We start from the raw sequence: 46,867 nt of genomic DNA, 5'->3' as shown, positions 1-46,867 counted from the left end.
CGTGGTTGGGTAGAGAAAGCAGACCACTGTGGTTTCTCCCTTCTTCTCCCCCCCCCGACCCTCCCCCCCCCCTTGTGTGTGGTTGGCCCCTCCCCCCCCCCCGGACCCGCGATCCCTCACCCGTCCACCGCCCAGCGCGCCGGCCTGCCCTAACCCATGCCGCGCCGAACCGCGAAGGTCTCATGTATCCCGCCGCGCCCGAGCAGGCCCCGCCGTCCCGTCCCCAGCGCACCTCAGGTCCCGCCCCGGGAGGAGGAACTCGACGCCGCGCCCCGAGCGGCGCCTTCGAACCCGCCCAGCTCGTCAGCTCCTTTCCCGAGGCGCTGCGCAAACTGCACCCCAGGGCCCTGGTCAAGAAGCCCGTGCTCTTCGTGGTGTCCGTCGGAGCCGTGCTGACCAGCCTGTCCGCGCTGCTGAACCCAACCGTGTTCACCGGGGTCATCAGCGCCTGGCTGTGGCTGACCGTCGTCTTCGCCAACCTCGCCGAGGCCGTCGCGGAGGGCCGGGGCAAGGCGCAGGCCGAGTCGCTGCGCAAGGCACGTACGGACACGGTCGCCCTGCGCCTTCTGGACTGGCGCTGGGGCACGAACCTGCGAAGCGCCCGCACCGAGGCGGTCGCCGCCACCGACCTGAAACCGCTCGACGTCGTACTCGTCGAGGCGGGCGAGATGATCCCGGCGGACGGTGACGTCGTCGACGGGGTGGCGGCCGTCGACGAATCGGCGGTCACCGGTGAGTCGGCGCCCGTCATCCGGGAGGCGGGCGGCGACCGCAGCGGCGTCACGGGCGGTACGACGGTGCTGTCCGACCGGATCGTGGTGCGCGTGAGCGCCCGTCCGGGGCACAGCTTCCTGGACCGCATGATCGTCCTGGTCGAGGGCGCGAACCGGCAGAAGACCCCGAACGAGATCGCCCTGAACATCCTGCTCGCCTCGCTGACCGTCATCTTCGTCCTGATCGTGGTCACGCTCCAGCCGATGGCCGCATACGCCGACGCGGCCCAGTCCACGACCGTCCTCGTCGCCCTCCTCGTCACCCTCATCCCGACCACCATCGGCGCCCTGCTGTCCGCGATCGGCATCGCCGGCATGGACCGCCTGGTGCAGCGCAACGTGCTGGCCATGTCCGGCCGCGCGGTGGAGGCGGCGGGCGATGTGAACACCCTCCTGCTCGACAAGACCGGCACCATCACCCTGGGCAACCGCGAGGCCGCCGCCTTCGTCCCGCTGCCCGGCATCGACGAACACCGCCTCGCGGACGCGGCCCAGCTGTCATCCCTTGCCGACGAGACCCCGGAGGGCCGCTCCGTCGTCGTACTGGCGAAGGAGAAGTACGGCCTGCGGGCGCCCGCCGAGGGCGAGTTGGCGAACGCGCGCTGGGTCGCCTTCAGCGCGCAGACCCGCATGAGCGGCGTCGACCTGCGCTGGGACAACGGCGCGCGCTGCGCGATCCGCAAGGGCGCCGCCCGGCAGGTGATCGAGTGGGTGCAGATGTACGGCGGCCACGTGCCGCCCGAGGCAGGGCACTTCGCCGACTCGGTGGCCGCGTCCGGCGGTACGCCGCTGTTGGTGGCCGTGTACGACTGGGACGGCCCGCGCGTGCTGGGGCTGATCCAGCTCAAGGACGTGGTCAAGGACGGCATCCGCGAACGCTTCGCGGAACTGCGCCGCATGGGCATCCGCACCGTGATGATCACCGGCGACAATCCGCTGACCGCCCGCGCCATCGCCAGGGAGGCAGGCGTGGACGACTACTTGGCGGAGGCGACTCCCGAGGACAAGCTCGCGCTGATCAAGCGGGAGCAGGAGGGAGGGAAGCTGGTCGCGATGACCGGTGACGGCACGAACGACGCGCCCGCGCTGGCCCAGGCGGACGTCGGCGTGGCCATGAACACCGGTACGTCGGCCGCCAAGGAGGCCGGCAACATGGTCGACCTCGACTCGAACCCGACCAAGCTCATCGAGATCGTCGAGATCGGCAAGCAACTCCTCATCACCCGGGGCGCGTTGACGACGTTCTCCATCGCCAACGACGTCGCGAAGTACTTCGCGATCATCCCGGCGCTGTTCGCGGCCGTCTACCCGGGCCTGGACAAGCTCAACATCATGGGCCTGTCCTCGCCGGACTCCGCGATCCTGTCCGCGGTCATCTTCAACGCGCTGATCATCATCGCGCTGGTGCCGCTGTCCCTGAAGGGCGTGCAGTACCGGCCGGTCAGCGCCGACAAGATGCTCCGCCGCAACCTGACCATCTACGGCCTCGGCGGTCTGATCGCGCCCTTCATCGGCATCAAGATCATCGACCTGCTCATCTCCCTCATCCCCGGGATCGGCTGATCGCCATGAACAACTCCATTACGAACACCGCCCGGTTGCTCGGGGCGGGCCTGCGCGCCCTCCTCGTGCTGACCCTGGTCACCGGCGTGATCTACCCGCTGGTGGTCACGGGTGTGGCCCAGGCGCTCTTCAACAACAAGGCGAACGGCTCGGAGGTCAAGGCGGACGGCAAGGTCGTCGGCTCCTCCCTGATCGGTCAGTCGTACAACCTGCCGCTGAAGAAGGGCCAGGAGACCCCGGAGCCGGACCTGAAGTGGTTCCAGGGCCGTCCGGCGAACGGGCTCGGCGCCAACAGCATCAACACGCAGTACAAGCTGCTGCTGTCCGGTGCCACCAACCTGTCCGCCGACAACAAGGACCTGATCCAGCAGGTCGAGGACGCCAAGGCCGCGGTCGTGAAGGACAACTCCGTGTCCGGCTACACGGTCAAGCCGTCCAACGTCCCCGCGGACGCGGTGACGTCCTCCGGCTCCGGTCTGGACCCGGACATCTCCCCGGCCTACGCAGACCTCCAGGTCCACCGGATCGCCGAGAAGAACGGCCTGACCGTCGCCCAGGTCCAGAAGCTCGTGGACGAGCACACCGAGGGCCGCACGCTCGGCTTCGTCGGTGAGCCCAGGGTGAATGTCCTGGAACTCAACATCGCGCTCAAGGCCCTCGCAGAGCAGTAGTGATGGCCTTACGTGACCCAGACGGGAGCCGGCGGCCGGGAAAGCGTCCCGGATCCGCCGGCTCCCGCCGCCATGAAGTCGGTCGCCCGCTTCCGGCGCGCACGGCCCGACGCACGACAGGAGAGGCACACACCCATGACCCGGGTGCTCGTGGTGGAGGACGACCCGCAGCTCGTACGGGCCCTCGTCATCAACTTGCAGGCACGTCAGTACGGAGTGGACGCGGCGCCCGACGGGGCAACCGCCCTCCGACTGGCGGCCGCGCGTCAGCCCGACGTGGTCCTGCTCGACCTCGGCCTGCCCGACATGGACGGCGTCGACATCATCAAGGGCCTGAGGGGCTGGAGCCGTATGCCGATCCTGGTCCTGTCCGCCCGGCAGGGCTCCGACGAGAAAGTGGCCGCACTCGACGCCGGCGCTGACGACTACATCACCAAGCCGTTCAGCATGAACGAGTTGCTGGCCCGGCTGCGGGCCGCGGTCCGCCGTACCGAGGACGCGACGCTCGTCCCCGAGACGACGCTCGTCGAGACGGCGGACTTCAGCATCGACCTGCTCGCCAAGCGGGTCGTCCGCGGCGGGCGGGACGTGCGGCTGACCCCGACCGAGTGGCATCTGCTGGAGATCCTGGTGGTCAACCCGGGCCGGCTGATCACTCAGAAGCACCTCCTCCAGGAGGTCTGGGGCGTCTCGCAGAGCAGCAAGACCAACTACCTGCGGGTGTACATGGCCCAGCTGCGCCGCAAACTGGAGACGGACCCCTCCCACCCCCGCTATCTGATCACCGAGCCCGGCATGGGCTACCGCTTCGAGGGATGACATGGCACGCGGCAAGCTTCGGATCTACCTCGGCGCGGCACCCGGCGTGGGCAAGACCTACGCCATGCTCTCCGAGGCCCACCGCCGTATCGAACGCGGCACGGACTGTGTGGTCGGCTTCGTCGAGCACCATCACCGGCCGCGCACCGAGGTGATGCTGCACGGCCTGGCGCAGATCCCCCGCAGGGAACTGGAGTACCGGGACAGCGTCTTCACCGAGATGGACGTGGACGCCGTCCTGGCCCGCCGGCCCCGGGTAGCCCTGGTCGACGAACTGGCCCACACCAACGTCCCCGGCTCCCGCAACACCAAGCGCTGGCAGGACGTTGAGGAACTGCTCGCCGCCGGCATCGACGTCATCTCCACCGTCAACATCCAGCACCTGGAGTCGCTGGGTGACGTCGTCGAGTCGATCACGGGTGTGCGGCAGCGGGAGACCGTACCCGACGAGGTCGTACGCCGGGCCGACCAGATCGAGCTGGTCGACATGTCGCCGCAGGCGCTGCGGCGGCGGATGGCGCACGGCAACATCTACAAGTCGGACAAGGTCGACGCGGCCCTCTCCAACTATTTCCGGCCGGGCAACCTCACCGCGCTGCGCGAACTGGCGTTGCTGTGGGTGGCCGACCGGGTCGACGCCTATCTCACCGAGTACCGCAGCGAGCACCGGGTCTCGACCATCTGGGGCTCGCGCGAGCGGATCGTTGTCGGCCTGACCGGCGGCCCCGAGGGGCGCACCCTGATACGGCGGGCCGCGCGGCTCGCCGAGAAGGGCGCCGGCGGCGAGGTCCTGGCCGTCTACATCTCCCGCAGCGACGGCCTCACCACCGCCTCCCCGAAGGAACTGGCCGACCAGCGCACGCTGGTCGAAGACCTCGGCGGCACCTTCCACCAGGTCGTCGGGGAGGACATACCGGTGGCCCTGCTGGACTTCGCCCGCGGGGTGAACGCCACTCAGATCGTGCTGGGCGTCTCGCGCCGCAGGAGCTGGCAGTACGCCTTCGGGCCGGGCGTCGGCGCGACGGTGGCCCGGGACTCCGGCCCGGACCTCGACGTCCACCTGATCACCCACGACGAAGCGGGCAAGGGCCGCGGACTGCCGACGGCGCGCGGGGCACGCCTGGGACGCTCCCGAGTCATCTGGGGCTGGCTCGTCGGCGTGCTGGGACCCGTCCTGTTCACCTGGCTCCTCACCAGCGCCACCCCGGACGTCGGCCTCGCCAACGACATGCTGCTGTTCCTGACCCTGACGGTGGCGGCGGCCCTGCTCGGCGGGCTCTTCCCGGCGCTGGCCTCCGCCGTGGTGGGCTCCCTGCTGCTCAACTGGTACTTCACCCCGCCCGTCCACACCCTGACCATCGCGGACCCGAAGAACATCGTCGCCATCGCGATCTTTGTGGGGGTCGCCGTGTCGGTGGCCTCGGTGGTGGACCTCGCGGCCCGCCGCACCCACCAGGCGGCCAGGCTGCGGGCCGAGTCGGAAATCCTCTCCTTCCTCGCCGGCAACGTCCTGCGCGGCGAGACCTCGCTGGAGGAACTGCTGGAACGGGTGCGCGAGACCTTCGGTATGGAGTCGGTGGCCCTGCTGGAGCGGACCGGCGAGACGGATCCCTGGACCTGTGCCGGCAGCGTGGGGCCCGAGCCCGCGGAGGAACCGGAGGACGCGGACGTCGACGTACCGGTCGGCGACCACATGGCCCTGTCCCTGCGCGGCCGGGTGCTGCCTGCCGCCGACCGCCGGGTACTGGCCGCGTTCGCCGCGCAGGCCGCGGTCGTCCTGGACCGCCAACGCCTCCTGCACGAGGCCGACCGCGCAAAGGAACTCGCCGAGGGCAACCGCATCCGGACCGCGCTGCTCGCCGCCGTCAGCCACGACCTGCGCACCCCGCTCGCCGGCATCAAGGCCGCGGTCACCTCCCTGCGCTCGCACGACGTCGAGTGGTCCGAGGAGGACCAGGCCGAGCTTCTGGAAGCCATCGAGGACGGCGCCGACCGGCTCGACCTCCTGGTCGGCAACCTGCTCGACATGTCCCGCCTCCAGACCGGCACGGTCACCCCGATCATCCGCGAGACCGACCTCGACGAGGTGGTCCCCATGGCGCTCGGCGGGGTGCCCGAGGACAGCGTGGAACTGGACATCCCCGAGACTCTGCCCATGGTCCACGTCGACCGGGGACTGCTGGAGCGGGCCGTCGCCAACGTCGTCGAGAACGCCGTCAAGTACAGCCCGACCGACGAGAGGGTCCTGGTCTCGGCGAGTGCCATCGCCGACCGGGTCGAGGTACGGGTCGTCGACCGCGGACCCGGTGTACCCGACGAAGCCAAGGAGCGCATCTTCGAACCTTTCCAGCGGTACGGCGACTCACCCCGCGGGGCGGGCGTCGGCCTCGGCCTGGCGGTCGCACGAGGCTTCGTCGAAGCCGTCGGGGGCACGCTCCACGCCGAGGACACACCCGGCGGTGGCCTCACTATGGTGCTGACCCTGCGGACGGCACCCGAGCGGACGCCGCAGCAGTCGGACCTGCCGGCGGCGGCCACGTCCTGAAGGCCGGTCCGCAGAGCTTCAGGCGTCGGGCGGCACGGTGTCGAACTCCCGCTCAAGGCACCCGGTGTCCAGCGGCAGCCGGAACACATTCCGGCGGTGCACAGCCTCCAGCTCGGCCTGAAGCGGGGACGGCGGCACCATCAGGACGGGACAGGCGGCGTGGGCGAGGCAGTAGCGGCCGACCGACGGCCACAACGCGCGGCGCAGCCGGCCCCGCCGTCCGGCGCCGACCACGATGACGTCGCCCTCCCGGTCAGCGATCCGTATCAGAGCCGGTCCCGGGACGCCGCGGGCGACGAGCGCCTGCCCGGGCAGCCCGGAGCACGTGCCGCCGAACACATCACGCAACGCCTTCAGCAGCCTCTCCCGCGCCAGCCGCTCCCAGTCCTCGACCAGGACGGCCGCAGCCGATGACCTGCGGGCGGCGAGATCCCCGCCGGGCGGCTCCCAGGCCAGCACCGGCCAGAGCTCGGCCCCACGGCGCCGGGCCTCGTCGGCGGCCCGGACCAGAGCGGTGAGACTCCCCGGCGAACCGCTCACTCCCACCACGAGGCGAGCGCTCGAGGGCGGGTGGGACTCGGACATCTGATCCTCCTCGGAACGCTTCCATCTCACCTCTGTTCCGAGGCGTCCGAACACCCCTCACGCCACTTCTTGGCGCCCTTCTGACGGCCATTCCCACGCTCACCCACCGGCCGCGTCAGCGCTCCGTCAAGGTCACCCGGATCGCCGTCAGCGTCCCGTCAGGGAACCTCCGGGAGTGGGGGACACCGGGCATAACGTCGAAGGCGAGCCCCGGTCCGCCTCCCCGCGTCCGGGGCCTCACAGATCACTCGCTCCCTTGCCTTCCAGGAGGCACCCCATGGCAGAACTCCTTCAGGACGACGACCCCGAGCCCGCCGATCGGTTCCCGGCCGGCCCCCTGTACGTCCCGGTCCGGCCGGGCCCCCACGGATGTGCGGCCCGACTGTGCCGCACCCCGCTCGGCGACCGTACGGCCGTCGGCTTCACCTCCGAGCGCAGGCTGACCGCCACGCTCGGCCCAGGCCAGGCGTGGATCCGCCTCGCCGAGCCGGCCCTGCGCGCCCTGACCGCTCCGCTCGGCGTCACCACCGTCACGGTGGACCCGCAGTTCTCGGCACCGGCGCCCGCGCCTGTCGAGCCCGCCGCTCCCGTTCCCGCGCTGCGGCTCGTCTGAGAGGGACAGTCACGATGACCACGGTTCACGAAGCCACCGCCACCGCCATCGCCACCGCCGCGTCCGCCAAACTGTCGGTGTGGCCCACCTCGACCACCGAGCCCCGGCACGGCGACCTCGCCGTGGGAGGCGTATCGCTCGCGGAGGTCGCCGACCGCTTCGGCACCCCCGTCTACGTCCTCGACGAGGCCGAGGTCCGCGACCGCTGCCGCACTTACCGGGACGCCTTCCCCGACACCGAGATTCTCTACGCGGCCAAGGCGTTCCTGTGCCGGGCCATGGCCCACTGGGTCGACGAGGAGGGCCTCGGCCTGGACGTCTGCTCGGCCGGTGAACTGGAACTCGCCGTCACCACCGGCTTCCCGCCGGAGCGGATCACGCTGCACGGCAACGCCAAGTCCCCTCGCGACCTGGAGACCGCCCTGCGCCTGGGCGTCGGCCGTATCGTCATCGACAGCCCCTCGGAGATCGCCCGGCTGGCCGCGGCGGTCGGACCCCACGGCCACCAGAAGGTGATGGTCCGCGTCGTGCCCGGCATCAGCGCCGGCGGCCACGAGAAGATCCGCACCGGTACCGACGACCAGAAGTTCGGCCTGTCCATCGCTGACGGCTACGCCCAGCACGCCATCGCCCGCATACTCGATCAGCCGCAGCTCGAACTCACCGGCCTGCACTGCCACTTGGGCTCGCAGATCACCAGCGTCAAGCCGTATCTGGCGGCCGTACGGCGGATCGTGGGACTGATGGCCCGCCTGCACGAACAGCACGGCCTGCTCCTGCCCGAACTCGACCTCGGCGGCGGCCACGGCATCGCCTACCGCCCCGGTGAGCCGGCCCTGGACCTGACGGCACTGGCCCGCAAGGTCCGTGCCGAACTCGCCGACGCCTGCGCCACGTCCGGACTCCCCGTCCCTCACCTGATCATCGAACCGGGACGCGCGATCGTGGGCCCGGCGGGCGTCGCGCTCTACCACGTACTGTCCGTCAAGCACACCGGCTCGTACACGTACGTCGCCGTGGACGGCGGCATGAGCGACAACCCGCGCCCGGCCCTGTACGGCGTCCGGTACGTCCCTCGTCTGATCGGCCGGCACAGCTCTGCGGCCCCGGCCCTGGTGACCGTGGTCGGACGGCACTGCGAGGCGGGCGACATCCTGGCGGCCGACGTCGAGCTCCCCGCCGACGTACGCCCCGGTGACCTCCTCGCCGTACCAGTGGCCGGCGCCTACCACCTGTCCATGGCCTCCGGCTACAACCTGGTCGGCCGCCCACCCGTGGCCGCCGTACGCGACGGCATCGCCCGTCTCCTGGTCCGCCGTGAGTCCCTGGAGGACATCCGCAGCCGGGACGTCGGCCTGTAGCGCGTCCACGTGTCGGAGGGGGCGGCAGGACCCCCTCCGACCGAGGCAGCCGTACGCGCCGACAATGATCGCCATGCCGGTCACCGTCGTCTACCTGGTCTTCTTCAAGAAGCGCCGGCCCTGACATCCGCCTTATTGCCTTTTGGCACACTGTGCGGATCCAACGGTCCGGTGAAGGAGAACCCCGCATGTCGATGGTCGGCAGCCTGCGCAAAGTCGCGAACCTGGCGCGGCGCACCCGCCGTCGCCGCGTGGACCTCAGCCACCCGGCCCGCTCCCCGCTCGGCTCGACCGTGGTCAACTGTGTCGTCTATCACGACGGCGTCCGCCGACCCGGACGGGACTCCGTGGCGGAAGCAGTCCGGCACGCCCGCAAGCACCGGGGCGGCTTCGTCTGGCTGGGCCTGCACGAACCGGGCGAGGAGGAGTTCGCCGATGTCGCGGAACTCTTCGGCCTGCACCCGCTCGCCGTCGAAGATGCCGTCCACGCCCACCAGCGCCCCAAGATCGAGCAGTACGGCGAGGTGCTGTTCTCCGTCTTCAAGACCGTCACCTACGTCGAGCACGCCGAGCTGACGGCGACCAGCGAGGTCGTGAACACCGGCGAGATCATGGTCTTCACCGGCCCCGACTTCGTCGTCACCGTCCGCCACGGCCGCCACGGTTCCCTCGGCCCCCTGCGCGAGGACCTCGAAGCCCACCCGGAACTGCTGGCCAAGGGCCCCTCCGCCGTCCTGCACGCCATCGCCGACCACGTCGTCGACGACTACGTCACCGTCGCCGACGCCGTCCAGAACGACATCGACCAGGTCGAGACCGACGTCTTCTCCCCGCACAGCCCCCGGAACGCCGACGCCGGCCGCATCTACCAGCTCAAGCGTGAACTCCTGGAGCTGAAGCGGGCCGTGGTGCCGCTCGCGCGCCCCCTCGACCGGCTCGCCACCGAGCCCCGCGCCTGCGTGGACAAGGAGATACAGACGTACTTCCGGGACGTCGCCGACCACCTCACTCGTGTCACCGAGCAGATCAATTCCTTCGACGCCCTGCTCGACTCCATCCTCCAGGCCCACCTCGCGCAGGTCACCGTCGCCCAGAACGAGGACATGCGCAAGATCACCGCCTGGGCGGCGATCATCGCCGTACCCACCATGGTCTGCGGTGTCTACGGCATGAACTTCGACCACATGCCCGAGCTGCGCTGGACCTTCGGCTACCCCCTCGTGCTCAGCGTCATCGCCACCGCCTGCGTCCTCCTCCACCGCAACTTCAAGCGCAACGGCTGGCTGTAGGAGCAGGTTGGTGGGGGTGTCGGGGTGACCGCCGGCTTGGGCACGCCGATGACGCTCAGCTGGACGGGGAGGGGGACCTGCGACGAGATGTTCAGGGGCAGCAGTCGCAGCCGGGCCGGCAGCCGCAGGCGCCCGCGTCGACGTGCGACGGGGTGGAAGCGGGGCCGCTCACCGGGGCGCAGCAGCCCTTGCCCTGCCAGGCGTCGCGACCTTCCTTGACGGCGATGGCGGCGATGACCAGGGCGGCGATGGGATCGGCCCAGGACCAGCCGAGGGTGGCGTTGAGGATCAGGCCGACCAGGAGCACGGCGGACAGGTAGGTGCACAGGAGGGTCTGCTTGGAGTCGGCCACCGCACTGGCGGAGCCGAGTTCGCGGCCGGCGCGGCGTTGGGCGGCGGACAGGAAGGGCATGACGGCGAGCGACAGGGCGGCGAGAACGATGCCGGGGATCGATCGCTCTGCTTCTCCGGTGCCGGTGAGTGCGCGGACGGCGTCGGCCGTGACGTACGCGGCGAGGGCGAAGAACGAGATCGCGATGATCCGTAGGGTGCGCTGTTCGCGTGCCTCGCGTACGGCGTGGTCGGCTGCGGAGAACTGCCAGGCGACCGCTGCGGCCGAAGAGACCTCGATGATCGAGTCGAGGCCGAAGCCGATGAGGGCGGTGGAGGAGGCGAGGGTGCCGGCGGTGAGGGCGACGATCGCCTCGATGACGTTGTAGGTGATGGTCGCGGCGACCAGCAGGCGTATCCGACGGGTGAGCGCGTCTCGGCGGGCGGGGGAGGGGCCGAGGGATATCGATATCTCGGCGGCCATCAGCAGCAGTCCTTCTCGTCGGCGTCCGGGCAGGTGCGGTCGGTGGCGACGGCGACCACGGCGGTGCGCAGGTCGTCGAGTGCGTGGCCGAGGCGTTCGTCGGCGAGCTCATAGCGGGTTCGGCGGCCGTCGGGGACGGTGACGACCAGGCCGCAGTCGCGCAGGCATGCCAGGTGGTTCGACAGCCGGGTGCGGGAGACGCCGATCTTGTCGGCGAGGTCGGACGGGTAGGCCGGGGCTTCGCGCAGGGCCAGGAGGATGCGGCAGCGGATCGGGTCGGCGAGCGCGCGCCCGAAGCGGGCCAGCACTTCGATGTCGGGGGCAACAGTCAGCACGCCCTGACAGTACATGGATTTCTGAATTCAGGAAATCCTGCATCATCTTCGTCACCGTACTGGATGTAACGCCTGCTACATTCTCGGCCGTGACTGATGCCGTGACTGATGCAGAGCAGGCAGCGATACGGTGGCTGGTACTTGTGATCAAGCTGCCCGCGGACCCGTCGCGGCACCGGGTGGCGGTGTGGCGGGAACTGCGCAAGACGGGGGCCCTGTCTTTGGGGCAGGGCATCTGGGCCGTGCCGGAGGTGCCGGCCTTCGCCGCGGGAGTGGAGCGCGCCCTGACTCTGGCCGACAGTGCCGGCGGCCAGGGCGTGACGCTGAAGGCGTCCGGCCGCACTGCTGAGGACGCCGCCCGGTTCCGGGAGATGTTCACCGCGGCCCGCTCGGCGGACTGGGCTGAGTTCCTGGCGGACTGCGGCAAGTTCGAGGAGGAGATCGCCAAGGAGATCCGTAACGCCAAGTTCACTCTGGCCGAGTTGGAGGAAGAGGAACAGAGCTTGGAACGGCTGCGGCGCTGGCACCGCGACCTGACCGCGCGCGACGTCTTCGGCGCCCCGGAAGCGGCCGAGGCCACGACGCGGCTCCGGCAGTGCGTGACCGTCTGTGAGGACTACGCCGAGCGCGTCTTCGCCGCTCTGCACGCCACCGACGAGGACGCCTCATGACCAGGCAGCCACGGCAGCCCATATCCGAGGCCCCCCGGCGGGCCATGTGGCCGCTGTACGCGGCCGGGTTCACCACCGCCTTCGGCGCGCACGGCATCGCCGCCAACCTCGGCGGTTTCTCCGAGGACGCCGTCACCTCCCTGCTCGTCCTGGGCGGGCTGCTCGCCCTGTACGACGGTGCCGAGGTCGTCCTCAAGCCGGTCTTCGGCTCGCTGGCCGACTGGATCGGAGGCAAGCCGGTCCTCCTGGGCGGTCTGATCGCCTTCGCCGCCGCCTCCGCGCTGTACGCGGTTGCGGACAGCCCCGGGTGGCTGTGGGCGGCCCGTCTCGGCCAGGGCGCCGCCGCCTCCGCGTTCTCTCCCTCGGCCTCGGCGATGGTCGCCCGCCTCAACCCGGCCGCCAAGCGCGGGCGGGCGTTCGGCAGCTACGGCTTCTACAAGTCCATCGGCTACACGCTCGGCCCGCTCCTGGGCGGCGTTCTGGTCTGGGCCGGCGGTCTGCGCCTGCTGTTCACGGTGATGGCCGTATGCGCGGCCGGTGTGGCGCTGTGGGCCGCGCTCGCCGTGCCCGTCGTCGCGCCGCTGCCCCGCAAGCGGCAGACCGTCGCCGATCTCGCCCGGCGCCTGGCCGACCGCACCTTCCTTGCGCCCACCGCCTATCTGGCCGCCGCCACCGCCGCGCTCTCCGTCGGCGTGGGCTTCCTGCCCGTCTCCGGCGCCGCGGCGGGCCTCGGCACCATCGCGACCGGCGCCGCCGTGTCCGTCCTGGCCGCCACCGCCGCCGTGGTCCAGCCGAAAGTCGGCCACGCCCTGGACACCGGACGCCTGACCACCCGCACCGGCCTGCTCGCCGGACTGGGACTGACCGCGGCCGGCCTCGCCGCCGCGATGCTGCCCGGCCTCACCGGCGTCCTGGCCGCCGCCGCTCTCATCGGCACCGGCACCGGACTGATCACCCCGCTCGGCTTCGCCGCCCTGGCGGCGGCCACCCCGGAAGAACGCATGGGCCAGACCATGGGCTCCGCCGAACTCGGCCGCGAACTCGGCGACGCGGGCGGCCCCCTGCTCGTCGCCGGTGTCGCCGCTGCATCCAGCCTCACCTACGGCTACGCGACCCTCGCCGCCCTGCTGGCGGCAGGCACATTGCTCGCCCTCGCCCGCCGCCCTCAGAAAGCACCGCATGCCCCGAGATGAGCTGCCCCACATCCGCCCCTGGCCGGTACGCGGAGCGGCGATCCTCGTGGTTGTGCGTTAGGTCTCAGCGGGCAGCGGCTCCTGCCACGGCACCTCTGCCAGCGCCGACGTTAAGAGGGCGGCGATTGAGGCATGGGCCTGCCAGAGGGTCAGAGCGCGCAGCGGGTACGGCCCGCTGACTGCGGGCTTCTTCATACCGCGGCCCTCGGTTCCTGCGCCAGGCTGGACTACTGGGTCTGCGCCGGCCGTGGAGGCGGAGGCGCGGCGACCGTCACGGCCGCGCATTTGTGAGGCCAGCTGGCCAGACGCGGAAGTATGACCGTCGTCCGTGTGGGCGGCGCTGTCCGGTTCGGATTCGGTTGACGTTGAGGTGCTCCTCAAGAACGCCGAGGTGGTCGGCGGCGCCGCCGTTCTGGTGCTTCACGAAGTGGATCGCTATGGCAGGGATCGTGCGGCGTGGGCTTCGCGGCCGGTGAAGATCTCCAGGAGGTGACGGATGGGCAGCCCGGGCTCGGATGGATGCCGGAAGGTGCCGTCCGCGTGCAGCATGTATCGGTTGCGCCGCCCGATGCGTTCCCGGCTGAGGTAGCCGGCCTGTTCGAGGTCGGCCACGATGGCCTGCGCGGTGCGCTCGGTGATCCGGCAAGCGGCGGCGATGGTGCGCAGCCGGACGTCCGGTCGACGGCGATGGCCAACAGCACGCGGGGTTGATTGGTCAGAAACGTCCACTGCCCTGCCTGGGGGGGGCCACGGTGATCAGCACCCCTTTCCGCCTACTGTCAGCCTAGGTGTGGACCGAATGCCCGATCGGCATTACCGGAAACCTACTGCGCCTGTTGACGCCGGGGAGGGGCAGGGACGTTTCTCCCACAGGGCCTGGCTCGTTGCCCAGGACATGGAACCGAAGGAGAACGCCGGCCGGGCCGCGCTGCTCGGCGCCTACTGGCTCATGACCGATTCGCCCGCCCGATGCCGCCCGGGTTGCGCGCCGTGCCGTCCCCGGCCCGAACTGTTCGCAGCCCGCCCGAGACCCAGGCGGGCCCCGGCCGTGCGAGCTGGGATGGTCACCGTGGCGAGTCTGGCAGTGGTGGCCGGGCTGTGGGGCACCCTCGCGGCGACCGCGCCGTGAGTGCCTGCTGGCCGATGATCCCTTCGGAGGTCCTGCGGCTGCCTGATGTGACCGCGTGATCGCTGCCGTGGTGACGGCCATGGTCTACGCCGGGCGGACGGGCTCGTGTCCGTGGCCGCGTTCTCTTGCAAGGGTGTCCGTGTCCTCGGGACTATGCCTTGGCATGACGACCGAGGATGCGGCGCAGGGCACGACAGTGACCGTGAGAATGTCCAGATCGCCGGCGCTACGGTCAGGTGGGGACCACTTCCGGTTCGTGGGGCTCGTGCGGGTGCCACTCGAACAGCAGCGTGGTGGCGTCGTCGGTGAAGTTGCCGTGCTGGTAGTCGAGGATCGAGTGGGTCAGGCGGCGGAGTGCTTCGGGCGCCGGTTCCCCGGCTGCGGTTGCCCTGATCACGAAGTCGGTGAAGCGTTCTTCCCCGAAGGTCTTTCCCGTCTCGGAGCGTGCTTCGGTGATGCCGTCGCTGTACATCAGCACGCGGTCACCCGGTTCGAGCTGCTCCTGATGGATCTGCCGGTCCGCATCTCCGTTGTCCTGCGAGACCATCCCGAGTGGAAGCTCCGGTTCCCGCTTCAGAGCGTCGGGGACGATCTCCTGCCGGCGAATCAGCATGGGCGTGGGATGCCCGCAGTTTGCCCACGTCATCATCCCGGTGGACAGGTCGAGGTGGGCGAAGATCCCGGTGACGAACCGGTCGAGGAACAATGTCGCCAGGTTCTTGTCCACGACCTTGGTGATGTCCAGCAGGTTCCCGCCGGAGCGGCGGGTGTTGCGGCAGCCGGCCAAGGAGATCGCTACTGAGAGCCCGGCGACCACATCGTGGCCCATGGCGTCGAGGATCGTGGTGTGCAGCGTGTTGTTGATCAATGAGTGGTCGTAGGCATCCCCGCCCAGTTCATAGGCAGGCTCCAGAAACGCTGAGGACGTCATGCCGTCCGAGCCGAGGGAGCGGCTGGGCAGGAAGGACCAGACGAATTCGGCCGGCAGCTGCATACGCTGCGCGCGCTTGAGCTGCACGTAGTCGTCGCTGGAATTGCCCTTGGCGATAAGGAACAGCGTCAGCAACGAGGCGATCGACCGGGCGTTGCGCACCGTGACGGCATTGAGGCTCTCCGCCTGTACGCGCAGAACGCCGACGCGGTCGATGCCGTCCAGCATGGGAACCCACAGCGCCAAGCCGTTCCGATGCTGGTCGGTGACCCGCAGGGAGGCAGTCCGATAGGCCCAGCCGGCCAGACTGGTATCGATGGAAAGCCGCTCGGGTGCGGCCTCGCCGTGGTTGGTCAGCGGGGTAAGCCAGTCCTGCTGGAGGTCCGCCAGGTACACGGTGAGCTTTTCCACACCGAGCGACGGCGCATGGCGTTGCAGAACATCCGGAAGGTTCGAGGGCGAGACCCAGTGGGACTCGGAAAGAAGCTGAGCGAGTACATCCTCAGCAGAAATCAGCGGCTCGTTCCGCGTCACTGTGCTCACCGCCCTTCGGGCGGGTAGGTACACACCTCCAGTAACAGGTGCTGACAGCAACGCGGGACCTATAAGCCCAAAATCTCGGTCGGATGGGGCAAGGTTGCCGTCCGATCACCTCCCACGCTAGCCCCTCAAGCCCCTACCGGACAATAGGGGTATTGGGATATAATTTACCGTTTTGCGACTTCGGCGCTTTCTGTTGCGTGTGTGGTTGCAGCGCATCATGGGCTGCATACACGCGGCGACCAGGTGGCCAGCTGTTGCCTACGGGCGCCAGGCGCCGCCACTGTCCTTCAGCGCCTGCATCGACCAGGTTGCGTCGGCGCCGCGCTCCCTCGGTGTCCATGTAGCCCGAGCCTCCGGCAGGTGCGCACGTGTGAAGCGCAGCGACTGGAAACCCCACCGCGCGCCATCCCCAGGGAGAACGCCCTCCCCGACGAGTACGGCCTCTCTGACCCACTATCCGCGGCAGACCCGTAGGGCGTGCGCACTCACGGCTCTGTTGATCTGCGGTGGTGACTCGGATGGCGTCGATCTGCGAGCCGTCCGACCCGGCGCAGATCTGCGCCTCATCTCGAGTCGTACTCCCGCGGCGTCTCCCGCCACTGCCCGCCCGTCCTGAACCGCCAGATCACTCCCTCGCACTGCTGACCGCAGCCGCTCGGGGTACGGGCCGTACTCGCCGATCGGCAGGCATTGGCTCGATAAACTCCCATTCCTCGTAGGTCAGTTGCACTCGTGTCACCCAAGAAGGTCGACAAGAAGGTCTACCGGTCCGGGCCGCCACGATGGAGAATCCCGCCGATTGATCACGACCCGATATGCGCCCTAGGACTGTCCGGCAGGTCCTCAACGGAGCGGGATGGCGCAGGGCTCGTTGAGCAGCTCCTCATCCCACAGGTCAGCAACCCGAACAGATGCGTCATCCGCTGGACGATCGTCATCGCGCTCGCCGCCGCCCAGGGGCGCCCCCAGCAGTGCCTGGCACCGCTGGTGACCACGCGTCCTCCGCGGCGTCCACCATCCGGTTGGCCTCGTAGCGCGGCGACGTGCTGGCGTTCGGCGGCGTTGGGACGATGCGCGCATGGCAAACGAGGGTGGAACACGTGAAGGATTGCACTCTGACCGCGTAGTCCTGGTGGCCCTTGCCGCGGGGCAGTTCCTGATGGCGCTCGACAGCTCCGTGATGAACGTGTCGATCGCCACCGTGGCCGACGATGTCGGTACGACGGTGACCGGGATCCAGGGCGCCATTACGGCGTACACACTCGTCATGGCGATGTTCATGATCCCCGGCGGCAAGATCGGTGCGATCGTCGGGCGCAAACGCGCTTTCATGGTCGGTTCCGTCATCTACGGTTGCGGTTCGCTGACCACTGCCTTCGCCCCGAACCTGACCGTGCTCCTGCTCGGCTGGTCGTTCCTGGAAGGGGTGGGCGCTGCACTCATCCTTCCCGCGATCGTGGCGCTGGTCGCCGGCAACTTCGCCCAGGAGCGCCGGCCTGCCGCCTATGGGCTGGTCGCGGCGGCAGGGGCGGTGGCGATCGCGCTCGGTCCACTCATCGGCGGCATCGCGACGACGTACTTCTCCTGGCGCTGGGTGTTCGTGGGTGAGGTCGTCATCGTCCTGGCCATCCTGGCGCTCGCCCGTCGTATCGCCGATGCACCGGCCGAGACGCGTCCTCGCCTCGACCTCCTGGGCACCGCGCTGTCCGCACTCGGGCTCGGAGTGTTCGTCTTCGGTGTCCTGCGCTCCGACGAATGGGGCTGGTTCCTGCCGAAGCCCGACGCCCCGGCCTGGCTCGGCGTCTCCCTCGTCGTGTGGCTGATGCTGGCCGGGATGCTGCTGGTCTGGCTCTTCCTGCGCTGGGAGGCGCGCCAGGTGCGGCAGCACAAAGAGCCCCTTGTCGACCCGGAGATGCTGCACAACCGGCAGCTCACCGGCGGCCTGACGATGTTCTTCTTCCAGTACCTCGTGCAGATGGGTGTGTTCTTCGTCGTACCGCTCTACCTTTCCGTCGCACTGGGCCTGTCCGCGCTGGAGACCGGCGCACGCATCCTGCCGCTCTCGCTGACGCTGCTGGCCGCCGCGGTGCTGATTCCGCGTTTCCTGCCCGATGTCTCGCCGCGTCTGGTGGTACGGCTCGGCGTCTTCGCCCTGCTCGCCGGGGCGGTCGTGCTGATGGCCGCGCTCGACTTGGGCGCGGGTGGGGAAATCGTCACCGTCCCCCTCCTGTTCATCGGAGCGGGCATGGGCGCGCTGGCCTCTCAGCTCGGGTCGGTCACCGTGTCCGCGGTGCCGGACGAGCAGAGCGCGGAGGTCGGCGGCGTCCAGAACGCCGTCACCAACCTCGGCGCGTCGATCGGCACCGCGCTCGCCGGGTCGATCCTCATCGCCGCCCTGACGTCGTCGTTCCTGACCTCCGTTGAGCAGAACCCGGCGATCCCGGCCGAGGTCAAGAACCAGGCGACCACCGAACTCCAGAGCGGTGTGCCCTTCTTGTCCGACGCTCAGCTCACGGACGCCCTCGGCGAAGCGGGCACCAGTCCGGAAGTGACCCAGGCCGCGCTGGACGCGAACGCCGAAGCCCGCCTCGACGGACTGCGCGCGGCACTCGCCGTCCTCGCCGCGGCTGCGATCCTCGCGCTGTTCTTCACCCCGCGTATCCCGACGACCCAACCCAGGGCGACCGGCAGGTAGCCGCAGGCTGCGCTCCGACAGGATGCGCCACGCGACTCGCCGTCAGTGTCCCAGCAGCGCCTTGGCGGCCACGATGACCAACCCGAGCACGAGGTTGACGGCGGCTTCGGCGACCAGTTGGCGGCGGGTCGCGCCGCCCCGGGCTGCGCTGAGGCAAGCCCACGTGACCTGCTGCGCCACGGCCACGCCGAGAGCGAGCCATACGCCGCCGCCCGAGTCCAGCCCCAGGAGCGGGCTGACCGCCACGGTCGCAGCAGGCAGGGCGGCGGCCTCGACGATCGACCACTCGTGCCCGGCAACCAGACGGATCTCGCGTCTGCTCCACGGCTGGCCGACCAGCCGTTCGCCCGCAATGTGCGCGTAGACGTGCGCGGCCCAGAACACCAGGCCCGTAACGATCAGCAACATCACGAGCTGCAATCGCGAGTAGTGCCCCACGGCCCCGGCAGTGGCCAGTACGGACGCGGCAAGCAAGGAACCGTAGACGGCGCCCGCGCAGTCAGTCTTGGACACGCCACCGCGTGGGGTGGTGCGAAGCCTCACCCTCACCCTCCCACCGTAGAGGCGGGGCACCGGCCCTGCATGCCGACTTCTCTGTGACCCTGGCGGCCGTCACGGGCCGCTGCGCAGCCGACTGATCATCTACAGCAACTCCGGCCACCCACCGCCGGCACTACTCCATCCACCGGCCTTCGCTCCGGGGCACCGGCGCCCCGGAGCCGCCGGGTCTGACCAACCGGGAGCTGCTACCGGCCATCCGCCGGATCTGCCACGAGACACCCGTGGTAGGCGTCGAGGTCGTCGCGGATCTGGATCCCGGGTACATCACCACGGCGCCGAAAGACAGGCGGGTGTGAGGAGTTGAGGTCTTTCGAATGCCTGGCAGGAGGGAACCTGCCGGACTCTGTCTCCGCGGACTTCCAGCTTCGAGCGGGCCCGGCCGGTGCCTGGGCGCCGACGTTAGGAGGTTCGGACGGGAGCTGAGCGGTGGCCCGGTTCCTTCCCCCGAAGACGGGGCCGTGCCGTAGCGGGCAGGGACCGCCCCCAGCCAGGATGCCCGCTATGACTACCGCGCAGAACCTTGTCCCCTCACGTTCGACACGCTCGGCACCTCTGGTGTTCGGTGCGGGAGCGGCGATCGGTGTGCTCGGCGGGATGATCGGTCTGGGGGGCGCGGAGTTTCGGCTGCCGTTGCTGATCGGCCTGTTCGGGTTCGCCGCGCTCTCCGCGGTCATTCTGAACAAGGCGATGAGCCTGGTGGTGGTCCTGGTCGCGCTGACCGCGCGGCTGGTGGCGGTGTCCGTCTCCGAGGTGGGCGCGCAATGGCACGTCGCGGTCAATCTGCTGGCCGGGAGTCTGCTGGGCGCCTGGGTTGGCGCGACGTGGGCGGTGCGGATGCGCAGCGCCACCCTGTACAAGGTGTTGGCGGCGTTGATGGTGCTGATGGCCGTGGCCCTGATGGTCACGCACAGTGCCTCGCTGGGGACGCTCGTGCTGCCGGTGTGGGCGCAGGTGCCCTGCGGGGTGGTGGCCGGCTTCGGCATCGGGGTGGTCGCCGCGATCATGGGCGTGGCCGGGGGCGAGCTGCTGATCCCGACGATCGTGCTGCTGTTCGCGGTGGACATCAAGACAGCGGGAAGCCTGTCTCTGCTGGTGTCGTTGCCGACCATGCTGGTGGCCTTCGCCCGCTACAGCCGGGACGGCAGCTTCGCGGTGCTCGGCGCCAATCTCCGCTTCACGCTGGTCATGATCGCGGGTTCGATCGCCGGGGCGGTGCTGGGCGGACTGCTGCTCGGAGTGTTCTCCGATCTGGTACTCATCCCCGTGCTGGCCGCGATACTGCTGGTCTCCGCGGTCAAGCTTGCTCGTCACGACTGAACCCGTCAGAAGGGAGAGGCCGTGGCCGCGGGCTGCGACGATGACCTGACCGTCTGCGCGACCAGCCTGGCCTGTCCCTGCCGTTCGCCGAACGCCGGGGAGGAACGCCACGATGGATCCTGCTGCTGACCCGCACCACACCATGCGTGCGCCCCAAGCCCCGGGTGCTCTGCCCGGTCTGGCCTGTGTGGTCTGCTGTCTGTTGCCCGCGCTGATCGCGGCCGGGGTGGTGGCAGTGGCGCTGCCGAGGTGGCCCGTTGGCTGCCCGGCCTCGCCCCTGTCCTGGCCGGGGCGTGCTGGCGGGCCGACGCCGCGCTCGCGTCGGCTGTTGTCGCTCCGGCCCGGTCGCAGGTCTCGTGTGCGGATACGGCGGCAAGCCTGTACTGGCTCCGGGCTGACGCCGGTGACCTGCGTAGAGTCCCGGCCATGACTGTTGCACGTTCCGTTGCCCTGTTCGTCGTCGCCGCCCTGTTCGAGATCGGCGGAGCGTGGCTGGTGTGGCAGGGCGTGCGGGAGAACAAAGGATGGATCTGGGCCGGGGCTGGTGTCATCGCGCTCGGGCTGTACGGATTCGTCGCCACCTTGCAGCACGACGAGAACTTCGGGCGCGTCCTGGCCGCCTACGGCGGCATCTTCGTCGCCGGTTCCATCGCCTGGGGCATGATCGCCGACGGCTACCGCCCCGACCGCTACGACATCATCGGGGCCCTCATCTGCCTCGCCGGGATGGCGGTGCTGATGTACGCGCCCCGCGGCAACTGACCTGCGGGCGCGGTCAGGCCGCGGCCGACACGATGGTCAGGGAGCTTGCCCATCGCCCGCGCAGTGGATCCGTGATCCGACGCGGTTCCTTGCCGGAGATCGGCCATGGCGCTCGTCCTTGCCGAGATGGCCGGTGGCCGCTCAGCTCGGCGTTCCGGACTCAGCTCCTGTACGCGCTGTAGGAGAAAGTGATGGCGCTGGCCAGTTAGCCGGGGGCTTCTGCTGAGCCATCTCACGGCAGTCGGCGATCTCCGTACAGAACTCCCGTTTGCAGGCGGCCTTGCCGTTCAGCCAGGTCGCCTGTACCCCGCGAGTACCTCAGGCGATCTATTCGAGTGTCAGTGGTGCTCCTTATGGTATTGAGATGGCAAATGGGGTGTGGCACACCGGATATGGCATAGAGATCAACCTGTCCCTGCCCGACCTCGGTCACCCGGACCGCCCTGATCTGCTCCTGGAGATCACTGCGAGCACCGCCGACCGCGACCCGCAGCTGCTCGAATGCCTCGCGCACCATGACGGGCGCGAGTGCCTGTCGGAATCCGGCGGTAAGTCTCCGTGGATGTTCATCCGCCGAGGCCGCGTCGGGGGTCGTCGGCCACTCGTGGCGTCACACCTGCCGATCACGCACAAGGCGACCCCGGCGGAGAGCGCACAGCACAAAGCCACGAAGGAACGGATCGTCGAGACGGCCTCATGCGGTGGTCTGGATGCAGAAGCCGAAGTTCCCACGGCGAATCGGCGGACCATCTCCGATGCCCTCATATCCGGCCCCGGCGGTATCCGCATCGGCTGGGAGATCCAGTACCACCACATCAGTTCCAGCAGCGTTCACCGCCGGTCCGTCAACGCCGTACAACACGAGATCACGCCCCTGTGGGTGGCGAAGGACCGTACAGCCTCGCTGATCGACCGAGCGCCGTGGGCCAGGGTGGACAACATGCCGTGGAAGGACATCTCCGACGGCAAGGAGATGGTGATCCGTGGTGGGTACCGCTTCCTCCAAGTCTGGAAGTGCGTGCCCAGCAGCGATCGCCACTGCCCTCTGTCCGAGGGAGCCGGTCATTGCGACGGGATTCACGCCGAGTGGTTCCTCCCCGCCCTGTGTCTGCCGGAGAAGAAGCCCGTCCATATCGAGGATCTCGTGCTCTCCAGCGCGACAGGGGAGAGCGTCCCCGTCTACGTGCCCAATCGGGGTAGTGGCCGAGTCGGCCGGCACATGTGGGTGCCGGCGGATGACTGCGAATTATGGCGGGAGCTGGTCAGGGAGAAGACGCCGCTTCCCGTCGCGCCGGCGCAGGAGGAGGACGACCAGATCACCTTCGCCGAGCAGGAGATCGACCGGATATGCCGTGCCGGAGAAGAGGGATGGTTCGTCAGCGACGCCCGGCCTATCCGTGATCTAGGACAGCCCACTGGCGGCTACACCCTGCCGCGGATGCCGCTGCAACGGTCCGTGAAACCGTCGCTGATCACGTCCGTCGAGCGGGCTGCCGCCTCGGCCGCGCTGGGGTGCCCGCCCTGGGAGCTGGGACTGTGTGCAGGCTGCGGCCAGCTGATGCGCCGACACGGACGCAACGCGGCCATGTACTGCGCTGCGTGCCGCACCGAACTCAACGGCCGATAGCCAGGAACCTTTGGGCCGTCTCGACAGCAGTCGATTTGGCTGATTCCTGATGGCGCCCAGTAGCAGCGGAGTTTTTTCACGAGCGAAAGCGCCAGGCCAGGTCGCATGACTGTGCCTTTCCGACGGGTGGTCGGGAAAGGCGCAACTAGGTGAGGGCTACCATGAATTGACAGCCTATCGCTTGTCGGGAGTTGATCGCTGTGAAGACGTACCTGGTGGGTTCGCGCGCCAGCAATCTGGCCAAGGTGCAGGTGCGGGAGTACCTTGCCCCCCTTCGTGAGCGATTCCAGGGCATTGCGTTCACGCACCGAGTGATTCTCGAAGGTGGCGACAAGGACAGAAAGTCCCGGCTCTCCGATGTCTCGGCGATCAGCGGTGGCAGCGCCTTCAGCTCTGCGCAGGAGGCGGCACTGAGCAGGGGAGACGTGGACGTAGTCATCCACTCCCTGAAGGATCTGCCGACTGCGAGCCCGCCCGGGCTCACTCTTCTGCCGCCCCCTGGTCGTGAAGACGTACGGGACGCGTTGTGTGGCTCCACGCTGGCTAACCTGCGTAAGGGCGCTCGGGTAGGAACCGGTGCCCCGCGGCGAATTGCTCAGCTTCTGGCTCTCCGCCCAGACCTTGAAGTGGTACCAATCCGTGGGAATGTGCCGCCTCGCCTGAAGAAGATTGAGACCATGGGCCTCGATGCAGTGGTTTTGGCGGCGGCAGGACTTCGTCGCTTGGGCCTCGACGACGCAATTGGCGAGCTGCTACCCCTGGACCAATTTCCGCCCTCGCCCGGACAAGGAGCTCTTGGAATTCAGGTCCGAGAAGGCAGCCGTGAACTCCAGGAGATCCTCTCCAGCGTGGGAGATACGGCCGTCGACGCTCATGTACGGGCGGAGAGGGCCCTGCTCGCCGAACTGCACGGCGGGTGCAGCGTGCCCGTGGGCGCGTACGCGCAGACAGGGCCGGACGGCTCCTTGTCGCTCTTCGCTCAGGTCACGTCGCTGGATGGTGCCCGGCGGGTTGAGGGCACCCTCTCCGGCCCGATGGGGGAGCCGGAGAAGCTCGGTGCGGCCCTGGCCGCAGAGCTGATCGACCAGGGCGCGCGGTCCATCCTGGACGCGATTCGGGGTGAGTCCGCGGTCAGTCGTTGAGATGGCGGGCGATGTCCAGCGCGGCGTAGGTGATGCTGGCCTCCGCCCCGGCCCGCTTGAGCATGGTGAAGAGTTCCTCGAGCCGGCGCACGTCCCGCTTTCCGGTCGCGGTGTCCACATGCGAGAGGGTGCTGAACTCGCCCGAGACCGAGAACGGGAAGAGAGGCGCCAGCGTGCGCTTCTTCAGTTCGGTGAGAACATCGGCGCTGAACATCGCGGGTTCGAGCAGGAGCATGTCCGCACCATCGCCGACCAGTTGTAGAGCGGTGTCGATGAACTGCTCGGGCTTGCCGGGATTGATCTGGAACTCGCGGTCGGAGCCCGCCTGCGGGGTGGCGCCCATGGTGAGCCGGAAGCCGTCGTAGAGGCTGCTCCAGAAGATGACGTGCGGCATGATCGACACGCTCTCGTGCCCTGCCGCATTCAGTGCCTCGCGGGCGCCCTTGGCCGTCCCGACGACCATGGAGGCCGGGCCCACGATGTCAGCTCCCGCCGCCGCATGCGCGACAGCCTGCCGGGCGGTCACGTCGGTGGTGGCGGCGATGTCCGGGCGCCCGTGCCGATCGCTGACGTAGCAAAAGCCGGTGTCGGTGTACGAGCACAGGCAGGTCTCCGTCATGACGGCGATCTCGGGTTCCGTGTCCTTCGCCGCCCGAACCGCGCGAGCCATCAGGGCATCCGGTACGACCGAGAACTTCCCGGCGGCGTCGCGCTGGGTGGACTCGGCGAAGATCTTGACGGACCGGATGCCGAGCTGCTGGACCTCGCGCATCGCGGCGGGAATCTTGCCGACCGTGAGGGTTGGCATGGGGCGGTCCGACTCCTTCTCGGTGACCAGTAACACCATGGACAGGTCGGCCGGGGTCAGAGCGGGGCCTTCCAGGAAGCGGCGAACGGCCGGTCGGCTGCGGAGCGGGCTTGTGGCTCCGTGGGTCCGGGCGGGTGGCGCGGTGACGCTCATCTGTCCTCGCTTTCGGCGGGTGGCGCGATGGGCCCGCCGGCAGGCACGGGGAGAAATGCGGATTGGTGCCTGCCGTCGGGAGTCTGTGTGTCGGGGAGAGGCGCTCTGCCTTACGCCTGTTCTCGGCGCTTGAAGTCCGCGAGCTTGGCTGCGGCGTCGCCCGCAAGGTCTGTGCCGACCTGGCGAGTGGCTACGGGGAGCCCAGCGTCCTTGGCGACGCCGTTTCCGACGCCTACTGCGCCGATGAGGTCGAACAACTCGTCGTCGCTTGGTTCCTGCTCCTGGGCTGCCAAGATGCCTCTCATCTCGTGGTTGGTGGTGGCCCCATCCCTGCCGCGACCTGTCCTTCTGAGGTCAGGGGGAACCTCCAGTTCGAGCGGCAGGGACGGGGGGGCTCAAGGCCCGCCCAGGGCACGGCTGTCTTCCTACGCGACATGAGCGGGCGGTCTGACGAGTGGCGCGCTGGTCGGCCACTGGCTTGAGGGGTGAGGCTGTGTGGGCGTGGGCCTGGGAGTCGTGCTCTGCTGGCGAGCGACCCGTTCGCGCATCGTGTAGTGGAGCTGTTCCAGCCTGAAGACGCACCACTGGCAAGCGGCGAGTGGGAAAGCTCTGTCGGCCACCGCGATTTCGCCGATCTCTGCCACCGGGACGCCGGTCTGCTCGCACCTGAAGCAGCTCCCGTCATGCCAGTCGAAACGGCTCCACAGCTCGCGAGGCTTCAGTCCCATTCGCGCTCTTTCTCCGAGAGGTGGGGCAGCGGGCTCCCGCCGATAACGGGCACGAAGAGCACTGGGCGGGCGTGCCAGATGAACTTGTATGGGTCGGCCGAGAGAGGGAACGTGAACTCCTCGCCGTTCTTCAGTGCTTCGGCGGGCTCACGCCATCCGTCGGACAGCCAGTCCCAGAGGTCGCTGGCCAGCGGTGCGTTGATGGCCGAGGCGATGACGCGCATCTGGATGCGGGCCCAACGGATCGCACGGTCCGGAGTGGGCATGGCTGCGAGCGCGAGCTGCTTGCCGTTCTCCGTGCGCCACTCGCACCAGAACCCGGACTTGGGAACCAGTGGTTCCGGTACGGCGATCGTGCACCACGTGGTGGTGCCGTCCTTGCTGGTTCCCCAGTTCTCGGCGAGGGCTTCGACGATCAGCATGCCGCGACCGCTCTCCTCGTCCGTGGTCGGTCTCTTCACCTGCGGGCGGCCCGGAGTTCCGTCGGCCACCTCGATGCGGACCTCGCCTCGCCAGTAGGAGACGGAGAAGGTGACGTCCTCTGTCTCGCCGTACCGGACGGCGTTGGTGACCAACTCGCTGATGAGCAATTTGGCTGTGTCGACGCAGGAGCCGACTCCCCACAGCCGCAGATGATCGGCACTGATTCGGCGCAGCTGCCGCACCTGCTGTGGCGCGCGGTTGCATGAGATGACGAAGCGAGCGGGCTGGTCCATGTCTCTCCTCGGACCGCGTACCTGCGGAACCCTCCCCTGAGGCGGAACAGCCCTGGCTATACCGCCGGAAGTGCTCCGTGATCTCCTGCACGTCGCCTCAGGGGCGGTTGCACTCTGGAAGGCAAGGGCCATCGCTGTCCTCCGCACGTCACGGGAAGGAAGGTTGCTCTCGGCGCCGCGCCACAGCGCGTTCCGCCGGCTTCCCTTGGTTGCTCGGGTTTTGACACGACCGTAGGACGGCGGTCTCTCAACTCCCAAAGAGATTGCGCGAGTTTGCAGGAGATTGATTGACGGCCGCTAATGCCTCGCGCACCATCGTTCTGTCGCGCAAACCGACGCAAGGCAGCGGACGGGAGAGCAGCCGTGAAGCTACGGTTCCTTGGTAAGAACTCCACCCCCGGAGACAGCCCCACCCTGTACGCGAGTGACCAGGACAGCTACGTCATCCAAGGCTGGAAGGTGTTCGGCAACGACTTGCTCATGCAACTTGACGTGCCGGAAGGCCAGACAGTGATCGAGGTGCCGACGGAGCTGTTCGAGCACCTGACGAAGGACGGACTCGACACCGGCGAGATCAAGAGCTTCACCGCCCCGATCATGATCGTCACGGATCAGGGCACATGTGTCCTGCAGGGGCCGGAAATGCACGATCCCGATGCTCTGAGTCAGATGCGGATGCCCGACTATGAGACCTGCATCGAGGTCCCCAAGTCCTCGATCACGGCCCTACTGGAGGAGAACAGTGGACCTGATCACCTCGGCCCAGCGTGACGAGCTGTTCAGCAGCTTCGAACGCGACGCCTTCCACCTGGAGCTGAGGGACGACTACGGCTCTCCCATCGAGGACACGCCCTACGCGCGGTGGCAGCGGGGCGAGCCCGACGACTACGCGTGGCTCGACCCCTGGATGGGGCTCATGAAGCGGGTCACGGGCGAAGGCAGGAACGTCAGGCGCGTCCGTGTCATCACGGAGCCCCACTCCCAGTACGTCGGCTGGGAGCACTCGTTGACCCACCTCAACCTGGAGGCCGGCGAGGACATCCGATGGCTCCCGCGGCACCAGCTGCCGGAGGGCATCTCGTTCCCGGTCGACGGCAACGACTGGTGGCTGTACGACGATCGTCTTCTCGCCGTCGGCCACTTCGACCCGGAGGGCCGGGTGCTGGGGTCGGAAATCGTCGAGGACCCGGACACCGTGGCCGAGTGCATCCGGGTACGTGACCTGCTCTGGGACGCCGCCACCCCACACGCCGAGTACAAGCCCTGACCCATCAGTGAATAGCCAAGCTCAAGAAGCACGAGAGGCACTGGGTGCCCGGCTGCGCGGATTCCGGAAGGATGCGGGGTTCGCGAGCGGCCGGGCATTCGCCGTGGCCACGGGGTGGGCCGAGTCCAAGGTCTCTCGGCTGGAGAACGGGAAGCAGAACCCCAGCGAAGACGACATCCGTGTCTGGTGCGTCACGACCAACAGACAAGACCACGCCGATGACTTGATAGCCACGGTTCGGCACATCGACGAGCTGTGGCTTGAGTGGCGCCGACAGCTCCAGACCGGGGCGGAACGACGGCAACGCAAGGCCCTGCCGGTCTACGCCAAGACCAAGGTCTTCCGCATCTGGCACCCCACGCTCGTGTGGGGAACGCTCCAGACCGCGGAATACGCGGCCGAGACGTTCAGGCACGTAGTCGACTACTACGAGATCCCCGACGACGCGGAAGCCGCCACCGCCAAACGACTCGAACGGCAGCAATACCTGTACCAGGGCAACCGGATCTTCAACGTGGTGCTCGGAGAACAGTCGCTCTACACGAACTTCGGGGGCCCGGAGGTAATGAAGGGACAGCTCGACCGCCTGCTGGCGGTCATGCGGCTGCCCCGCCTGAGCCTGGGCATCATCCCCCGATCCGCACCCCTCGGCATCTGGCCCGGCAACTCCTTCTCGATGTTCGACGACAAGCTCGTCCTCGTCGAGACCTACTCGGCGGAGTTCTCCGTTACCCAGCCCCGCGAAATCGAGCTGTACACCAAGGCGTTCGCCCTCTTGAAGCAGTCGGCGGTCTACGGGACCGCAGTCCGAGACCTCATCCTCACAGCGATCCACCACTTCGACCAGATGCCGAGCGACTAGGAGAGCACACCATGCAGACCGAGGCCCCGAACTGGCGTACCAGCACCTACACAGGAACCGAGAACTGCGTTGAAGTAGCCGACAAGGACCTGAAGCACGTGCTGGTTCGGGACACGAAAGAGCGCGGCCGGGGTCTCCTGGCTGTCCAGCGAAGCAGCTGGGCGGCATTCGTCGAGCACGTCAAGGGAGCGTAGCGCCCGTTCACTTTGGTCCAGGCATTGAACGGGCCGACCGTCCAACCGTTGGACGCACGCTCTATTCAACTGTTGGACGAGCTTGACTGTGATCATTTCTGCGTACCCTTGGCGATCACCAGATGCCGGGGCAGCAACCTGGATCAGGTGGCGTCCCGTTCTCAGGACGGAGCCCGTCCAACTTCGCTGAATTGCCTGTTCCGTTTCGGAACGGCCTTGCTGTTCCGAAGCGGAACAGCGTTGGTGTTCCGAAACGGAACGGGCTCCTCTACGGGAGTGGAGGGTCTCACCCCTGGTGTCGGAGACCGCCCTCGTGACCTGCAGTTTCTTCCGCAGCCTCATGGCGTGTTGGACAGCGGAGTCTCAGCTTGTGTCATTTCCTCTGCGGTCTGTCTTGATCAGAGTGTGGGGGCTGGCGGCACGGGTGTGGTTCCTCCCGTGCCGCGTGGCGCCCTAGTGATGTCAGGCGGCGCCCTTCACGTGGCGGACCAGCCACATCAGCAGGGCGTCCAGGTCGGCGGCGGCTGAGAGGACCCGGTCGACCGCCTCGGGGGTGTGCAGCCACTGCTCGCAGCCGAGGGGACGGGCGGCGATCAGTGAACGGTGGCGCAGCAGGTTCGTACGGGAGTGGTCCGTCGGATAGCCACGCGGGGGGCGTTTCATCACGTCCCCGGAGATGTCGTAGCCCTTCTTCCGCACGTCCTCGACGATGGCGGACAGTTCGCGGCCGCTCCCCTCGGAGGCCACGGCTTTGCGGAACATGTCCACCTGGCCGGGATCGGGGTACCACCAGGCGCCCTGGATCCGCAGGCCGTCCAGGGAGAACCGGAGACCGATCTCGATCTTGCGGCCGAGCCGGATCACCGCGCCCTGGTGCTGCCACCACCAGGAGTCGGTGCGATAGTGCCAGACGGAGAAGTCCTCGTACCGGGGGTCGGCGTCCGCGACCTCGTTGAGCAGGGCGATCATCGGCTGCCGGACCAGGCGTTCGCGGTCCGCGCGGTAGCGCTCGCGGGTCGCGTGGGTCGGTTCGCCCTGGAGCTGCCACAACACGTCCATGGCCTGCTCCGGCCAGCCGGTGAACTGTCCGCGCATGCGCGCAGGTTAGCTCACCCGTGATCCGCGCGCGCCGAGAGTGACACGGGCAGGGAGGCGTAACCCCAGACAAGGTGGGAGGTGCTGCGGCGGGGCTCTCCGGCCAGTTCGATGTGCCGTGCGCGGTGGGCGAGTTCGCCGTGAAGCACGGAGAGTGCAGCCGATATGAAGCGGGCGGTGACATTGTGCAGCCGAACTTGAGATCCCACAGGATGGCGACCGACAAGTTCGCCGGGGGCAGACAGGAAAGATCCCGCAAGTACTGGTGCGCTGGGGGCAGAGCATGTCAACGTACAACACCCTGCTGGACCCCTTGTCCCCGAGCCCACGGAGGCGCCCCTGCACCCGCACCACCCCAGCGACCCCCTCCGCCCCGACTCGCCAGACCCGATGTACTGGGTCACCCCGCGACACCTGGCCGGTGACGATGGCGTACTCGCCGAGCGGATCGGCGACAGCCTGGCCGGCCTCGGCTGGCGCATGTGGCCCACCGCCCGAAACACCCTGCTCCATGTGAGCCCGGACGGACTGCGCGGCGCCGAATGGATCCTCGCCAGCTACCCGTTCGAGCTGGGGGGCCTGCCCGTCGCCTGGCAGCTGAGCGCGCGCCCGCATCCAACCTCCGCGATGGCGGAGTGGAACGCGTACTTCACCGCCGGCGTTCCGCACGAGGCGCTCTCCGACCTCCTGATCGCGCTCGATGCCCGCGAGGCGCCGGACACGGGCTTTGAACCACCCGAGACGGTCCTCGACGCGCCCCTTGCCCGGGGCTGGATCCGTGACGTGGACAGCCCCCACACCGCCGCCATGGACCCCGGGCTCTCTGCCTGCATCTCTCTGGGGATGCTGCCGCCGCTCATCGAGGACGCCGACCCGCGCCCTGACCTGATGGGCTGGCAGGCGTGGGCTGAACCCGTTTTCGGCGCCCCGTATCTGTGGTGTGCGAGCTTCAGCGCCAGCGTCCCGCATGAACTGGTCGCCGCTTTCGCCGCCTCACTCGCCTCACCGGTCCCGGTGCCCCGGCGCACCTTGCCCGAGAGCGCGCAGGGCCGACTCACCGTGGTCCGGCGGGGCTGAGCATCTCGCGGTCCGAAGGGGCCCGTGGCAGTGCTCGCCGCCGATTTCCCTGAGTTGCATGTCACCGGTGTGAGGCAGGTCCCGTGCCTGCTGTACGACAGAGAGGAAGAGTCCTTGTTCTTTCGACGCGCTCGCGCGGACCGCGCGTTCCGTGAAGCCCAGCGCGCGGGCTACGAGCTGCTGCAGATGCATGCCGAGTGGCCCCTGCCGGATCCCGCCTTCGGCGCGGAGACACCGACAGCGCCACAGACACCGACGTCCGACTTCCTGCCGCCGGACCTACGGGTGCCCTCGCGTCAGGACGTGGCCGGGCTGATGATGCGCTGGCTGCAGCCGCTCGTCGTCGACGGACAGGTCCAGACCTGCCCCGAGTGTGGCGCGTACCGGGACTGGATCGTCTTGTGCCTGCGAGATGACTCGGTGTGGTTGCGCTGCCGGGCCGGCCACACGAGACGAAGGAGCCCGGCCTGGACGCGGCCTGGTACAACCGCCACTCCGGTCCGCCCGACCGGTTCCACCCCACCCTCGAAGAGGGCCTGCGCCACCTCGGCCACTGAACTCCCCGAACCCCCTACCGCCTCATCTCCTGCCGGTACCCGGAGGACCGGCCTGGCCAACCCGTCCATTTCGCACGCCAATCAGGGGTTCACCTGCGCCTTCACGCCACGACCGTCCTCAGCCTGAGCGCCCTCGCCGTCCTGGCTCGGGCGGGCTGCTCGACCGGCAGGACCTCCTCCTCCATCCTGGCGCCCTCCGCGACCGCGCCGTCCGAGAACGCCTCGGCGCCGGCGCCGTTGTCCTCGGTCGCACTGGCCAAGCTGCTCTTGGACGAGAGCGACCTGGACGGGGGCTACACCCGCCTGCCGCGGCGACCGGCAACGCACGACGATGTGACCGTGGTCGGCTGCCCGGCGCTGGAGAAGCTTGGCGCCGAGGCGGCGACTGGCTCCGGCCTTGGTTTCTCCCGCAAGGCGAAGGTGTCCTTCACCTACGCCGGAGGCGGCGGCTCCGAGGTGTCCGAGGAGTTGTACAGCGACAGCGCGGCGAAGCTGTCCAAGGTCATCGGGGAGATCTTCGATGCGATGGTCTCTTGCCCCGTGTACCAGGTCGTCGGGCAGAACGGTCATCGACATGGGCACTCTCGAGGGGACGGCTCCTGATCTGGGGGACGAGCAGTCGAGTCAGCTGCTCACCTCCTCGGTTGGCGGGCAGCGCAGCATCGTCAAGCAGACGGCGGTTCGCGCCGACAGCGTCGTGGTGGTCGTCTCCGGTTCGCCGGGTCTCGTGGATGCAAGTCTGAAGAAGGCGCTGGCCAAGGTCCAGGTCGCCGACTGACCACCCTCTACTACCGCGGTGCCCCTCTGCCTTGGGCCTGGCAGAGGGGCACCGTCGTATGTGCTGATTCACCGTGACTTGCGGGGTCGGTCGTCTCGGTTGGGCGAGGGCTGGGCGGCACTGCCGCTGCCCCTGGCGGTGGTTGTGGTGGGTTCGGGCATCGCGGTCGCGTCGGCGGGCAGGTCGGCCATGCGGCGCAGCCGCCACACCAGCACGTCGCTGACCGAGTCCGCGGTCTGCAGCTCCCGCCGCCCAGCTGCCTCTGCCAGGAGGGCGGTCGGGTTGTGTCCGGCGGCCTCGGCTTCGGCGAGCGTGGCGGCCAAGGCAAACCAGCCCGGCTCGGCCAGGACCTGTTCTGCAAGTTCCGGCACCGCCTGACGCAGATGGACGGCCTGCTTCTGGCGCAGGGGCTGGGGCAGGTGCCGGCCCCGCTGGTACAGCATGGTCAGCGGGACGTCGGCGGCGGCCTGGTAGGCGGCACGCAGGTGGCCGGCGGCCTGGCGGGCTGCGGCTGCCTGCTGGGCGTGGTTCTTCTTGGCGTGCCAGTGGGCGGAGGCGGTGACGAGGAAGAACAGCATGTCGATCACCATCGCGGTCGTCGCGCCGTCCTCTCCGCGGCCTAGCGAGGGTCCGCTGTAGACGAGTTCACGGGCGGCCTGGCGCAGGGCACGGTCGTGCCCGCGTACGGCCTTGATGTGGGAGCGGGTGGCCCGCTCGAACACGAAGGCCGCCTCGCGCAGTTGGGCACGAGTGTGGGCGGCGGAGGTCTTGGCGAGCGCGTCCAGGACCTCTCCGGCGGCGGCGATGTGCGCAGCCACCTGAGCGTCCTCGCCGTGGTCAATGACCAGCAGGGCCTGCCATACGACTCCGGCCGCCCGCCGCCGTGCTGTTGCCGGACCGCTCGACACCGGACTCGCTGCTTCGGCGGAGACGGTGTCAGTGTCGTCGGCCCAGCGTTTACGGATGCGGGGCAGAGACAGGTCGGGGGAGAGGGTGGAGCCCGCGTAGAAGACCGGCTCCTTTTTCCCGTTGCGGTTGTCCGAGAGGGCGACCTTGTAGCCGAGCAGGTCGCCGGAGGGCGCGACGCGTTTGCGGATCAGTAGACCGGCGGAGGCCAGCCGGTCGAAGAACTCCTCCTCGCTCGTGGCCCCGGCGACCGCGCGGCGCACGGTCTCCCGCAGCTCCTCGCGTGCCGGTCGCTCCCTGCTTTCGCGTTCGGCCTTGTGGCGTTCGGCGCTTGTGAGTGGCTTGGCGGCGGTGTCGTCCCCGGACGCGACGCGGCGCAGCCCATAGTCGGCCTCGATACGACGGCACTCGGCCTGGGCGCGACGGGCCTCGTTGTGCAGGCGCGGCCGGCGTCCGTCGTCCCGGACCAGGGTGGCGATGATGTGGATGTGGTCGTCGGCATGGCGGACGGCGGCCCACCGGCAGGCGGCATCGTCGCCGTCGGGGGCGATGCCGGTGATGGCGACCATGCGGCGGGCGATGGCCGCCCAGTCCTCGTCTGACAGGGGCGGATCCTCCGGGGCGGCCCGCACGGACAGGTGCCACACGTGCTCCTCGGGGCGCTTGCTGGTGGGCAGAGCATTGACGGGTTGGTCGAGCAGGCGTTGCAGCTGTTCGTACGTGGCCTTCGGGTTGCGGCCGGGGTCGGGGGTGAGCGGGTCGAAGGCGGCCACCAGGTGCGGGTCGATGTGTTCCTCTTCGGTGCCGGGGCCGTAGAGGTAGCGGATCAGCCCGATCGTCTTGCTGCCGCGTTTGTGGATGCTGGGGATCACTCCGGGGCGCCGCCGTCGCGGTGGGCGAGTAGGGCATCGGCGGCATCCTCCATGCGGCTGGCCGCGCGGCGTACGGTTTCGGCCGCAGCGCCGAGCTGGGGTACGTCGGCGCCGGAGTTGAGGGCCTTGGCGACCTGGTTGAACAGGCCGTGGATGCGGCCCAGGTGACGGCGTGCGGCGAACAGCTCGTCGATGACCTCCCGTTCGGTGGCGATCTCGGCGGCCGTACGGGTCAAGTCGCGGGCTGCCTTGTCGACGGAGTAGGCGAGGAACGCGGCGTTGGACATGTCGCAGTAGGTGGCGGCATCAGTGAGTCGCTTGAATTCTGCGTCGTTCATACGGCAGCTGGGCTGCTTCAGGCGCTTGCGCTCTCGCGGCAGACGCGCGCGCTGACGTCTCTTCGAGAGGGACTCGGCCTGCCGGTTCCCTCCCGGCTGCGGTCCGCCCTCGGTCGCAGCCTTACGGCCCGGTGCCCCCTGGCACCGGGCCGGTCCCGCCACCCCTGGGGCGGGACCGTCGGGAGCATCGCTCCCGGTACAACTTGCTGGCGCTGAGGTGGGGGTGTTGATCTCCTTTTGGGCGTCGTGGAGTTCGTGGTGCGAGTCGTGCATCGAGGTGTCTTTCTTGGGGCTTGGGTGCAGGGGCGGTCTCATTGCGGGTGGCCGACGGGCCCGGTGCGCAGGTCGGCCTTGACGCTGCGGACGACTTCTCCGGCGGTGTCGCTGGCGACGCTGTAGCCGTCCTCGCGCACGGCGCTCTCCAGCACGTCACGGGAGAGACGTCCGGTGTCGCGGTGGAGGCGATGGGCGTACTTGGTGAGGAGGTCCCGTGTTGCTCGCGGCTTTTGACCCAGGCGATTCGACTTCGCCCGCGTGGCCTTGCCCGGATCGATGTCCGGCGGTTCTTCGCCCGGTTTCGGTTCCGGGCTGGTGGCGGTGCGGGCGGGCTGGTGCGGGCGGTTTTCGGGCTGAGGGCGGGCTGCCCGGTGGGCGGCGTCATCGCCCGCGACCTTTGAAGGCGGGCGGCCAGGAATCTCTGCCCGGTTTGCCATGTTGGCCCGCAGTCCGGCGATCGTGGATCCGCCTGTGGACCCCGGGGCGGGGTGGGGCCAGCGGGCGGGCAGCGGGACGGTGGCCAGGGCGAGGGCCTGTTGGCGGGTGGCGAGCTTGCGCAGCAGCAGCTCGTCCTGCTGCGCGTCGCGGTCGACATCGGCCTGCTCCAGAGCCTGGTGCAGGCGGCGGGTGAGGCGCCGGCCGCGCCACTTGGTGCGCTTCTCCGGCTTCATGGCCTCTGCCCGCAGGATCAGGGTGACGGCCCGGTCGAGGGCGCGCTCGCGGATGATGCGTGCGGCGTCCGCGTCCCGGTCGGCGATCCCCAGACGGGCTAGCAGCCGTTCGCGTGCCTGTCGGGCGAGGACGGCGGTCAGGCTGCGGGAGCCGGAGTGCGGGCTGCGGTTGCGTAGTTCGATGCCCATGGCCAGGTGCCACAGCAGCGCCGCCAGGACTGGGCCGACGAAGGCCCGTACGGTTCCGCCGACCAGCCCGGACTCGGCGTAGGCGGGCACGATCTGGACGCCGGTGATCACCCAGGTGAGGGTGCCGGGCAGGCCGGGCGCTTGCTTCGGGCCGTTGAGGTTGGCCCGGGCCATCAGCGCGGTGGAGAACAGGGCGAGCTCGGCGATGGCGAACATCGCGGCGCGCTCGATGGTGCCGCCCATGTCGAGGTAGTCGGCGGCGAAGCGCCAGCTGGTGTCTGCGCTGTAGGCGGTGCAGCCGATCGCGGCGATGGCGGCAACCGGGATCGCAGCGGTGTCACGTCGCTGTCCGTTGCCGGGCTTGCGGGCGCGCTGCCACCGCCATCCAGCGGTCAGGGCGAGGACGAGGAGCAGCAGTACGGCTGCGGTGGGCGAGGTGATCCAGTGCGCCAGGGATGCTGCCGGAGTCTCTGCGGCGCTTGTGGGCACGGTGTTGCCGGGTGTCATGCAGGGGCTCTCCAAGGGCTCGCGCATGTGAGGGCATGCCTGTGCGCGGGCGGGGTGAGGTGAGGGTGGGAAAGGGAGGCGCGGCTGTCGTCAGACGGCGGGCGCGGTACGGCGTCGGTCCGGGCCGGTGAGGATGACGCGTTCGGTCATCTCGGCGAGGCGGGAGGCGACGCGGTCGCCGAGTGCGGTGCGGAGCTCGGCGGTGGGGAGGTTGGTGGTGATGAGGGTGGGGAGCATGTGCTCGTACCGGTGGTTGATGAGCCGGTAGGTGAGCTCCTCGGTCCATTCGCTGGTCTTGGCTGCGCCGAGGTCGTCCAGGAGCAGCAGCGGGCAGCGGGCCAGCGTCTGCAGTTCCCGTTCGCCGTCGTGTCCGGCACGGGGGCGGAGCCGTGCGTGCAGGTCGGCGGAGGTGGTGGCCTCCCAGCGCAGGCGGACGCCCCGGGTGAGGAGGGCGCGGACGGCGCCGTACCCCTGGTGGGTCTTGCCCGTGCCGGTGGGGCCGGCGATCAGCAGCGACGGGCCCTCGGCGATGCCCGGTCCGCCGGGCCCTGGGCGTCCTGCTCCGGCGATGTGTTTGGCCCAGGCGGTGATCTGGGGGTGGTCGGCCAGGGCACGGCGGTAGCGGGCGGGGATCCGGGCGTCCGCGAGTTCCAGTGCCGTGACGGGCTCGGGCGGTGGTTCCTCGGCTGTGACGCGGGGGTCGATACCGCGGGTGGCCAGGATCGTGTTGAGCCGGTTGGCGAGCGGACCGACCTGGCGGGGCTCTCGGGTGAGGGTGGCGGTCAGAGGTCACCTCCGTAGGCGGCGTCGATGTCGCTGGGGTTCGTCCACGGCGTGTGGCCGACCGGCACGGGCGCGGCGTTCATGGCCTCGTGGACGAGACTCGGCAAGGTGCTGGGATGGAGGCCCTTGGCCCGGTGTCGGTCGAGTCCGGCCCGGATGTGGGCGGGGGCGATGCCCTCGTCGAGCATCTTGCGCACTTCCCGGCCGAGATGGTTCAAGACGCCGGCTGGTGGACGGTGGGCGCACGCAGCGACGTACTCGGCGATCAGCTGCTGGGCCGAGACGGTGTCGGGTGCGTGGGCGCTCGCGCCCCCCGAAGGGGTACTTCCTAGGTCCATGATCCTAGGTCCTAGATCCGTACCGTGAGGCATCACCGACGGCTCCGGGCGTCCTCCGTGAGCCCGCATGGAGGACGCCGTGAATCCTTCCTGACCTGCGGGTTTGTTATCGGTGCCCGGATTCGGTGCGGGCTCGCGCATCTCGCGTGCGTCTGCACGGAGGGCTCCGTGAGTCGGCAGTGCGGGCTCCGTGAGGCCGACCCCCGTGGGGCTTGGCGTGGCTTCGGCGGCCGGGGTGTCGTGGTGCGGGCAGGCGGGGAGGCGGCTCTTGCTGGGCCGGTTGATCTTCTGGTGCCGGCTCCAGGTGACGATGTGCAGGTACCGCTTGTCGTCGAGCCCCGTGTAGCGGCAGATCAGCCCGGCGTCGGCGAGCTGGGCGAGGTCCGTCTCGACGTCCGAGGGCTCGTGTTCCGGGCGCAGTACCCACAGTTGTCCCGCGATGATCGCGGCGTGGTCGCGGTGGCGGCCCTGGTCGTCGGCCTGGGTGAGCAGGCCGATGAAGGTGCGCTCGGCGGTCAGGGAGACGGCGGCCAGGGACTCGGAGACGAAGGCTTCGGGCTTGATGGTGCGGATTCGGGCCAAGAGGGGCGGTACCTCACTCGGTTGCAGGCGGTCGGGAGCCCACGGCTCACCGTTGTCGGGGCGGTACGTGCATCAGGGGTGGGGGAGTTGACCGGCCGGCGGCGCGTGGCGCACTGGTGGCCGCTCGCGCATTCCGGGGGTGCCGTCAACACATAGCCACACCCGGGCCGCGCAAGTCCAGCCCAATCCCGCGACATCTCTCACGGCAGAAAGGCTGCCGAAAAAGCAGGCGGTAGAAGGCGGTGACAAAACGGTAGGGCACGATCGCCGGTTGACCAAATAGTTGTCCCGGACTTCGAGCCGGAAGCATCACATCGGGAAGCCGTTGACGTGCCGCCGACGGGCAAGCTACAACACAACACCCCATGTCGCGGCAGCCGCAGAGCTCCAACCGACATCACGCTTCCCGGGTCGAGTCAGCGCGAGGAACCGCTCCGCATGCGGACAGCGCGAGGGAACATAGACCACGATCGCCGGTTAACCAAACCGGCGAATGGACGCTACAACTGGAGCCATGTCCGCACGCTCATTGAAAATCGCCTCCGCAGGAATGCGGATGGCCCGCACGATCGAAATCCTCCGCACCGAACGCGGCTTGTGGCAACGCCAACTCGCCCGCTATGTCACCGTACTTGGCCACCCGATGTCCAACACCACGCTCTCCCGCATCGAACGCGCTCAGCGGCGGTGCGACATCGACGACCTCGCGGCTCTCTCCGAGGCCCTGCACGTCTCACCCTCAGTGTTCCTCGGAGACCCCACACTCGTCTGACCTGCATCCGAAGCTGGACTCACGGTCCTGGGGCCGCCGGCGAGCGCTTGGCCTCGGGGCGACAGTTCGTACTCGCTGGGGCCCCTAGGTCGTGTCCGCAAAGTCCCGCCTGCCCCGCGACGCCTGGCACGCACTCTCGCCGCACCGGGCGAAAGCCCACGTACAACCAGTACGAGGGCTCCCGCCCGGCACGCCGAGAGCACGCACCAGACGCCGCGGGGCCCGCCCTCCGGGCGGACGACGGGACTTTGCGGACACGACCTAGCACGAGATCCCCGGTTACCGAAACCGGGGATCCTCCACACCATTGACGGTGTTCGCCGACTGTGCCCGGCAGACAACGCCCCTTCCTAATGCCGCGCCGCATGGCAGATCGCACCGACCCCGCGCCATACCCACGGAGGCCAACTATGCCCGCACGTCCGCCCTCTGCTCCGAATCCGAGCTCCATTCCAGTGCCGGACGCCACCCCTACAACGCGCCAGGCATTCCTGAGCGTGAAGGACGCCGCCGAATACCTCGGCCTGTCCCCGCACACTCTCTACGTGTGGCGGCATCGCCGAAACGGCCCGCCCAGTTTCCGGATGGGGCCGCGTGGGCGCGTCATGTACCGGATAGAGACGCTCGACTCCTGGATCCGAGAACAGGAGCAGGCCGACTCGCGCTCGAACACGGCCCTGAGCCCATTGGACTCGGCATCGCCGAAAGGGTCGTACTACTCCACGAGCGCCTGACCGTCGACTGACTCCTGCCGCACGCAAGCTGCCATCGAGGGAAGTATTTGGCCGGCTACATAGAAGACCGCTGGATCAAGAAGACGAAAGACCCCGTCACCGGCAAGCGGGAACGCACCTCCCGCTACGGCAAGGGTTCGCGGTACCGGGTCGCCGGTATCCCCGGTGTCCGGGACAAGTCGTTCGACACGCTCGAAGACGCCAAAGCGTGGTTCCGCAGGGCCAGCACCGACAGCGAACGCGGGGAGTTCGTCGACCCCCGCGACGGCTCCATCACGCTGGACGAGTACGTGACACGCTTCTGGCAGGCGGGGGTTCGCGGAGCGCCCGGCACGGTCAAGCGCATCGATGAACGCGTTCGTCTCCACATCCGGCCTCAGCTGGGCACCGTCGCCCTGCGGGACATCAGTCCGGCGGTGCTGCGCGGCTACATCGCCGCGCTGGAGAACGAGTGCTCGCCGCGGTACGCCCGGCAGATCCTCACCTCGCTCTCGAACATCTTCGAGACCGCTATCGACGACAAGCGGCTGGCGCGCAACCCGATGCGGGCTAAATCCGTGCGCTGGCCCAAGGTGCCGGAGGACCAGCGGGAAGCCTGGCCACTGGAGACCGCGCAGCGCGTTCGGGACGCGATCAACGCGCGCTACCGCATTGCGGTCGTGGTCGCGTTGGGCTGCGGCCTGCGGCAGGGCGAAGTGTTCGGTCTGTCCCCGGAAGACGTCGACTTCGCTCGCGGAGTTCTGCGCATCCGCCGGCAGGTACAACTCCTCCACGGGCGTCTGTACTTCACCCTGCCGAAGGGCGGCAAGACGCGCGTCGTCGATATGCCTCCGTCGGTCGCAGCGGCGCTTGCCCAGTACTTCATGGAGTGCCCCGCGGTCGAGGTCGAGCTGCCGTGGGGCGGCCCGGAACCCGATCGTGAGACGCAGAAGTTCCCACTCGTCATCACCACGACGTACGGCAACGCCCTTCGCGCGAACATCTTCAACGTCGAGGTGTGGAAGCCCGCACTGGCCGCCGCCGGTGTCATCCCCATGCGGAATAAGGACGAGAGGTGGAAGGCGTCTCGCAAGGACGGCTTCCACGTGCTGCGGCATACGTACGCCTCGGTCATCCTCGAAGCGGGCGAGAGCGTTGTCACCCTGGCCCGCTGGCTCGGCCATTCGAGCCCCACCATCACCCTGGACTACTACGCCCACTTCATGCCCGAGGCCGGCGGGAAGGGACGCGGGGCCATCGACGCCCTGCTCGGCCAACCTGCCGCCGTTGTCACGGCCGCCTAGACCACGACTCACGCAAACCCGCCGAACGGATGGGCACAGCACCTTGCTGTGCCCATCCGTTTTGGCGTTTCAGCCCTGGAAGACCGCTACGCTCCGTGACCGTCGGCGTTTCCGGACGCCATCGCAGTCGGCGAGGTTCTCGCATGCCAACGCCCACGATCGCAGGAGGCCGTCCTGAACGGAGCGCGGCTCATTCTCCCCAGACACTCCCCAGCGGCCTCGAACACGTCATCCGCGCCTGCGACCGGAGCTACACGCACCCAGGACAGCAGCCTTCCGCGATGATTACTCAGAGCCAATCTCGCCGCTTGAAGATGATGTACAAACTGGTACAAACGATCCCCATTAGGGCGACAGCAAAGGGGTAACCGAGTACCCAGTGCAACTCCGGCATGTGTGTGAAGTTCATGCCGTAGATCGTTCCGACCAGCGTCGGGGCGAACAAAATAGCCGCCCAAGAAGAGATCTTCTTGATCTCCTCGTTCTGCTCGAACCCCGCCTCCGCCAACGCCCGCATCTCCGCGTTCTGTTGCTGCGTGACCAGCGTCGCGTTGACCGTGAGGATCTCGGTGAGGGCCTGGCGGAAGCCGTCGACGCGTTCGCTGGTGTGGGTCACGTGGTCGGCCACGTCGCGGAGATAGCGCTGTAGTTCCTCGTCCGTGCCGTACTTGGAGAAGCCGGCCATCAGGCCGTGCAGCATGCCGACCAGGGGGCGGGTGGCGCGCTGGAACTCGACCATTTCGCGGGAGAGTTCGTAGATCCGGCGGGAGACCTCGGGGTCGCCGCGGAAGACCTCGGTCTCGATCTCGTCGATGTCGATCTGGACGCCCGTCACCACGGGCTCGTAACCGTCGACGACCGCGTCCAGTATCGCGTAGAGCACCGCCTCCGGGCCGAGTTTGAGCAGCTCCGGAGTCTCCTCCATGCGTCGGCGCACCGCCGACAGGTCGGGGGCCGCGCCATGGCGCACCGTGATCACGAAGTCGGGGCCGACGAACACGTGCAGTTCGCCGAAGTCGACCTCCTCGGGCGCGTCGAGATAGCGCGCCGCGCGCAGGACCACGAACAGGGTGTCGCCGTAGCGCTCCAGCTTGGGTCGCTGGTGTGCCTCCATCGCGTCCTCGACCGCGAGCGGGTGCAGGTCGAACTCGGCGGCCAGGGACAGGAGCTCGGCCTCGGTCGGGCGGGCCAGGCCGATCCACGCCATGCCGGACGGCTGCTCGCGCAGCTCGCGGAAGGTCTCGGCGAGGGTGGCGGGGGAGGAGACCCGGAGGCCGTCCTGGTACAGCGCCGACTCCACGACGCTCGCCACCTCGGTGGAATCGGCGGCCACGGGCCGCGCCGGGGGTGCCGGGGCCGGTGGCTTCGGTGGCTGCGGCGGAGTGAGCGCTCGGCGCCAGACGGACTTCATGGGGTTCTTCGAGACGGGGCGGGCGCGTCGCTCGGACATCGCGGCTGCCTCCCGGACGAGACGATGAGTGCGTGGGCGTGTGCGTGCCTGGGGGTGTGCGTGTGCGTGATCACGGAGCAGGATATACGGGGCGAATGACATGGGAGGGGGAGCCGATCCTGGATTCCGTGAGAGTTGCGGACCGAAGGTGTCCGCAAGCCTCGCTAGCGTGCGGAGCATGACGAAGACGACGAAGCGGTCCATGGGGACCCCGGGGCCCGCGGGGTCCACGGGGAAGGCCAGGAAAGCGGTGAAGGCGATGACCGGGAGCGACCCCGTCCTCAGCACCCGTGCCCTCAACCGCGCCACCCTCGACCGGCAGTTGCTGCTGCGCCGCTCGCCGCTGTCGGCCATGGCGGCCGTGGAACACCTGGTCGGCCTCCAGGCCCAGGAGGTCAAACCGCCGTACTACGCGCTCGCCGCCCGCCTCGACGGCTTCACGCCCGAGGAGCTGTCCGGGCCGCTGGCCGACCGTGCCGCCGTACGCATCGTCACCCTGCGCTCGACGATCCACCTGCACACCGCCGACGACACCCTCACCCTGCGTCCGCTGGTCCAGCCCGCCCGGGACCGCGAGGTGAACCTCTTCCGCAAGGGCCTCGTCGGCGTCGACCTGGACCACCTCGCCGTCCTCGCCCGTGACCTCGTCGAGGCGGAGCCCCGCACCATGAAGCAGTTGCGCGAGGCCCTGAGCGCCGAGTGGCCGGACGCGGACCCGCAGTCCCTGGCCATCGCCGCCCGCTGCACGCTCCCTCTCGTCCAGGTCACCCCGCGCGGACTGTGGGGCCGCAGTGCGCAGGTCGCCCTCACCACCGTCGAGCACTGGCTGGGCCGCCCCGCCGAGCAGGCCGCCTCCCCGGACGCGGCGGTGCTGCGCTATCTGGCCGCCTTCGGGCCGGCCTCCGTGAAGGACATGCAGACCTGGTCCGGCCTGACCCGGATGCGCGCCGCCTTCGAACGGCTCCGCCCTCAGCTGCTCACCTTCCGGGACGAGAACGGCGTCGAACTCTTCGACCTGCCCGATGCCCCGCGCCCCGACCCTCAGACCCCGGCCCCGCCCCGCTTCCTGCCCGAGTTCGACAATCTGCTCCTCTCCCACGCCGACCGCACCCGAGTGATTCCGCCCGCGAACCGCGGCCGCACCTGGCAGGCGAACACCTTCTACTGCCCACTCCTCGTCGACGGCTTCCTCGCGGGGGTGTGGCGGATCCTCGGCGACGCCCTCGTCATCGAGCCGTTCGCCGAACTCGGCAGGCAGCAGCGTGCGGACGTCCTCGAAGAGGGGGAGCGGGTCCTGCGGGTCCTGCACTCGGCGGACTCCTACGACCTCCGCTTCGGGACCGTCATCCCCTAGCGACCGGTACCCCTGAAGCAGGCACCGGGCACGCTTCGTTGCGGCCCCGTCAGTCAGTCAGCCCGCCCCGTCACCGCGACCGACACCCCGAGCCCGATCATCGTGCACCCGCCGGCTCCGCCTATCAGGGACAGCCGACGGTCGGAGCGGGCGAACCAGTCGCGCGCCGCGGACGCGGTCAGGCCCCACAGGGTGTCCGTGACCAGGCCGATGGTGATCGGGACCAGGCCCAACAGCAGCATCTGCGACGGGACACCGCCCGCCGAGTGGTCCACGAACTGGGGGAGCACGGCGGCGAAGAACACCACGCCCTTCGGGTTGGTGACACCGACCAGGGCGCCGTCGAGGAGGGTTCGCAGATCGCCGCGCGACGGGCCCGTCGGCCGCGTCGCCATCGTCGACGCCTTCAGCTCCTTGCGGTGCCGGAACGCCTGCACGCCGAGGTGGACCAGGTAGGCCGCGCCGGCCAGCTTCACCGTCAGATAGACCGCCACGGACCGCTCCACCAGGGAGCCGATGCCCACCGCGACCGCGACGACCAGCAGGTAGGAGCCGAAGACATTGCCCAGCGCGGTCGCCACGGCGCTGCGGCGGCCGTGGGCCAGGGCGCGGCCGATGACGAACAGCACGCTCGGCCCCGGAATCACGATGACCAGCAACGACATCGCCGCGAAGGCCAGCAGACGGTCCGCGGACACCATGTCCATCACCCCCGACGCCTGTCACTACCCATGCCGTCACTTCCGAACGGCACCCATTCAAACAGGCCCCACTGACAACGGGAACGGGGCGCGGACATGGATAGGGGGCGTTGCGGGCCGCTCGTGGAGGCCCGCAACGCCCCCTGGTCTTTCACCCGAGGTGTGCTCGGGAGACCTTCTGGACGACAGTCCCGGTCAGGACTCGACCTGTTCGGTCACCTCGTCCGAGAACGTGGTCAGCCGGGTGTAGACACCCGGGTAACCGGCCTGGGCGCAGCCCTCGCCCCAGGAAGTGATCCCTGCCAGGACGCCCCCGATGATCAGGGGACCGCCGCTGTCGCCCTGGCAGGTGTCGACGCCGCCGGAGGTGTATCCGGCGCAGACCATGTCGGACGAGAGGAAGTCCGAGCCGTAGGAGCTTGCGCAGCTGGAGTTGGAGACGATCGGCACGGTCGCCGTCCGCAGCTGGTTGGAGGAGCTGCCGCCCGAGGACGTGGTGCCCCAGCCGATGATGCGGGCGGTGGTGCCGGCCGCGTACACGCCGGTGTCCGAGGAGTCGACGTACGAGGCCGTCGTGTACGGCATCGAGGTCGACAGGGTCAGCACGGCCACGTCGTTGCCGTCGGTGGCGTCCGTGTAGTCGGGGTGGACCCAGATGTCGCTGACCCGGCTGACGGTGCCGTTCGTGCCGTTGAGGTAGGTGCGGCCGCCGACGACGCGGACGCTGCTGGTGGTCTCGCCGACCATGCAGTGGGCCGCGGTGACGACCTTGGTGGCCGAGACCAGCGTGCCGCCGCAGAACTGGTTCTGCGAGGCGTCCGTGATCTGCATCATGAACGGGTACGCGGTCGTCGTGGTGGTCGTGCCGCCCACGATGCGCGAGGAGGCGGCCTCAGCGGTGGGGGCGCTGAGCAGGGCTGTCGCGGCCGCGGCAGCGGTGGCCACGACGGCGGCGGTCTTTCTGGCACGGGTGAGCCCGAACATGAGACTCCTCATTGGGGGGTTGCCGGTGGGGGGTCGCGCGGGTGTGGGGGGTGGTGCACGGGGGCCGCGGGACCGACCCCCGTGTGCCCGGCGAGCGGCACGCACTCAAGGTAGGTCCCGGAAGTTCCCCTTCCCAATGAGGGAACCCCCTAAGGGAGTTGGGCAGGGAAAACCCTCGGTCGGGTTCGGCTAAACCTGCACGGACCGGCAAAGACGGGTGAACTCACGCGCCGCGAGGCGACGTACGACGGCCCGAAGGCGCTTCGTGCGGCGCCCTCGACTCACGTCGTGCGCCGTCCCGCCGCCAGTCTGACGATGTCGACCCGCGATCGGATCCCGAGCTTGCGATATACGCGAGTAAGCGTCGCTTCAACCGTTTTGACGCTGATGAAGAGGCGTGCGGCGATCTCCCGGTTCGTCGCGCCCTCCATGACGAGTGCGGCGACCTGACGCTCCATCGAGGCGAGACCGTCCAGGCCCTCAAGACCGTCCGGCGGCGTGGCCGCTGGGGCGGGTGCCGTCTCCACGGAGCGCGCGGCGGCGGCCGCCTCGACCTGTCGCAGCCAGGGCAGCGCCCGGCAGCGGCGGAACAGCCGGGTCGCCTCGTCGTACGAGGTGGGCCCGGGAGCGCCGGGGCCCAGCTGGGCCAGGGCGAAGGCGGCGCGGGCCTCCTCCAGGCTGTAGCCCAGTTTGCCGAGGCGGTCCTGTGCCGACGTCAACTGGGCCACCGCGGCCTCCTGTTCGCCACGTGTCGCGCGGAGCAGCGCCTCGGCCCGGTCCAGGACGGCCAGGACGCATCCGCGGTCCAGCCGCAGTGCCAGCTCGCGCGTGACGTCGATGACGTCCTGCGCCTCCGCGATCTCGCCGCTGCGCACCAGGGCCTCGGCGAGGTCGCCGTGCCAGCGGCCGCGTGCCGGGTCGGTGATGCCGAGGCCCTGCTCCACCTCGCGCACCCGGCGCAGCGAGACGACCGCCGCCCGCACGTCCCCGGCCACCAACTGGGCGTGCCCCAGGGCCGCCAGGGCACGGGAGACGTACATCTGGTCGCCGTCCTCCTCGGCGTGCTCCACCGCCTCCCGGGCCAGCGCCAGCGCCCGGTCGACCTCGCCGCCCGCTGCCTCGGCGAGCGAGGCCAGCACGGCGGAGGCCACCTCGCCGATCCCGGTGTCGCGGGCGAGGCGCAGGCTCTCGCGGGCCAGGTCGAGGGCGCGCCCGCAGTGCCCGGAGTGCAGTTCGGTCTCGGCCACCCCGCGCAGGAAGTGCACCTCGCTCTCGACCGACCCGCGCCGCCGCACCTCACGCAGCAGGGCGGTGACCGTCGCGCGGGCCTCGGCCAGCTGGTCGCTCATGATCAGCCAGCGGAACCGGGAGTATCCGGCGCCGTTGTGGTGGCACGCCACCCGCGGGTCCTGCGGCTCCTCCAGCGCCCGCCGGATGGTCACGGGGGCGTCCGCGTGGCCCATCAACGTCTCGATCTGCGCCTGGAAGGCGAGCGCCATCAGCTCGGTGTACCGGTCGCCGGCCCGCGCGGCCAGCTCCGCCGCGTACGCCGCCTCGCCGCGGGCCTCGTCGAAGTCGCCCTCCACGAGCAGGGCGCGCCAGGTGAGCTGGTAGTGGACCAGGGCGAGCAGCCGCGGATCCTCACCGGCGTCGGCCAGGGCCTGCGGGAAGATCTCGTCGACCTCGGTCATGGCGTGCCCCGCCGTGTCGATCACGATGATCCAGGCCCGTACCCGGTCCTCGGGCACGGTCGTGCGGCTCAGCACCTCGCGGGCGATGTCCCGGGCGAGGTCCAGCTCCCCGGCGGTGATCGCGTCCTCGGCGGCCGCCAGGCGCAGCACCTCCGGGTTCGACGTGCCGTCGGCCGGCGTGTGCCGCGCCGCGAGCAGGCCCAGTTGCGCGGCGACCGACGGCGCGCCCCGGTCCCGGGCCTGGGCGGCGGCCTCGGCGAGC

Annotated in this window: 47 protein-coding genes and 1 pseudogene (1 of these 48 running past the window's edge); 27 read left to right on the top strand and 21 right to left on the bottom strand. The window is 69.2% G+C overall.

The features are described from left to right. Positions 1–182: 182 nt before the first annotated feature. The 4 genes from kdpB (at position 183) to ACFU95_RS28645 (ending at position 6,371) form a co-directional block, all read left to right on the top strand. Positions 183–2,336 carry a potassium-transporting ATPase subunit KdpB gene (gene kdpB, locus ACFU95_RS28660; RefSeq protein WP_383832841.1) on the top strand — a complete coding sequence of 718 codons (2,154 nt, stop codon included), beginning with the start codon at positions 183–185 and terminating at the stop codon, positions 2,334–2,336. A gap of 5 nt (positions 2,337–2,341) precedes the next feature. Beyond that, complete coding sequence (locus ACFU95_RS28655) at positions 2,342–3,007, top strand: potassium-transporting ATPase subunit C (RefSeq protein ID WP_383832839.1); 666 nt, start codon at positions 2,342–2,344, stop codon at positions 3,005–3,007. Between the two features lie 135 nt (positions 3,008–3,142). Beyond that, positions 3,143–3,826, top strand: a complete 684-nt coding sequence (locus ACFU95_RS28650; protein ID WP_383832837.1) for a response regulator — start codon at positions 3,143–3,145, stop codon at positions 3,824–3,826. Position 3,827: 1 nt separating this feature from the next. After that, positions 3,828–6,371: an ATP-binding protein gene (locus ACFU95_RS28645; protein ID WP_383832835.1), complete on the top strand. Its 2,544-nt coding sequence runs from the start codon at positions 3,828–3,830 to the stop codon at positions 6,369–6,371. An 18-nt stretch (positions 6,372–6,389) separates the two neighbouring features. On the opposite strand, the gene ACFU95_RS28640 is transcribed toward ACFU95_RS28645, so the two are convergent. Then, complete coding sequence (locus ACFU95_RS28640) at positions 6,390–6,956, bottom strand: universal stress protein (protein WP_383832833.1); 567 nt, start codon at positions 6,954–6,956, stop codon at positions 6,390–6,392. A 277-nt stretch (positions 6,957–7,233) separates the two neighbouring features. On the opposite strand from ACFU95_RS28640, the gene ACFU95_RS28635 reads away from it, so the two are divergent. The 3 genes from ACFU95_RS28635 to ACFU95_RS28625 all read left to right on the top strand — a co-directional run bounded on the left by ACFU95_RS28635 (position 7,234) and on the right by ACFU95_RS28625 (position 10,219). Next, positions 7,234–7,569, top strand: a complete 336-nt coding sequence (locus ACFU95_RS28635; RefSeq protein ID WP_383832831.1) for an SAV_915 family protein — start codon at positions 7,234–7,236, stop codon at positions 7,567–7,569. A 14-nt stretch (positions 7,570–7,583) separates the two neighbouring features. After that, entirely contained in the window at positions 7,584–8,930 is a 1,347-nt protein-coding gene (gene lysA, locus ACFU95_RS28630) for a diaminopimelate decarboxylase (RefSeq protein ID WP_383832829.1), read from the top strand. Positions 8,931–9,118: 188 nt separating this feature from the next. Beyond that, positions 9,119–10,219 (top strand): magnesium and cobalt transport protein CorA, encoded by a 1,101-nt coding sequence (locus ACFU95_RS28625; RefSeq protein WP_383832827.1) that lies wholly within the window; start codon positions 9,119–9,121, stop codon positions 10,217–10,219. A gap of 91 nt (positions 10,220–10,310) precedes the next feature. On the opposite strand, the gene ACFU95_RS28620 is transcribed toward ACFU95_RS28625, so the two are convergent. Continuing rightward, positions 10,311–11,033 carry a cation transporter gene (locus ACFU95_RS28620; RefSeq protein ID WP_383832825.1) on the bottom strand — a complete coding sequence of 241 codons (723 nt, stop codon included), beginning with the start codon at positions 11,031–11,033 and terminating at the stop codon, positions 10,311–10,313. After that, positions 11,033–11,368 (bottom strand): ArsR/SmtB family transcription factor, encoded by a 336-nt coding sequence (locus ACFU95_RS28615; RefSeq protein WP_383832823.1) that lies wholly within the window; start codon positions 11,366–11,368, stop codon positions 11,033–11,035. The genes ACFU95_RS28620 and ACFU95_RS28615 overlap by 1 nt, the downstream gene beginning before the upstream one ends. Before the next feature lie 89 nt (positions 11,369–11,457). Between ACFU95_RS28615 and ACFU95_RS28610 the strand changes: the two genes are divergently transcribed. Together ACFU95_RS28610 and ACFU95_RS28605 are read left to right on the top strand one after the other, a co-directional pair. Next, entirely contained in the window at positions 11,458–12,039 is a 582-nt protein-coding gene (locus ACFU95_RS28610; protein WP_383832821.1) for a Chromate resistance protein ChrB, read from the top strand. Between the two features lie 44 nt (positions 12,040–12,083). After that, positions 12,084–13,232, top strand: coding sequence for an MFS transporter (locus ACFU95_RS28605; RefSeq protein WP_383832857.1), 1,149 nt, complete (start codon positions 12,084–12,086; stop codon positions 13,230–13,232). Positions 13,233–13,667: 435 nt separating this feature from the next. On the opposite strand, the gene ACFU95_RS28600 is transcribed toward ACFU95_RS28605, so the two are convergent. The 3 genes and pseudogenes from ACFU95_RS28600 to ACFU95_RS28590 all read right to left on the bottom strand — a co-directional run. Next, on the bottom strand, positions 13,668–13,961 hold the full coding sequence (locus ACFU95_RS28600; RefSeq protein WP_383832819.1) for a helix-turn-helix transcriptional regulator: 294 nt from the start codon (positions 13,959–13,961) through the stop codon (positions 13,668–13,670). Positions 13,962–14,593: 632 nt separating this feature from the next. Then, positions 14,594–15,826 (bottom strand): PP2C family protein-serine/threonine phosphatase, encoded by a 1,233-nt coding sequence (locus tag ACFU95_RS28595; protein WP_383832817.1) that lies wholly within the window; start codon positions 15,824–15,826, stop codon positions 14,594–14,596. A gap of 584 nt (positions 15,827–16,410) precedes the next feature. After that, positions 16,411–16,574, bottom strand: a pseudogene (locus ACFU95_RS28590) (transposase); the annotation flags it as partial. A 339-nt stretch (positions 16,575–16,913) separates the two neighbouring features. Here ACFU95_RS28590 and ACFU95_RS28585 point away from each other — a divergent pair. Further along, a complete protein-coding gene (locus ACFU95_RS28585; protein WP_383832815.1) occupies positions 16,914–18,530 on the top strand; it encodes an MFS transporter in 1,617 nt (538 codons plus the stop codon). A 42-nt stretch (positions 18,531–18,572) separates the two neighbouring features. Here ACFU95_RS28585 and ACFU95_RS28580 read toward each other — a convergent pair whose 3' ends face one another. Continuing rightward, positions 18,573–19,043 carry a hypothetical protein gene (locus ACFU95_RS28580; RefSeq protein WP_383832813.1) on the bottom strand — a complete coding sequence of 157 codons (471 nt, stop codon included), beginning with the start codon at positions 19,041–19,043 and terminating at the stop codon, positions 18,573–18,575. 167 nt (positions 19,044–19,210) lie between these two features. On the opposite strand from ACFU95_RS28580, the gene ACFU95_RS28575 reads away from it, so the two are divergent. The 5 genes from ACFU95_RS28575 to hemC all read left to right on the top strand — a co-directional run bounded on the left by ACFU95_RS28575 (position 19,211) and on the right by hemC (position 23,939). Then, positions 19,211–19,387 carry an arginase family protein gene (locus tag ACFU95_RS28575; RefSeq protein ID WP_383832855.1) on the top strand — a complete coding sequence of 59 codons (177 nt, stop codon included), beginning with the start codon at positions 19,211–19,213 and terminating at the stop codon, positions 19,385–19,387. 205 nt (positions 19,388–19,592) lie between these two features. Beyond that, a complete protein-coding gene (locus tag ACFU95_RS28570) occupies positions 19,593–20,408 on the top strand; it encodes a sulfite exporter TauE/SafE family protein (RefSeq protein ID WP_383832811.1) in 816 nt (271 codons plus the stop codon). A 426-nt stretch (positions 20,409–20,834) separates the two neighbouring features. Continuing rightward, on the top strand, positions 20,835–21,170 hold the full coding sequence (locus ACFU95_RS28565) for a YnfA family protein (protein WP_383832809.1): 336 nt from the start codon (positions 20,835–20,837) through the stop codon (positions 21,168–21,170). A 268-nt stretch (positions 21,171–21,438) separates the two neighbouring features. After that, complete coding sequence (locus ACFU95_RS28560) at positions 21,439–22,797, top strand: hypothetical protein (RefSeq protein ID WP_383832807.1); 1,359 nt, start codon at positions 21,439–21,441, stop codon at positions 22,795–22,797. 200 nt (positions 22,798–22,997) lie between these two features. After that, positions 22,998–23,939 (top strand): hydroxymethylbilane synthase, encoded by a 942-nt coding sequence (gene hemC / locus ACFU95_RS28555; protein ID WP_383832805.1) that lies wholly within the window; start codon positions 22,998–23,000, stop codon positions 23,937–23,939. Here the strand turns inward: hemC and ACFU95_RS28550 are convergent. From ACFU95_RS28550 to ACFU95_RS28540, 3 genes are all read right to left on the bottom strand, one after another. After that, positions 23,929–24,900: a hypothetical protein gene (locus ACFU95_RS28550; protein WP_383832803.1), complete on the bottom strand. Its 972-nt coding sequence runs from the start codon at positions 24,898–24,900 to the stop codon at positions 23,929–23,931. The two genes, hemC and ACFU95_RS28550, sit on opposite strands and share 11 nt — an antisense overlap. A gap of 110 nt (positions 24,901–25,010) precedes the next feature. Then, positions 25,011–25,205, bottom strand: coding sequence for a hypothetical protein (locus tag ACFU95_RS28545; protein WP_383832801.1), 195 nt, complete (start codon positions 25,203–25,205; stop codon positions 25,011–25,013). 413 nt (positions 25,206–25,618) lie between these two features. Next, positions 25,619–26,344 (bottom strand): ATP-binding protein, encoded by a 726-nt coding sequence (locus ACFU95_RS28540; RefSeq protein ID WP_383832799.1) that lies wholly within the window; start codon positions 26,342–26,344, stop codon positions 25,619–25,621. A gap of 363 nt (positions 26,345–26,707) precedes the next feature. Between ACFU95_RS28540 and ACFU95_RS28535 the strand changes: the two genes are divergently transcribed. From ACFU95_RS28535 to ACFU95_RS28520, 4 genes are read left to right on the top strand one after another with little or no spacing between them, the layout of a single operon-like run. Continuing rightward, positions 26,708–27,115, top strand: a complete 408-nt coding sequence (locus ACFU95_RS28535) for a hypothetical protein (protein WP_383832797.1) — start codon at positions 26,708–26,710, stop codon at positions 27,113–27,115. Further along, on the top strand, positions 27,087–27,611 hold the full coding sequence (locus ACFU95_RS28530) for a DUF6879 family protein (protein ID WP_383832795.1): 525 nt from the start codon (positions 27,087–27,089) through the stop codon (positions 27,609–27,611). The genes ACFU95_RS28535 and ACFU95_RS28530 overlap by 29 nt, the downstream gene beginning before the upstream one ends. Beyond that, the gene (locus ACFU95_RS28525) at positions 27,562–28,473 is read left to right on the top strand and encodes a helix-turn-helix domain-containing protein (protein ID WP_383832793.1); all 912 of its coding nucleotides are present in this window, start codon (positions 27,562–27,564) and stop codon (positions 28,471–28,473) included. The genes ACFU95_RS28530 and ACFU95_RS28525 overlap by 50 nt, the downstream gene beginning before the upstream one ends. Before the next feature lie 11 nt (positions 28,474–28,484). Continuing rightward, entirely contained in the window at positions 28,485–28,667 is a 183-nt protein-coding gene (locus ACFU95_RS28520; RefSeq protein ID WP_383832791.1) for a DUF397 domain-containing protein, read from the top strand. Between the two features lie 462 nt (positions 28,668–29,129). Here ACFU95_RS28520 and ACFU95_RS28515 read toward each other — a convergent pair whose 3' ends face one another. Beyond that, positions 29,130–29,762, bottom strand: coding sequence for a DUF2461 family protein (locus tag ACFU95_RS28515; RefSeq protein ID WP_383832789.1), 633 nt, complete (start codon positions 29,760–29,762; stop codon positions 29,130–29,132). Positions 29,763–30,152: 390 nt separating this feature from the next. On the opposite strand from ACFU95_RS28515, the gene ACFU95_RS28510 reads away from it, so the two are divergent. Both ACFU95_RS28510 and ACFU95_RS28505 read left to right on the top strand, forming a co-directional pair. Next, positions 30,153–30,839: a DUF317 domain-containing protein gene (locus ACFU95_RS28510; RefSeq protein ID WP_383832787.1), complete on the top strand. Its 687-nt coding sequence runs from the start codon at positions 30,153–30,155 to the stop codon at positions 30,837–30,839. Between the two features lie 422 nt (positions 30,840–31,261). Continuing rightward, positions 31,262–31,396, top strand: coding sequence for a hypothetical protein (locus ACFU95_RS28505; protein ID WP_383832785.1), 135 nt, complete (start codon positions 31,262–31,264; stop codon positions 31,394–31,396). A gap of 101 nt (positions 31,397–31,497) precedes the next feature. On the opposite strand, the gene ACFU95_RS28500 is transcribed toward ACFU95_RS28505, so the two are convergent. After that, a complete protein-coding gene (locus ACFU95_RS28500; protein WP_383832783.1) occupies positions 31,498–31,656 on the bottom strand; it encodes a hypothetical protein in 159 nt (52 codons plus the stop codon). 7 nt (positions 31,657–31,663) lie between these two features. Between ACFU95_RS28500 and ACFU95_RS28495 the strand changes: the two genes are divergently transcribed. Beyond that, entirely contained in the window at positions 31,664–31,999 is a 336-nt protein-coding gene (locus tag ACFU95_RS28495) for a hypothetical protein (RefSeq protein WP_383832782.1), read from the top strand. Further along, positions 31,971–32,174 carry a hypothetical protein gene (locus ACFU95_RS28490; protein WP_383832780.1) on the top strand — a complete coding sequence of 68 codons (204 nt, stop codon included), beginning with the start codon at positions 31,971–31,973 and terminating at the stop codon, positions 32,172–32,174. Before ACFU95_RS28495 ends, ACFU95_RS28490 begins: the two co-directional genes overlap by 29 nt. Before the next feature lie 68 nt (positions 32,175–32,242). Here the strand turns inward: ACFU95_RS28490 and ACFU95_RS28485 are convergent, their stop codons facing one another. From ACFU95_RS28485 to ACFU95_RS28465, 5 genes are all read right to left on the bottom strand, one after another. After that, on the bottom strand, positions 32,243–33,952 hold the full coding sequence (locus ACFU95_RS28485; RefSeq protein WP_383832778.1) for a relaxase/mobilization nuclease domain-containing protein: 1,710 nt from the start codon (positions 33,950–33,952) through the stop codon (positions 32,243–32,245). Further along, complete coding sequence (locus ACFU95_RS28480; RefSeq protein ID WP_383832776.1) at positions 33,949–34,290, bottom strand: plasmid mobilization relaxosome protein MobC; 342 nt, start codon at positions 34,288–34,290, stop codon at positions 33,949–33,951. The genes ACFU95_RS28485 and ACFU95_RS28480 overlap by 4 nt, the downstream gene beginning before the upstream one ends. Before the next feature lie 311 nt (positions 34,291–34,601). Beyond that, positions 34,602–35,933 (bottom strand): hypothetical protein, encoded by a 1,332-nt coding sequence (locus ACFU95_RS28475; protein WP_383832774.1) that lies wholly within the window; start codon positions 35,931–35,933, stop codon positions 34,602–34,604. 90 nt (positions 35,934–36,023) lie between these two features. After that, complete coding sequence (locus ACFU95_RS28470; RefSeq protein ID WP_383832853.1) at positions 36,024–36,719, bottom strand: ATP-binding protein; 696 nt, start codon at positions 36,717–36,719, stop codon at positions 36,024–36,026. Then, entirely contained in the window at positions 36,716–37,636 is a 921-nt protein-coding gene (locus ACFU95_RS28465) for a hypothetical protein (protein WP_383832772.1), read from the bottom strand. Before ACFU95_RS28465 ends, ACFU95_RS28470 begins: the two co-directional genes overlap by 4 nt. A 514-nt stretch (positions 37,637–38,150) precedes the next feature. On the opposite strand from ACFU95_RS28465, the gene ACFU95_RS28460 reads away from it, so the two are divergent. The 3 genes from ACFU95_RS28460 to ACFU95_RS28450 all read left to right on the top strand — a co-directional run bounded on the left by ACFU95_RS28460 (position 38,151) and on the right by ACFU95_RS28450 (position 40,425). Then, a complete protein-coding gene (locus tag ACFU95_RS28460) occupies positions 38,151–38,408 on the top strand; it encodes a helix-turn-helix domain-containing protein (RefSeq protein WP_383832770.1) in 258 nt (85 codons plus the stop codon). A gap of 353 nt (positions 38,409–38,761) precedes the next feature. Further along, positions 38,762–39,142: a helix-turn-helix transcriptional regulator gene (locus tag ACFU95_RS28455; protein WP_383832768.1), complete on the top strand. Its 381-nt coding sequence runs from the start codon at positions 38,762–38,764 to the stop codon at positions 39,140–39,142. A gap of 47 nt (positions 39,143–39,189) precedes the next feature. Then, the gene (locus ACFU95_RS28450; RefSeq protein WP_383832766.1) at positions 39,190–40,425 is read left to right on the top strand and encodes a tyrosine-type recombinase/integrase; all 1,236 of its coding nucleotides are present in this window, start codon (positions 39,190–39,192) and stop codon (positions 40,423–40,425) included. A 289-nt stretch (positions 40,426–40,714) separates the two neighbouring features. On the opposite strand, the gene ACFU95_RS28445 is transcribed toward ACFU95_RS28450, so the two are convergent. After that, positions 40,715–41,875 (bottom strand): magnesium and cobalt transport protein CorA, encoded by a 1,161-nt coding sequence (locus ACFU95_RS28445; RefSeq protein WP_383832764.1) that lies wholly within the window; start codon positions 41,873–41,875, stop codon positions 40,715–40,717. Between the two features lie 259 nt (positions 41,876–42,134). On the opposite strand from ACFU95_RS28445, the gene ACFU95_RS28440 reads away from it, so the two are divergent. Next, positions 42,135–43,229 (top strand): winged helix DNA-binding domain-containing protein, encoded by a 1,095-nt coding sequence (locus tag ACFU95_RS28440; protein ID WP_383832851.1) that lies wholly within the window; start codon positions 42,135–42,137, stop codon positions 43,227–43,229. A 53-nt stretch (positions 43,230–43,282) separates the two neighbouring features. Here ACFU95_RS28440 and ACFU95_RS28435 read toward each other — a convergent pair whose 3' ends face one another. From ACFU95_RS28435 to ACFU95_RS28425, 3 genes are all read right to left on the bottom strand, one after another. Continuing rightward, positions 43,283–43,930, bottom strand: a complete 648-nt coding sequence (locus ACFU95_RS28435; RefSeq protein ID WP_383832762.1) for a LysE family translocator — start codon at positions 43,928–43,930, stop codon at positions 43,283–43,285. Positions 43,931–44,125: 195 nt separating this feature from the next. Next, positions 44,126–44,914 (bottom strand): S1 family peptidase, encoded by a 789-nt coding sequence (locus tag ACFU95_RS28430; protein ID WP_383832760.1) that lies wholly within the window; start codon positions 44,912–44,914, stop codon positions 44,126–44,128. Positions 44,915–45,195: 281 nt separating this feature from the next. Beyond that, a protein-coding gene (locus ACFU95_RS28425) for an AAA family ATPase (RefSeq protein WP_383832758.1) crosses the window boundary here: on the bottom strand, positions 45,196–46,867 show its 3' portion. It continues 1,151 nt past the right edge of the window; only the last 1,672 of its 2,823 coding nucleotides appear in the window; the start codon falls outside the window, past its right edge; its stop codon occupies positions 45,196–45,198.

Source organism: Streptomyces sp. NPDC057623, from assembly GCF_042800355.1.
GTDB lineage: Bacteria > Actinomycetota > Actinomycetes > Streptomycetales > Streptomycetaceae > Streptomyces.
Note: the sequence above shows the minus strand (reverse complement) of the source record. Positions and strands in the feature narration are given on the sequence as shown.

What these genes read in the sequence shown, in the direction of transcription:
- ACFU95_RS28440 (WP_383832851.1), top strand. Translation starts at nt 42,135, where the DNA reads ATGACCGGGAGCGACCCCGTCCTCAGCACCCGTGCCCTCAACCGCGCC.
- ACFU95_RS28585 (WP_383832815.1), top strand. Translation starts at nt 16,914, where the DNA reads ATGGCAAACGAGGGTGGAACACGTGAAGGATTGCACTCTGACCGCGTA.
- ACFU95_RS28520 (WP_383832791.1), top strand. Translation starts at nt 28,485, where the DNA reads ATGCAGACCGAGGCCCCGAACTGGCGTACCAGCACCTACACAGGAACC.
- ACFU95_RS28645 (WP_383832835.1), top strand. Translation starts at nt 3,828, where the DNA reads ATGGCACGCGGCAAGCTTCGGATCTACCTCGGCGCGGCACCCGGCGTG.
- ACFU95_RS28565 (WP_383832809.1), top strand. Translation starts at nt 20,835, where the DNA reads ATGACTGTTGCACGTTCCGTTGCCCTGTTCGTCGTCGCCGCCCTGTTC.
- ACFU95_RS28640 (WP_383832833.1), bottom strand. Translation starts at nt 6,956, where the DNA reads ATGTCCGAGTCCCACCCGCCCTCGAGCGCTCGCCTCGTGGTGGGAGTG.
- ACFU95_RS28540 (WP_383832799.1), bottom strand. Translation starts at nt 26,344, where the DNA reads ATGGACCAGCCCGCTCGCTTCGTCATCTCATGCAACCGCGCGCCACAG.
- ACFU95_RS28475 (WP_383832774.1), bottom strand. Translation starts at nt 35,933, where the DNA reads ATGACACCCGGCAACACCGTGCCCACAAGCGCCGCAGAGACTCCGGCA.
- ACFU95_RS28570 (WP_383832811.1), top strand. Translation starts at nt 19,593, where the DNA reads ATGACTACCGCGCAGAACCTTGTCCCCTCACGTTCGACACGCTCGGCA.
- ACFU95_RS28480 (WP_383832776.1), bottom strand. Translation starts at nt 34,290, where the DNA reads ATGAACGACGCAGAATTCAAGCGACTCACTGATGCCGCCACCTACTGC.
- ACFU95_RS28625 (WP_383832827.1), top strand. Translation starts at nt 9,119, where the DNA reads ATGTCGATGGTCGGCAGCCTGCGCAAAGTCGCGAACCTGGCGCGGCGC.
- ACFU95_RS28650 (WP_383832837.1), top strand. Translation starts at nt 3,143, where the DNA reads ATGACCCGGGTGCTCGTGGTGGAGGACGACCCGCAGCTCGTACGGGCC.
- ACFU95_RS28515 (WP_383832789.1), bottom strand. Translation starts at nt 29,762, where the DNA reads ATGCGCGGACAGTTCACCGGCTGGCCGGAGCAGGCCATGGACGTGTTG.
- ACFU95_RS28655 (WP_383832839.1), top strand. Translation starts at nt 2,342, where the DNA reads ATGAACAACTCCATTACGAACACCGCCCGGTTGCTCGGGGCGGGCCTG.
- ACFU95_RS28430 (WP_383832760.1), bottom strand. Translation starts at nt 44,914, where the DNA reads ATGTTCGGGCTCACCCGTGCCAGAAAGACCGCCGCCGTCGTGGCCACC.
- ACFU95_RS28545 (WP_383832801.1), bottom strand. Translation starts at nt 25,205, where the DNA reads ATGAGAGGCATCTTGGCAGCCCAGGAGCAGGAACCAAGCGACGACGAG.
- ACFU95_RS28605 (WP_383832857.1), top strand. Translation starts at nt 12,084, where the DNA reads ATGTGGCCGCTGTACGCGGCCGGGTTCACCACCGCCTTCGGCGCGCAC.
- lysA (WP_383832829.1), top strand. Translation starts at nt 7,584, where the DNA reads ATGACCACGGTTCACGAAGCCACCGCCACCGCCATCGCCACCGCCGCG.
- ACFU95_RS28635 (WP_383832831.1), top strand. Translation starts at nt 7,234, where the DNA reads ATGGCAGAACTCCTTCAGGACGACGACCCCGAGCCCGCCGATCGGTTC.
- ACFU95_RS28510 (WP_383832787.1), top strand. Translation starts at nt 30,153, where the DNA reads ATGTACTGGGTCACCCCGCGACACCTGGCCGGTGACGATGGCGTACTC.
- kdpB (WP_383832841.1), top strand. Translation starts at nt 183, where the DNA reads ATGTATCCCGCCGCGCCCGAGCAGGCCCCGCCGTCCCGTCCCCAGCGC.
- ACFU95_RS28445 (WP_383832764.1), bottom strand. Translation starts at nt 41,875, where the DNA reads ATGTCCGAGCGACGCGCCCGCCCCGTCTCGAAGAACCCCATGAAGTCC.
- ACFU95_RS28435 (WP_383832762.1), bottom strand. Translation starts at nt 43,930, where the DNA reads ATGGTGTCCGCGGACCGTCTGCTGGCCTTCGCGGCGATGTCGTTGCTG.
- ACFU95_RS28490 (WP_383832780.1), top strand. Translation starts at nt 31,971, where the DNA reads ATGGGCACTCTCGAGGGGACGGCTCCTGATCTGGGGGACGAGCAGTCG.
- ACFU95_RS28460 (WP_383832770.1), top strand. Translation starts at nt 38,151, where the DNA reads ATGTCCGCACGCTCATTGAAAATCGCCTCCGCAGGAATGCGGATGGCC.
- ACFU95_RS28550 (WP_383832803.1), bottom strand. Translation starts at nt 24,900, where the DNA reads ATGAGCGTCACCGCGCCACCCGCCCGGACCCACGGAGCCACAAGCCCG.
- ACFU95_RS28455 (WP_383832768.1), top strand. Translation starts at nt 38,762, where the DNA reads ATGCCGCGCCGCATGGCAGATCGCACCGACCCCGCGCCATACCCACGG.
- ACFU95_RS28620 (WP_383832825.1), bottom strand. Translation starts at nt 11,033, where the DNA reads ATGGCCGCCGAGATATCGATATCCCTCGGCCCCTCCCCCGCCCGCCGA.